Here is a 57,671-nt window from a genome sequence, read left to right as displayed (position 1 = left end):
CCCATGGTTAGGGCGCATCAGGGCCAGTAACACATAATACATTGCTTCCGTCATCGGCCCGCCATTATATGCCATTACTTTATACCTTCTTTCGTTCGGTTAACTATTATGTTATGCGTTATTATGTGACGCGATATATCGTATAGCATAATAATACGATAAAAAAGGGCGATTGTAAAGAATGGAACAGAGGGTCAGGTTTACTGTTCCAGTTTATGAAAGCTTACGGTCCTGTTGGAACGATAAATCTGACCCCGCGTTCCACTTAATTTGTATAGGATCCATATACCAGCCTTTAATTTGCATATTTTGCTTGCCAGGGATATAGGGGTTTCGTACTTCTTTTGTGTATCCATTTTCCAGTAACAATTGTCGTAAACGTTTACTTAGATAGAGCAATCGAACAGCCCCAAAGGGACCAAATCCGTGGTATTCTGTACTAAAGTTAATATCTTTCATATAACTAGTTACAGTTGATTCATAAATAGGTAGAGAATAGTACCCTTCTACCTTACAATTGATACAACCATTCCCTTCTTTTTCAATGGTAATAGTACTTTGACTTGGTTTTGGAAGTAAATTTATATCGGTCATTAAGTATCCTGGAATTTCTGTTTCTTTATGGCCAGTGTGCTTTACAGGTGTCAACTTATATCCTGTTATTCCCCATTTGGCAAATAACTCTGCGCCTTCTTCTGATAAAACCCAATGCTTATAATCTACATTGACTAAAATTTTGTTTTTCAATTGCCTCGTATTCATCCCTAATTTACCATCTAAATGGTAAGTGAAAAAACCACAATGATCACAAATTGTTTCTTTTTTAAACTTAGTTCTTTTGCTTTCATAAGAATCCCGCCCAATAGAAATCAGACGAAATAAAGGAGCGTGTTCATATTCTTCATTTCTAAAGACAGAACAGTAATGCTCTCCCATGATGATCCCTTGCTCATGGAAAGTTTTTCTTAGCTGGTTTAATAAATCTTCGTTGTAATCAATAGTAAATTCACAACGTACATTTCCATCGATCCATTCCTCAAGTCTAAGCAATTCTTTTATGTTAGATTGGGCTAACTGACTTTCTAGTTCATTTTTTGAGAGATTTGTCGTTAAGATAGAAAATTTAATAATAAGTTGCATAGATTCGCACTCCTTAAATGGAACAGAGGGTCAGGTTTACTGTTCCAGTCTATGAAAACTTAAGCTCCTGCTGGAACGATAGATCTGACCCCGCGTTCCCTTATTGCAGTTCTACTTTTGTGCCGGCTATCAGATCGCCCAAATGTCGTTTGTCTTTTCTGTATAATCCCATAAGCAGCAATAGTAAGCCAAGCAGGGTGCCGCTGTTCATGATGACAATAGCAGTTATTGAAAAATCACTGTACATCCCGTGAATAACCCCTATATGTCCTAACTGCCAAGGTAAAAACTTGATGATGTTTCTTGTTAAACTTGAACTGAACCTACGCTTTTTGTATGTCAATTTTAGACCGGAGACCTTTTTCCCAACAGATCCATTTTTGATGTAATCTAAATATGAAAAGATAAAGATGATTGGCATTACGGACGTAAATATGGCTATCAATTGTGTTTGGATTTCTGTATATTCCGGAATTCCGTCTAAAATGAAAAAGTTGATTCCCAGGTTTACAATCAATAGTAAGAGCAAGTAAGAAAGTATGACCAGATAATCAACGACCAATTCTTTTAATCTTTTTCGAAAGGGTATGTTATTCATGGGACACCTCGCATAGTTTTTAGCTGACATTAAAGCCCATTTGGATACCTTGTTAATGGTTGTATCCTTTAGGAAAATAGGAACTGCTGCATCAATAACTACAATACTACTAACTTGCGGACCGTGAAAATAATGTATGAAGTACTAATGAAAATAAATCGATCCTGGTAGTGCACCAATCATAAACAAAGCAAGTAAAGTAATTTCGGAATTGAGACAAGAGCAATAATCCACACTATATTTAATTTTCATAGTAAAGGTGAATTACGGGGGATTGTATAATAGTTAGAATTGCAGTAACTTTTCAAACCCTTTTTCGAAAAAATTGAATTTGTCTTCTTCCACTTGTGCAGGCAATACAAAAGACAAAAAGTGAGCACCATCATAATCAAAAGTTACTTTAAAAAGCCACGCTTCTCTAACCTTTTCATTATCTTTATAAACACTCATTTGATGTTTTGATAGCACTTGAAGATTCTCATGATGAGACTGAAGGATCTGTTCCGAATATTTGGATTTCACTTGATTGACGGCTTGTTCATCAGAGGCCATCAGTTCTATCCCTTCTCCTATGAGAACATACTGGTTTCCGTATTCTTCTCCTTTATCCAGATACTGTTCCACAATGTAAATATTTTCATCGTTGTAGTAACCGTAGTTTCTTGGAGTAAAAAGGTATGACCCTTCGACTTCTCCAAATTCCACAAGGTTACCTGCACCTACCATTTCTTCTACTTCACTTTTGTTCGGTACAGGTTCATACTTCCATATAAGCCAGACAGCTAAAACCCCCACTATACACAAAGCAGGCCCACCAATTAACAGCCACAGACCTATCTTTTTCATCTTACTCCCCCTTTTTCTTACCAAAACTATTTAATTTCAGCACTGAACGAAAAAATAATGGTTGAGTCAAACTATTGAATATTTATTAATCCGTCGATTACTCGTTCGGTCTCTCAGTTCAAATTTCGTTCCTAACTTCTATTTGTCCGCTGTATAAGCAGGACGATATTACTTTGAAAATATTCCGCACCGTTAATGGAACAATGGTGCATCCCCTTATTAAAGTAAATATTGCATCCCGATTGTTCAATAAGCGAATTCAGAAGTTTCCTTAATTATCTTTCCATTTTCGTCGTAAAAAGAAAACAACCAGTTTTCATTTTTTTCATGAGCTATATTAACCAAAAATATTCCATTATCAACCGGAGAACTTACATTCACTTTTTTCGAAGTTGAATTAGCTTGGGGTACTTCATAAGTAACGCTTATTTCCTTTACATTTTGAGGTTTATTGATTAGTCCGTATAGATATGTTAGTCCAGTTTTTGAGTGGGTAAAGAAATAGTCTGTAATAAAGCCTGTAAGATTAGTATTTGATAGTTCAATAGCCATACTGTTTCCTTCATTAATCGAATAGTTACCAAAATGTTTTTGATATTCATTTATTACAAGTTTTTCTTCACCATCTTTACTACGATATCTAAAAGCAACTATTTCGTCATGATATTCAAAGATATTAATAACTTCCCCTGAACTATAATATCGGTTTATTGCCTTCTCTAATGTTGGGTTAAAACCAAACCAAATAAAAGATATTAACAACAATGATGACAAAATAAATAAGGTGATTATTAGTTTTTTTGACACCTATAATCCGCCTTTCCGTTGTAGGGTGTTTTTAGATCTAGTTATTACCATAGCCGTCTGTTTACTTTAATATTAGCATAAAATTCCAGTAATTATTGAAATTATTCAAATATAAAAGGATCGCCAATATGATATGACCACCCACTTGTTAAATGGAACAGAGGGTCAGGTTTACTGTTCCAGTCTATGAAAACTTAAGGTCTTGCTGGGACGATAGACCTGACCCCACGGTTCACCTTCCTGCTAGTTTTATACTAACATAAAATTCCAAAAAAACTTAAAAATGGTGGAATTTAAAAGGAGCGCCAATAAATATGGCAATCCAAATTGTGTGACTGCTTGAAAGAGAGGATAGAGTTTTTGCTTGATAAAGTGAAACGATCTTATAAATATTTCCTTTTTTAAAAAAACATGTATGATGGTATTAACGATAGTGGAATCACTGTTTGTTTCACGATTATTGAGGAGGTGGAGAATACTTTGTTAATCAAATTTAAAGTTGCTCTGCTATCAACTTTTTTATCGAGCCTAATATTAACATTAGTTTTTCATGATTCTTTAGGAAATGGATTTCTCCTTTTTTTACCCATAACAGGTGGAGCATATATACTGGGCGGAATCACGTGTTCTATACTAATTGACAAGTGGACAACGAAAAACTGGATAAAGTTTTTCTACTTTATAATTGCTGGTTTTGTTGTTGGGATATTAACTATTTTGGTATTCATCTTAACTCTAAGTCCCCCTTCAAATGGCTATTCAATAGATTTATCTACCATTAAAAATGGAATGATATTTGGGGTATACGGTTCAATTGGGGCATTGGTTTTTTATGTTATTGATTTATTGTTAAAGGGATTAAAAAAGAAAGGGTTCAACTAACGGGCGTTCGTTCAATAACTTTAATATCTTTAAAAAAGCCAAAATAAAACTGTATATTTTGGCTTTTTGTTATTAGAGGCCGCAACACACTATAAAATGGGGATGATCACTCCAGTAACGTGCATTTATTTTAGTAGAAACTTTTTCATTTTAGATGAGGGTGACAGAAATAGCCTGCTGAATTTAAAGTGAAAAAGGGATGCAACCACATCGTGTGTAGCATCCCTGAACCTTAACAATGTAGACCGGACCAATTCTCACAAATTGTCCGTATTAATGCGTGGGTTTTCTTGTTCCATAGCCGCTGCGGCACGGGCGTTATCATTATGTCTTTCGTCGGTAACACGATTATCTAATGTGCCTTCACTTACGCTGTTTACAGTAGTTGCGTCAGCGGCTATGTTTCCGTTCGTTGCTCGTTTAGGGTTCAATAGACCATCTATTTCTTCTAAGGTTTTCATTGTTTCTTTATCGACCATTTCTTCACCTCCTACCTTTAACATGTCCAAGTTGGAATGAAAGATAAGAGTGAATCACGCTTGCCGATTAGGGAACTGTTTATTCGGTTGTATTACCTGAATCTTTTTCCTTCGTTTCTTTATAGAGATCACCGTGTACAATCGTTAGTTCCTTCACGTTCCCGATATTATTAAGTTTGAAATTTTTGTAGGATAGCAAGCTAACTAAGAATCCGATTAGAACACCTAAACCGATATACAACCCTTTTTCTTTTTTTGTCATCCCGATTCTCTCCTCTATTTGCAAGAATTGCAGATTTTATATATGTTAGGAAACTCTTGGGGGCATGTGAAATCTGGTTTGTCTTTTTTTATTATAACAAATCTTACGGTGGGGAATGTAGTGATGGGCGAGGTATGATATACGGATCAGCGATGCAGGAGTTACTTTGCTCTGGATAATCCTCTTGCTGTCCTTTTACTTTGAAAAAACTACCCTTTATATGAAAACCTTTACAATTTTGTGACAGTTTGATTAAAGCTATTGAAAGCGGTTTCTAAAATTGTTATTATATGCTTACAAACTCAAATAAAGAGGGGGAAAAACAACATGAAACTATACATTTTTACATTAGAAATCCCTTTTGGACCAATTGACATTAACATTGAAGCTGAAGGCATGCTAGACGCATTCACCCAAGCAAAAGAATATCTCAAAAAAGCAATGATCGAAACTTCAGCTAAAATCAACATTCAATTCAAAGGGACGGTATATTTTAATTCAATATAGCTGTAAAGTAAGAGGTCGAACATGTGCCTCTTGCTTTTTTTGTTTGAGGGGAACAGGGGGTCAGTTTTACCGTTCCAGTCTATGAGAAAAAACTTAAGGTCTTGCTGGAACGATACATCTGACCCCGCGTTCCATAGTATAAAGGGGCACTAAATGGTGGGAAAGCGTAAAAAGAAAAAGGGTAATACACCTCGACATAAACGGATGGATCGCCCTCGACGACTACAGGCAGCACTACATTGGATTCCAAAATATGACGGGAAAAACCTGGTCAGAGGCTATAGTAGGCATTTCAATGTTAATCAATGGTGTGCAGTTAATGAACTGGAGACACTAGGTTATCATTACAGCGAATCATATATGCAACAAATAAAGAATATGGTGACTCAAACACAACAGGCTGCGGCGAAGCGAAAGGCAGAAAGGAAGCGGAAGCAAGAATCTGAGATGGACTTGTTTGAAGATAGTGATGAGACATTTGCGTTTATAGCAGGTTACACAGATGGCGGAGCACCATTCGGCATATCGTGGGAAGAATGGGCTGAGCAAGAGAAAGATACGGAAGATGAGCCGGAGCGGGACAGGAGAACGAGGCCGGATGTTATTGATGACGATCTTCTTTTCTAGTAAGAAGTGTGTATGGTGAAGTTGAATTAAAAATTTGGAACGCACACGTTATAAACGTATCAGAAACTTGTGAGAGACTATTGTCAGATCTTTCACAACCAATATTAATAAGAATCAGGGATGCAAGCACTTCATATTTGCATCCCTTTTTGTCGTCCTAAGCCCTTCCAAATACCTATCAAATGGAACAGAAGAACTGACCCCATGGCTCAGAACAAAAAACTGGAACGATAAACCTGACCCCGCGTTCCATTTATGTTATGATAATTCTATCAAAACTGGAAAGGAGGCAATGAAATGAACATGTTGGGTATGGACGAAGTGAAAGCACACATTGCATTCATGGCGTCTGTTTTTGGAACTTTTTTACGAAATTGGATACGTATGTCTAATTTTAGTTTATTGTTTCAAAAAACAACATATCTGACGTGAAAATTTCTTGCCTTGCATACATCGGTATACGCTATTTGACCACAGGTGAGTCGTTTTTCCTGTGGTTTTTTTGTGCACTAAGATGATAAGGGTGAGTTTTTCGATCGTCCGATTCTGGAGGATACGGAAAATGAAGCAAGTAAGTTTAACGAGAAACATTCGATTTATATATATCTATATTTTTGTTGCCCAGCTATTCTTTGACCGGGCACTGTGGGTCATCTACTTGAACGATAAAGGGATGAGTATGACAGAGGTTGGCATGATCGAGGCGCTCATGCATTTGAGTGTTGTGCTGCTGGAGATTCCAACAGGGATGGTTGCGGATCTGTACGGCCGGAAAGTTAGTCTGTTCATTGGTAACCTGCTAAGTATTGGTTACGGCACATTCATGCTGATCAGTGATTCACTATCCTTATTCGGATTGGCCTTTGTGACTTTGGGTGTCGCTATGACATTTCAGTCCGGTGCGGAGGAAGCGCTCATTTATGATACGTTAAAGGAAAAGGGAAAAGAGAAGCAATACACAAGGGTGTTCGGAAACATGACTGCTCTAGCACTTCTCTCCCTTAGTTTTGCTAAACTTACCGGCGGTTGGATGGCAGAGATTAACTGGGAGCTCGTATACGGGGGAATCATCGTGACCCACGTACTAGCACTGATTCCGATCTCCTTTCTGCATGAGCCAAAAAGAGAAAGAGATGCGGGTCCTAATCTAGGTATAAAACAGCAGTGGGAGAACCAGTTGAAAGATGGACTATCGATTTGGAGAAATAACCCGTCTGCTCATGTGCCAATCATCTTTTTCATTATGATCGTTACGTCTATTGTGATTCTCACGTTCTATGGACAGGAGTATTTCACACGGTTAGGGTTTAGTTCGATTACGATCGGAATCATTTTTACCGTCGAGGGCTTGCTTGGGGTAGTGATGGCGAAAGTAGCTTATCGCCTAGAGGCCAAATGGCAGTTCAAAAGCATTACGCAGTATGGATATTTGCTCTATTTGGTGTTTTTCCTATTGTTTATCTGGTCTCCCGATTGGGCAATTGTGTCATCATTCTTGATACTCTCGCAGCTAGTGACGCTGTATGAGCCAGTCTTTTCTAACTATATCCAGCAGAAAGTGGAATCAAGAACGCGAGCTACGTTCTTTTCAATGATCAGCGTCGTTGAAAGCTTCTCCATCATGCTTTTGTTTCCGCTATTCGGTTGGATGATTGACACAATCGGTTTCCAAAATGGGTTATTTATCCTATTTGTACTGCTTGCTAGCTTGTACATTTTAGGGACGAGACGGATTTAGAGGAATGGAACGGGGAACAGGGGGTCAGGTTTACTGTTGCGGCCTAAGAGAAAAAAAACTCATGGGCCTGCTGGAACGATAAACCTGACCCCGCGTTCCAACCTCCTATTCCCACCGAAATGTTCTGCTTGCAATCAAAAATGACACGACTAGCCAAGCGACTAATAGGAGCCAGTCTTGCCAAAGTGCGAAGAATGAGGTGCCTATGTTCATCGTTTCGCGAAGCGCTGTGCTCAAGTGCGAGATCGGCAAGATGTTGACAAATGGCTGCAAAAATTCGGGCATACTGTCAATAGGGAAGAATACGCCACCTAAAAACAACATAGGAAAGGAAACGAATGCAGCAATTGGTCCAGCACTTTCTGGATTTTTCGCAAGGCCAGCGATAATAAAGCCAATTGCCATAAACGCCAGTGTGCCTAAAACAACAAAGGTGATTAATGCTAGCCAAGAACCATTGACCGTTACATTAAACATAAGGCTGGCTATGATTAAAACGAGCAAGGCTTGAAAGCCATTAAGTAACAGACGGGCGGTAATTTGTGCTGCAATAAATGTGGATGCTTTCAGCCTGGTTCCTTGCATTCTTCTTAAAATACCGCGCTCTCTCCAGGCAGAAATTTGTCCTGCTACCCCATTCATGTTATTGTTCATGATCATCATGGCCACAATACCAGGGACGAGAAAATCAATATATCCTAAGTCTAATCCCCGCACACCTTCTGATTGAACTTCCACAACCGGTATGTAATTTTCCATGCGTTTACTTAATTGATCTACCGTGGCATTCACCACAGTCAGCGCTAGTTGTGATGTCGTAACACTGGTTTCGTTGTAATAGACTGGAAGCATGGAGGGAACTGATTGATCGGTATGTGATTCTACCTGCTCTCCATAGCCCTTAGGAATCTCTACTACCACCTGATAATCCGTCTTTTTCAACTGATCTAATGCTGCATCGATGTCAGCTATTTGATCTAATTTAATTGCTTCATTTTTTTCAAAGCTTGAGAGAAGCTGCTGAGAGGTTTCTGAGTCATCATGATCAACAATCGCCATCGAAATCGCATTATTACCAGTGCCTCCTGCAAATGAGCCAAGTGCAAACATAAGGATGATAGGAAAAAGCAGCGTGAAGAATAATACCTGACGATTTCTAGCGAAAATTCGTAATTGTCCTAATGTTAATTGCCAATATGCCTTCATTCTCGTAAACTCCTTCCGGTCATATGAATAAACACATCTTCTAATGTCGCTGTTCTTGTTTGTAAATCTTCGAGATTAATATGCAAGCGCTGTGCTTGTTGTACTAAATCGATAAGAGACGTTTGGATGTTATCCGTGTAGAGGACATATTTCTCTCCTCTTTGAGTTACCTGCTTTACCCCCTGTAGCTGTTCTAAAAAGGTAGTATTTGCACTTTGTGCTAAGGAGAATTCAATGGCACTTTCGGATTGAAGCTTCTTTACGAGGTTGGATGGTGTGTCCAACGCAATAAGGTCTCCTTGATCCATAATTCCAATCCGGTCACATAAAATATGTGCTTCATCCATGTAATGGGTGGAAAGTACAATCGTTTTCCCTCTCGCTTTCAAATTTTCGATAATATCCCAAAGTGTTCTGCGTGCTTGCGGGTCAAGGCCAGTTGTGGGTTCGTCAAGAAAGATGATGTTAGGGTCATGAATAATAGCTAAGGCAATGGCCAGACGTTGCTTTTGTCCGCCAGACAATGCTTTAATTCTAGTATTCTTCTTATCTGTTAGGAGCATATCCTCAATGGTGTCTGGAATCGAGATGGATCTTGGGTAGAAGCTCGCATACATTTCCATAATTTCTTGTACCGTTAATAATTCGAACAGAGAGGTGGATTGCAATTGGATGCCAATCACCTCTTTTACTTGATTCAGTTGCATTCGGACGTCATATCCAGACAGGATGGCAGTCCCCTGATCCGGCTTTCGTAATCCAACGAGCATTTCAATTGTTGTTGTTTTTCCAGCTCCATTTGGACCAAGCAGACCAAAGACCTCACCAGTATTTACGTGGAAGGTGACCTCATTTACCGCAGTAAGCTCTCCATAACTTTTTGACAGGCCATTTACTTCAATCATTACGTTCGTCATTTTCTCAACTCCAATCTTAGTCAACCGCACCCGTTTGTTTCTCTGCTAAGCGGTCGTTCTTTAGGTGCCAAAGAGATTCATTTCTATATAAGTGTATACTATAATTTTTGGGAAATATATCTTTTTTAGTTTTGGTGGAACAAGGGGTGGAACAAGGGGTCAGGTTAACTGTTGCGGTTTATGAGGCAAAAACTTAAGATCCTGTTGGAACGATAAACCTGACCCCGCGTTTCACTAAACAGCAAGAAGGCACAGATAGCTTATATAGCTAACTGTGCCTTCTTTTCTCGCAAACTTCCGATTGTTTCCAGAAAGGACCGACCCTATGGTTCTCCGGTAGACTGCTTCTATTTATGTTGTTTTTTGTATTTTTTAATAAATTCTTTAACCAGTTTATCTGCTTCGATACGGTCTTTTTCGGGTTGAGAATAAGCATAGAGCCCATTTTCTTCTCTGTCAATTTCTTTAAGTAATTTGTCATGGACAGTGGATGCATTATTGAAATTATTCATCCAAATCACCCTCCTTAATTAAGTATATATCAATTATTGAATTGGATGAAATGTGTCCAAGACCATACGGTTTCGTCCAATGTAAATTGCTCCAAGACTTTCATAGTATTTGATTAATTTGGTGTTTAATTTAACATCCATTGCTACGAATCCATCAAAACCTAATTTGAAACTTTCAATACATGCGATAGTTATTAGTGCGGGAGAAATTTTTAAACCGTGGTCAGTTTTGTTAATGGGAGCAGATTCAAGAAAGTTAATGAGAAGAAAGTTATCCTGATATGAATAAGAGATAAGGCCCTGAATGACGTAGTCTGAGTTTCTCAGTAGTAATTTATGTACGACCCTGTTTGGAGTGAAATATTCTTGAATCCATGGGAAAAACCAAGATTCTTGTTCTAATATAAGCAAATCTTCGCTACTTAGTAAACTAGTGATCCCTTTATAGTATTCTGTATTTTCTTTGTTATAAACCTTTAAATAATTCACTTTTACCTCCTTTTTAGAATGCTTATTCAAAAAAGTAAGAAGAGAAAGGGTATAAGATCATGGCGGATCCAACCAAGATCTTATATACCTTATTACGCATAAGAAGTCATGCGCCAATAAGCCCCTTTATCACACGAATTGATTGGTGGAAATACTTCACTTTTCTCGAGTTTTATTTTACTCTCTTCATCTGTGGGACTAGGAGAACGTGTCCCGTCTGTATATCCATCCCACTTGTAATAAGCATTTGCTGGAGAAAGTTGACCAGTTTTATATCGATCACCAATTGTCAATTTCAAGACCTCCTTTCAACCGAGATGAGAACACGTGTTCTAATAACTATAGTTATTAGAAATGAATTGGTCAATAACTAATTGTCAGAATTTGAACCAAATTTTTCTCTTGCTTCAACTCCCTGTCAGTCACTGCTATTCTTTAATTTAAGGTAAAAAAATTTAAAAGGCCTCCAACATATGCACCAAAAAAACAACTCTCAACGATTATAGAACGTTGTATAATTGCGGCTCAATCCGTAGTAGACTACCTACTTGAGTGACTGGGCTCGCTTGTGTACAAATCTGTCAAGTTGTCCGAAAGCGAGTATTTTACTACTACCCAAGGTAACTAAATTGTTCAGGTAGTATATGCCCGTCGTAGAAAAGTAATAAAAATGCTACAATCTATACAAAAACATATGAAAAAAAGGTAGGGAAATCGATGGTAAATCTAGATGCATTACTTGAACAGTTTTTACACGACCAACAAAACAGCCTGAAGACAAGGACTTTTCGAGAGTATGATGAAGTGATTTATTTCTTTAAAATATATTTAAATAGCTATGCTTACCTGTACTTAGACGAGGAAGAGATGAAAGAGTGGGAACTAGAATTCAATGAGGATGAGGACTGCTTTACGAGATTGTTTGGGGCAGAGCAGTTGAATACAGGTACTTTTGGTCAGTTCTTAAATTCCTTTGTCACCCGCAAAATTGGCGGAGAAGCGTTCATGAAAAAATCGATCCGTGTCATGAAGAAATTAGCAAAATGGCTCTATGAAAATAACTATATTGACACCACTAGCTATCATGATTTTCAGTATTATTTTGGTGAGGTTAAAGAACTTCCCAAGGCTGAAAAATTGGCAAACCTGCTTATTAAGCAGGTACAGCAAGCTCCGGAGAGGAATTATACGGAAGTTATTGATGGTGTTTTTTTAGTGGAAGAGGTAAGAGATGGGAAGCTGTTGTTACAGGATGAATTTGGAGAAGTGACGGACATTATTCCAGTTAAAGTAACAAAGCAGATCGCTGACCTATGTGAAAAAGGGTGGAGTATTAATTTAGCTCTCGGCAAGGTGAAGGATCATTGGTATATCATAGAAAGTGGCAATGTATATCCGTATTAGGGGAACAGCGGGTCAGGTCTACTGTTCCAGTCTATGAAAAAAACTTAAGGTCAGGCTGGAACGATAAAACTGACCCCGCGTTCCCCTGTTGACAATGGATTTATCGCGCAAGTTATGAAGGAGACTTAATCATATGAAACAATCATTAATATTAGAGCCGTATACATTAAAAAATAAGAATGTTACTTTCAAGAATAGAATCGTTAAATCGGCGATGAGTGAAGGTATGGCTACAAGCAAGTATTTACCAACGGACAACCTTGTCCGACTTTATCAAACGTGGGCAAATGGTGGAGCGGGATTAGTCATTTCAGGAAATGTGATGGTTGATACTAAAGCACTAGGAGAACCGAGAAATGTAGTACTTGAGGACGATGATCATCTAGATTTATTTAAACAATGGGCGGAAGCAGGAACAAAGAATAATACTCATTTTTGGATGCAAATTAATCATCCTGGAAAACAAGTGCTAAAAGGTGTTGTTGAGGAAGCGGTAGCTCCATCAGCAATTCCTTTTGAACCGGGTTTACAACGCTTTTTTCCTAAATGTCGTGCGCTCTCTTCTGAAGAAATTAAAGAAATTATTCAACGGTTTGCCAATACGGCGATGCTTGCAAAAACCGCTGGCTTTACCGGAGTACAGATTCACGCTGCACATGGATATTTGATAAGCCAGTTTCTTTCGCCTAGGCATAATCAGAGAGAAGACGAATGGGGAGGACCAATTGAAAATCGTTTTCGATTTTTGTCAGAAATTTATCATGCTATCCGTGCAAAAGTTGGCGATGACTTCCCAATCGGGGTGAAAATAAATAGTTCCGACTTTATGAAAGCGGGATTTTCTGAAGAAGACTCCCACTTTGTAATTTCTGAACTAGAGCGGTTGGGGATTGACCTAATTGAAATTTCTGGTGGTACTTATGAAAAGGCAGCGTTGTTTGGGAAAAACGCTAAACCTTCAACAGTTAAGCGAGAAGCGTATTTTTTAGACTACGCTGAAAAGTTAAAAGAGAAAACGAACGTTCCTCTCGTATTAACAGGAGGCTTTCGAACTCCATCTGCAATGGACGAAGCATTAAAATCTGGCGCAACAGACTTTATCGGAATCGCACGACCAATGGCTCTTTATCCTAATTATCCAAACCAATTACTGCAGGATAAGGTTGGAAATCTTTCTATCAAGCCAATAAAAACAGGATTACCCTTTATTGATAACAAAGGATTAATGGAAATCACATGGTATAGTCAGCAATTAGAACGGCTAGGTAAAGGTAAATCTACTAAACCTAGTTTCTCACCTTTACTCTCGCTGATGATTACCCTGTTTAAGAATGGGAGAGAAGTATTTCAAAAGCGGAGAGTGTAGAGGGGAACAGGGGGTCAGGTTTACTGTTCCAGTCTATGAAAAAAACTTATGGGCCTGCTGGAACGATAAAACTGACCCCGCGTTCCAAAAAATAAATAATAAAAGGGTTAGATCCACCCTGCATTTCTGGAAAAATCGCAAAGTATCTCCAACCCTATATCTAGTGAAGTTATATAACTTATATAGATTTAAGCGGTTAAATCAAGAATATGATAATAAATAAAGACCAGTATAAGCAGCTCATGTTAAGAACCACATTACCAGTCTTTGAAAGTATTAAACCATAGTTAGTTCTAAAAGTCAACTATAGTTTTAGCTGATCTTGCAACTCATATAAAGAATAACAAATCAGCCTAACTATTAGTATTACTTATCGCTTCGAAATTATTCATCATTCTTATCATAAAGATATTTGTCAGGCATTTTATATATCCCATATAAATATTGGTCAGTATGCAAGGAAACAACAGTTTCTGTTTGTTTTGAGATATGAAAATATAAGTCCGCAATCCAAAGTGAAAATTCATCATCATAAACTTTTTCAAAACAAAGTTCGTAATATTTTCTAATTATACCAGCGCAAAGATCAGCGAGCTGTATACCATCTTCAACCTTTGAATTAACAAAGAAAGCTGATTCAACAATTAAACCACATTTTTTCCCTTCTGAGGATTTATATAGATAATTTTTAATTCTCTGTGAGATTATACGATCATTATCTTCATCTTGTGAATCAAATGCTAATATACTCGACTTTTTTTGAGAAAATGCATATCCATTAATTCTTTGTATTAACAAGCGATAATGATTAGGTAATTCTTCTTTGGGAAATTTTACTGTTTGTTTTGGCCTATTCATTGCAATAGCAAATACTTTGATATCTGAGTTGCAGATTACTTCTTTTACAACTCTATCAATGAATTGCTTACTTTTATAATCCTTTTGTACAGATCTTGGACGCAAAGTCTTGGATGCCTTTAATTCTTTCATAATTTTCTCTGGATAAAGATCATTTTTAATGTTAAACATTTTGGACATGACACTTCTAACTTGATTTTGGGGTATACAGACTGCTGTTAAAGTAGAGATTGATTCAGGGGCGTTAGGGTGTATTGAACCACTTTCATCTATGTAGGATAACATAGGAGTTCCCTCCTTTCTAAGAATGGGAATATTTAAGTTGGAAATCATTATGAATGAAAGGCTGTTTTGAAATCTATCTTAAGCGGGTTATTTAGGACTAACATCATACTCCATAATTAATGATGGGTAGTTGGGCGAATATAAACTAGTGAGGAAAGTAGTACATGTTTAATATTCTACATAATAAATCAAAATCCTTCTTGAATCGATGAATTTAGTCAGAAATTCTAAATGTGATTTAGTGATAGACAATTAGGAAGAAAAGTAGTATGAATAGTAACTTTTCATTAAATTACGAGGGAACACGGGGCAGGTTTAACCTGCCCCGTGTTTCATGCATTTTTGCAAATTTGACTATAAACAGCTAAAGATTATAATGATTAAAAAAGGTGAAGGGTGAATGAAATTGGTAAACTACCGACTAAAGGCACAGGTACTCGAAGTGGTTGAGAATCAATTAGAAGATAATAACCCCAAGTGCACACAAAAGACACTCGATCGGTTAATGGATTTAGGGTACTCTGTTACGGAGTCAAAGGAAATGATTGCATCTATTTTGCTAACAGAGATGTACGATATATTGAAAAATCAGGTTGAATTTAATGAGAAAAAATATTGTAAAAAGCTATCAAAGCTACCTAGGATTTTAGAGGACTATGAAAATGAAGAAGAATCTACAGAGTCAAATACTGTTAGAAATGAACAAAAGATTAGTAGAAATGATCCATGTCATTGTGGTAGTGGCAGGAAGTATAAGAAATGTTGTGGCAAGGGTTAATAGGGTGATTGTTAAACATCTAGATAGTATGAAAAAGCCTTACATACAAAAGGTGTCAGGGTACTCTAAAAAGACAATTGTTCTTTTTGGGAACTGACACCTAATGCAACAAGAAAATTAATTGTCCGTTTGAATAACAAATTCAAAGCCTGATGGTTTGCTGAATGGTATTTTATATTCTTTGAATATTAGTTTGATATTCGAAAGATCGTTAGGTAAGGCGGGTGAAACTGTGTAAGTATAGGATTGGTGCCCGCCTGATCCCCCGCCAAAATTATTTCGACAATCATACTCAACACCTTCGCCTTCCACAGAAAGGTTAAACAAACTAGGTCTTTTTATCTTTTCCTGCATTTCTTCATCAAAATCATCTTGATCAATAGTAAGATGAACTACACTTGCATTTTCAAATTGGCGTAAAAAAGTTACCGAATAAAATACACCCTCTCTTTCGAATGATTTTAATACTGGCACATTCTGTAGAAATCCTTGTGGCTCTACAACAGGTTTATACATATCTTCATCTAAAAATTGTGAGAAAACACTATTTATAAAGTCTTCGTAAAGGTTATATTTTGCTGCCCAACGGGTGATCATTTGCTTAGGTGGAAAACCAGGGTTATTATCTGAAATTTCCTTCCGTTGCATAATTAAATTGCATATTTGTTCATCAATGGATGCTATTTTTTCATCATAATGTTCAGTAGGTGGTTCGAACCGCATTTGCTTCATATTTTCTCCTCCAAAATAATAAAATAATTATGACATTAGTCTACTTCGTTAATACAATACATTCCACAAAAAAAGCGCTAATCCTTCATATGGAACGAGGGGTCAGGTTTACTGTTCCGTTCTATGAGAAAAACTTAAGGTCAGCTGGAACGATAAAACTGACCCCGCGTTCCACTTACTTCACCTTAGTCTTCTCCAACAATTCTTGGAACGCCTTTCTAAACTTTTCCTTCGTCTCTGGGGTAACCTTCTTCGCTTCTTCCTGCCATTTAGCCATCTGGTCAATGTGTGGGTTTGCTTGACTAGGATATGCTGCGACTTCTTTCAAGGTAGGTGCATGCGGGGATTCCATGTAATGATTACTGATATTCCGCATGACGCCATCATAGTCCATTGTTTTTAATGCCGGCAGAAGCACGGCAGTCTTTCGCTCTGTCACGACATACTTCGGAAATAAATCTTCGAGCATTTGCAAGACTTCTATAGCTTCTTCATAGGTCATTGGCTGTCAGCCTCCTTGAATTTGTCAAAGATCTCCTTATTCTTCGCCTTTTTATCCACCGCTACAGGTGCCCTTCTTCGTTTCTGCTTATGTTGCTCGTAAACCTTCACTTGCTCAAGGGTCTTCAGATTCTCATTGGTCCATTCTTTCAAAATGGACTCCAAATAGCTGTAAGTTCTACCGCCTTTTTCTGCAGCGAGCTTGATCGCCAAGGTCACAATCTCATCACCTAAGTCCTCACACCATGATAAAAAAGAATCCTGGACAATCGGCTTCATGATGCCGAAGTTTTGTTCATAAATGGTATAAGCATTTGGTGCCGCATCAATTATACCTGGTTTATCCAAATGGTGATTATTGTTTTCTTGCGCTGTTATCTGCTTTTTATTGCCGTCCTTAACTTCACCGCATGAAGCGTAATTTGCTTGGTCGAAGCAAGTTCCTGATTCATACACCTTCTTCATTTTTGCGTACTGAGAATGCATCTGATAAATTGCTGCATGCCCTGTCTTCCCTTTATCGAATGAAATTAGTCCATGTTCTGCAAGGAGCTTACGTGCATTCAAAATGCTTTGTTTAGACAATTTGCTCTTTTGTATGAGTGTTGAATTGGGAACGTTAAAACGCTTTTTCCAGCCGCAAAAATTGTTCAACGTTATTAAGGTATACCAAAGGTTTACTGCGCTCTGCGGGACATCATGGAAGTCTAGCCAATTATGAAAACCCTGTACCTCTCTAAATAAATTCATGCTCGCTCACCTCCATGTTCTGCTTCCCTTTCCTCTTGTACGTTTTCATACCATTCAACCTCCTGTAATTTGTTTTCAACTCTATAATCGAAGGGAGTACGCTAAAAGGTGCCGTTGTTAGTTAAAATTTTTTTGAGGCAGGGATTAACTGTTGATCATGTGCTGAAGGTTGATTGAAAAGGGAGTATTGTTTATCACACAAATTACGGTGGATAATTGGATTTATGCTTAAAGTGGGGATTGGGAAAAATGTAATCAAAATTAATGTGGGGGCAGATGGCAATGTTAGGGGACATATATCTTGGAAGATACTCCAAAACCTAAAATGGGAGCGTTGATAACCACTTGCTTTTTTAGCATCAATCTTATTATTCAATCAATTATTGTTTAATTATTTCTTCACAATCGGATGATTTAGCACAAAACCAATCTTTGCTATATGAAATGATAGTAGTATAAAACGATGATATAATAATGCTAAAAAGTAATAGGGTGGTGTAATTATGAAGTGGTGAAGGTTAGAAGATTGTACCCAAATCAAGATGTTAAACGTAACATCTTTGACTTTTACTTTGAAGACGATAAAAAAATAGTAACTGACGTTGCATTAATTAATATTATTGAGGATCCTAAATTAGCTACTAAAGAGCTACTTAATTCTAAGAGCGATACCATTGTTTATCATACAGGGTCTGAAGAGATCGTTATTGAGATGAGAAAAGCAATAGGTTTAAGAGGTATGAGGTTATGAAGTTAGATTTTGTGAATTATTTATTAGAAGTTGAAATGACGATTTCATACAAAGAACAAACGAAAACAATAGATAAGCATAGTAATGAGTTTTTCAATGATATTGGTTTTTTTTATTAAATAAAATTCCTAAAGAGTTTCAATTTTTAACACCAGCCTTTTTAATCATTTCTGGTGTACTATTTGTTGTGTGGTTAGTGGTTTATGCTTATCAACGAAGACAATTGTGAAAGTAATTTGCGAATAAAATTCAGGGTGTGTTTCTTTACGCAAACAGATGCAATAGCGAAAAAACAGTCGGATCTTCAACAAAAAGTAATTCTTGTTTACTAAACATCTATTATAATTATTGTTAGAGGTGATAACGTGGATAAGCAAATTCTTGATTTACTTACAGAAATGAATAGAGAAATAAAAAAGTATGAAAACAGATGTAAATGATTTGAAAACTGAAATGCATAATCGATTTGGTACTATTGAAGGAAAACTTGAAGGTATTGGCGGACACTTCGAACTAACCAATGAATCAAGACTTGTTGACTTAGCGAACTTTTCGAGTATTTTAAATGTTAAAATTAAATAAGTGCAACACTAGTGAATAAATATAAAATATAGTTTTCAAGGTGGGGCAACAACGATTAAATAAGCACGGGGGGTTAAAGAATATGAAACAATTGGGGACGCTATACTTTTTCTGTGGAAAAATGGGAGCTGGAAAATCAACTAAATCAAAACAATTGGCGATAGATAATCATGCGGTACTGTTGTCTGAGGATGAATGGCTTTCATCTCTTTATCCCAATCAGATTGCAACATTTGAGGACTATCTAAAATACTCAGCGCAGCTCAAGCCGTTGGTGAAAAAGCATGTCCAAAACATGTTAAGTGTCGGTACAGATGTAGTGATGGATTTTCCAGCTAACACTCAAAAACTGCGAAAGTGGTTTTTGAATATGGCGTCAGATGTCAATGCAAAACATCAACTAATTTTTCTTAATCTAAATAACGAGCAATGCTTACGTCAAATTGCACAAAGACGTGACGAACAACCCGAAAGAGCAGCTTTTGACACGGAAGCGGTGTTTATTCATGTTACTAAATTTTTTGAAGCGCCAGAGGCATCCGAGGGTTTAAATATTTTAGAGTTTAGTGGAAAAGAATAACAAGGAGTTCAACACAGCGTTATAGAACCAGAAGAAAAATTCATTTGCAACGGGTAATGTAACCTTCTTAAAATAAGGCGTGGACACTTATACCGATTTGTCCACGAGCGGGATCTAACACCATAGCCCGAATTTTCTTGTTTCGCAGGTATTGTAGAAGCTTCGGGATTGTTTCTTTCACTGTTATGGTCTACTAGTTATGAAAGCAAAAGGACTAGCCTTGTGTCTCGGAGTGTCGAATTGGGAACGTTAAAACGCTTTTTCCAGCCGCAGAGATTGTTCAACGTTATTAAGGTATACCAAAGGCATACTGCGCTTTGCGGGACATCATGGAAGTCTAGCCAATTATGAAAACCCTGTATCTCTTTAAATAAATTCATGCGCGCTCACCTACATGTTCTTTCCCTTTCTTCTTGTACATTTTCATACCCTTCAACCTCCTGTAATTTGTTTTTACCTCTATAATCGAAGGCAGTACGCTAAAAGGTGCCGTTGTTTGTTGAAATTTTTTTGAGGCAGGGATTATCTGTAGATGATGTGCTGAAAGCAGATTGGAAAAGGGCGTATTGTTTTTCACAAGAATTACAGTGGATAAGTGGATTATGCTTAAAGTGGGGATTGGGAAGTTGAAATGCCGATTTCGTACAATTGTTAAAAGAAAACAATAGTTAAGCGGTTATTGATACAGGTGCAGCTCATACGCTTATCTCATCTGATATTGTTGATGAGTTAGGCTTATACTTTGAGAATGGAGACCCTCTTGTAAGCTCTTATGTAATTGACGGTGAGGAGTATTCTTTCCTTAAACCAGTTGATTTTATCAAGCTAGGCAATCACGAAATTCCAGATATGAAGTTAGATTTCGGGCGTTTAGATGATTGGGGAATCAATGGCTTAATAGGGCTTGATATACTAATGTGTGGACAGTTTAATTGATCATACTATTCATTGGGCTGAGTATACAGAAGATCATAAAAAGCAAGATGATGAAACGATTGAGTTTATTCTAAAGGAAGATGGTAAGCAAGATGAACGCGAAGTAATACATGTCCTATTATTGGGCTAGCATTTATGATTCGTTACATGAACGATATGATAAAAACAAGAAAATCAATGGTGGTGATTTATTTCTATGGGAAAAATTCAATCTTCAGAAGAGCTTATGAAATACATTTCGAATATGAATAGTGATAACTCTGTATTTCAGTTTTCTATTCCTGGTAAAGGTAAATTCACACTTGTTTTACAAGAAGAAGATGAAAAATCCTTACAGTTTGAAGCTGAAGCAAACCTGGAACTTAAACGTATGTTAAAAGAAAGTCAAGAGCAGTATGAAAATAAACGTGGCATGACTACTTCAGAATTATTAAATTCTTTATCCAAGAAGGACTTTATGTAATGTATGACCGAAATGTTATTTGGTCACCTGTTGTTAGAGAAAAACTAACTCAGTTTAGGAGTGAAAGGTTTACACCTGAAGAGACCCTCGACTTTATCTCTAATTTTATCATCGAGACAGAAGATCTATTAAAGAATCGTATTATTGGAAAAACGTACACGGAAGAGTTCGGCAAATACAAAGGGATTACGAGGGAGTTATTAAAAGGTTTAGAGTAGTTTAGAGTTTATTATAAAATGATTGAGAATGATGTTGTTATCTTAGCTATCCTTTTTCCAGGTGAAAACTAAATGAAACTTATACATGGAATCATAAGACCATATATTAAAATTGATATGGTCTTTTTTATTAATATTATTATTCAACCTTAAAAGAGGAAGGTTTGTGAAAGTGTGCACCTAGACTATTGGTGCCTTTAGTTAAACAAAACAATAAAAATTAAACCGAACAAAAACGCTTGGGATTAACTTACCCAAGCGTTTTCGCGTGCTTAAACTTAGATTTGAAGTTTTCTCCACGGCAAGTGAACTACTTATTCATGATATGCAAAAGTTTTTCCACTTAAAAGTAATAACATTTGGCACTCCCTTGCGTCTTCCTCCTCTTTTTGTCTTTGTCTCTGTCTATGTATAGGTATGGCCAAGTTTTGTGCATGTTTTTTGTGCGCTTTTATTCGGTTTTCGTTTTTTAACTGCAGTTCTTCGCCGGAGCATGGTCCTAAATTTTTATTCTTAACAGAAGCACTTTCCAATCAGGAATGTGCTTTTTTTTTCGTGAAGTTACCGTTAGAAAGCCTCTCCTTCCAGCTTACTAAGCTGCTGCCAAAAATGTTTTCAAAAAAACCCCCCAAGGACAACACCCAATTGCCCCTTCGCACCGATTATAAAGGTGAAAGACAAATTAAAGGAGGAATGAACGATGGAACGATGTACGATCACAGCAAAGGAAGTAGCAAAATATTTAGGGGTTCACACGGATTTGGTGTATGACCTGGTCAAGGAAGGTGCGCTACCACACATTCGGTTAGGTAGGAAGATATTGTTTTCCAAGGGAGCGATTGATCGGTGGATTCAGGATCAGGAAACAATAACATTGTCGGGACAGGGGGAGTAAGGATGGAAAAACAATTAGAGCAGGAATTGGTTGCATTTTTCTCTTGGTTTACGCATCAGTATTTATCACCGCATGCTGTTATGCTCCTGTTTACTTTGCTGATCATGAAGACGAAAGGAGGGTGGCAGGAAAAGTTTGAAGTACCTCACCTGGTACTTCAAGTACTTACTCGTTTATCCAGTAAGGACATCGCTGCGGCCATCATAGAGTTGACAAAGCATCGGATGCTTCTCGTTGAAGTAGGAACAGGAAAGCTAGCACCTGGATTAATCTATCAATTGGTACCAATGACAACCGTCGTAGCTAGGCAAACAGAACTTGATGCTGCATGCGAAAATAAATCTAATGAAGCCATAAAGGTGAACCTTCCATGAAGACTATTAATTACGAAGCAGAAGCAGCCGTATTAGGTTCCGTATTTTTGGAGGGGTTGCTGTTTGACCGGCTTACCGTCACGGAAGCGCAGTTTGACAAGCATGCCCACAGGCTCATTTTTCGAGCGATGAAACGGGCGTCTGAGCTTGGACAAGACATCGATCTCGTCTCCGTGACCACAAATCTCGAGGATACCATTTCACAGGTGGGTGGAACCACCTACCTGCTTCAGTTAGCAGAATCAGTACCTACTACAGAAAATGTCGCGATGTATGAGCAACTCCTTTTTGAAGCTTATCGTAACCGTAAATCTCGTGAAGTCGCAGCACGGTACGCCGCGAATCCAAGTGAGGAAAAGATGGAGCAACTGATTAGCGATCTAAAGCACTACCAGGATTTCGGTGTCGAAAAGCAGGAGAAAACGACACGGGATTATTTGGAGCAGATTATGCGGGATTGTCTATCCGGTAACCACGGCTATAAAGGGTTCCCAACAGCCTACCGAGATTTGGATCAAGTAACTGGTGGTCTGCACCCAGGGGAGTTAATTATCGTAGCGGCAAGACCGTCTGTTGGAAAAACCGCATTTGCCTTAAATCTGGCTGCCAATCATTGCAGGCAACATGGCATCAGCTCCATCTTCAGCTTAGAAATGGGGCATGAGCAGCTGCTGGAGCGGATGATTTCCGCAGAGGGAGGCATCAACAATCAAAAGTGGCGCGGCATGGCCTTCGCAGAGGAAGACTATACAAATGTAATTTTTGCAGCTGGGGAAATCTCCAACTGGAAGCTACAGGTCCATGAACAATCCCGTACGATTCAGGACATCCGATCTTCATTGCGCAAAACAATCCGTGATTGCCCCAATGAACAACACCTCGCGATCATTGACTACCTGCAGCTAATGGCACCAATGGAAAGGCGGGAACGTCGTGATTTAGAAGTAGGCGACATGACCCGCGAACTAAAATTGTTAGCACTCGAGCTAAAAATCCCAATTGTGCTATTGTCGCAGCTGTCTAGGGGTGTCGAGCAGCGTCAAGACAAGCGACCGTTCATGTCTGACTTACGGGAATCGGGCAACATCGAGCAGGATGCCGATATGATCGCCTTTCTATACCGTGATGACTATTACCACAAGAATACCGATAAACCCAACATTATTGAAATTATATTGGCCAAACAACGGAACGGCCCTACTGGAACGGTGGAACTTATGTTTCGGAAGGAGTTTGGTAGATTTCTAAGTTTGAAGAGTAGGGAAGAGGCGACAGCATGAAAAACGAGAACAAAAGTGAGGTGACCTTTATGGTAGTCGTAAGTGAACGAAACGGAGAAGTGTATGTCGATGGCATGCGCGCGGCAGCATGGTTAGCGGAGTTGGAAAAGCAAGCAAGAAAAATTGAAGCAGAAGCGAATGTGAGAGAGGGCAAATTACCACCGGTACTAGACAAGGCAAAGGTGAGACGTGTGGTGGACGGGGATACGATCGAAGTAGAGATGCGCGGTAACGTAGTAGATGTACGATTGTTGTTAGTCGATACACCAGAAACAGTTGATTTCGACCTTCCCGTGGAAAAGTTTGGACCAGAAGCAACCCGGTTTGCAGATCAGGTCTTAACAGCTGGTAAAATTGTCGAGCTAGAATATGATGGCCCGCGCGAAGATCAATACGGGAGAGTACTCGCTTATGTGTGGGTAGATGGAAGGATATTCAACCAGATGTTGCTAGAGGAGGGGTTGGCGAATCTGGCTTATGTGTTTGACCCACCGTATAAGTATTATGATACGTTTTTGTTGGCGCAGACGCGGGCGCGTAATGATAGGAAAGGGCTTTGGGGCAGAGCATAGGGCGGTCCTCTGGCACGTTGTTTGTGGGAGATTGGGGTTGGGCTCTTTGTTCCAGTTGGGGGTATCTATTGTGAGCGTTGGGATTAAGTAAATGATTGAAATGATTAGCCAGTTTTTTCTAACTATATCCAGTAGAAAGTGGAATCAAGAAAGCGGGTTACGTTATTTTCGATAAGTCGTTGAAAGCTTTTCCAATATGGGTTATTTATCCTATTTGCACTGCTTGCCACCTTGTACATCATAGGTACGAGACGGTTTTAGGGGTGGAACAGCGGGTTAGGTTTACTGTTTCGGTTTGAGAAAAATTTAGGGTACTGTTGGGACGGTAAAACTGACCCCGCGTTCCGCCGTATCTGTGTGTTTTCAAGCACACCAATTTATAATTTATATTTGCTTAGCCAGTAGAGCATCTTTCTTCGGAAAGGTGCTTTTTAAGTTGGACTAAAATAAAGGAGGAGATTTACGTGGGAAAAAAGCCATGCGTTGTATCAGCAAAATTATCAGATTTGAAAGGGGAGGACTATAAAATAATGTCGTATGTGATTTATGAGGGTGAGTTTGGTGATCAAATATCTCCATTTGGCAGATATCTCAATCTCGATGTGAATGATGTGATCAACATTAGTGAACACACGATGAAGGAAATTGCCGACAAGCAAGCTGTAAATGGAATGGTTACAGCATTTGATCATGAATATGGTATGGAAAATTACTTGTTCTTTTTTGAAGGGCAAAAGGTTGATATAGATGCCGCGATTGATTGTGGATTTGGTGTGATGGAGATTACAACAGGTGAATCGAAAGGGACACAGTTCATGTTCGATCATGTATCCTGTGAATACAGCGAGGAAGAATGGTATGAAGAGGACTTTTTAAATCGATTGTGTATGTATTTATTAGTTACTTATCCAACGTATGATAACCCTGAATTTGAACAGTACATTAATACAGCAGATGGGTATATGATGTTTCGATTAGCTATTGCGACGAGTGATGGTTGGCTAGAGAGTCGGGTTTGGGAAGTGCTTGGGGAGAAGAAACGGGGAGAGTTGGTGGAGTTTCACCTGGATTAACTAAATGTGTGCTGATGCGTTATTTTTGTTACTAAGCTAGTTGATCATTTGAATTATAAAATACCAGAAATAACCTATCTATGTTGGAATATTATGCTAAAATATAATTATCTAATTATTTTGTCAACTTAAGTCGAGATTTGTTTAATGAAGGAGGCCGTTCTGTTGAGTAATAAAAGGTTATACCATAAGGGTTTAGTGAGAAATCCAAAGTGGATACTTTGTCGGGTCACGTACAGATAAGTTGATTGATAACTGACTATGCATACTTGAAATTTCACGCGCTTTCGAACTTAAGTTACCTGTCGAAGAGCAAGTGTATTGCTATTTATCTGTGGAAAAGTGTACATGGAGAATTGAGGTTTAAAAAACGATCCAAGTTATGCAGAGAGAAGGTAAAACTAGCAATTTATGAGAAATATAGATTTAACTAGATCGAATTGCAAGATCGATATTAAGAACTAAGAAATATGGACGAAAAATGCTGTTGCGAATTTAGATACAAGTTATTGAAATGAAAAATAAAGGAGACCTAGAATGAATACAAATGCAGCAGGTCAGTTATTAGGGTATTCCCTGCAATTTCCTCGAGCTTTATTTCATTTACTTACTTGTGATACGGATGATTCGGTTTGTATTGAAGTATTAGGTGATGTGGCAACAATCCATTCTAATGGAACGGTTACCGCAGAAGAAGACAAATCTTCAATAGTCAGTAATCCAGTTACAGATAGATCAACGGACTTGTGGAAAACGTTTAATAATTGGATTTTAGCATGTAATGAGGGAACTTTAGATATAGGTAGAACAAAATTTTTATTGTACTCAAACCATGATGGAAGATCAGGAATAGCTGGGAAATTAAGTGGAATAAGTAGCGAAATAGAAGCATATCAGGCGATTGATGAATTAAAATCAGCATTGATGGATATAAAATCTGATCACTCAATATGGAAATATTACGATTATGTAATTAATCAAAATCCTAACCTATTTGTAAAATTAATAGTTAGATATGAAATCCAGGTAGGAAGTGGTTCAGGTTTTCATGAGGTTCGTAACGAAATAAGAAAGAAACATGTCCCAAGTGGTCAAATAGAATATACATTAGAAAAACTTAGCGGGTGGTTACAAAAAACTGTAATAGAAAAATTGAGTAGGCAAGAACAAGCTATAATTTCATGGTCAGAGTTTGACGATGAGTTTCTTGTACATTATGACCGAGCAAGAAGTCGCGAACTAATTGATTTTACGATTCATATAAATTATGAAAAAAAAGAAATTTATGATGAAATTAAGGGAGCGCCAAAATATTTAAAGCAACTCGAAAAAATTGAAATTGATGGAGATGAAGTCATTGAGGCAGTAACAGATTATTTGAGAGCAGATATGAATCGAGAAAAATGGATTGAGGCAGAGATAATAAACGAAGATGTTGCAGCTGAATTTGAAGAAAGCTTAAAAACCTTTTGGGCAAGTCATAGAGTTAGAATAAATATCACAAATGGTAATCTAGATGAAATCAAAAAGGGACACTTATTATTCTTGGACTGTAAATTACAAAAAATTCAGATTAGAAACATGGTTCCGCCAAGTTCGACTATCCCAGGAACGTATCATGCTTTAGCGGATGATCTAGAATTAGGTTGGCATCCTAATTGGGAGGAAATATTTTTGGGGAAAAGGTGATATCATTTTGGGACGACTAGTACAGGAAGTGAAAATATGGAATACGCCATTAATTGGAGCTTATTTGTTATGGCGTTTTACACAGGGTTATTCTAACAATCACCCAAAAGGTGAAGCTCCGATAGCTATTTTACACTTTATAGCAATTGCAATACTTACAAACAACCGATTGTTGGACGCTATTAGTAATAGGCGGGAAGGTCTACAATCATATATTCGAAGTTTTGAAGATAATAAAGATATCGATTTATTATTATCAATTCATAGCAAAGTTGGAGAGAGAAAATCGTATACATTAAAAGCTATCGATATTGCAGTCGGACAGGGGTTATTGATATGGGATCCAACGAGTGGAAGAATATATCCTTGTGATTTAGTTAAAAGAGCAAGCAATGGAAAAGCATTAAAAAATAAAATTAAGAGAGAAGGAGATAAGGCAGAAATATTGGGGAAGTGGTTCTCGAAACATGATATACCTACTATAACTACTTATTTAAAGGTGGTTTTATAATGTATTTTCAATTTCTAAAATTAATTATTTGGCCAAAATCTAAAAGGTTTCATCCTAGAACAGTTGAATTTAAACCTGGTGTGGTAAATGTTATTACTGGGGCTTCGCGTACAGGAAAATCGGCTATTATTCCAATAATTGACTACTGTCTAGCATCTAGTGATTGCTCTATCCCTATTGACACAATTAGAGATAATGCTTCTTGGTATGGTGTTGTTTTCAAAACTGAAGTAGAACAGATCTTACTATGTAGAAAGGTACCTGATGGAAACAAAGTATCAAATGAGTTTTACTTATACAGAGGTATCAATGTAGATATCCCTCCTTTTATTGAGAATGGAAATGAAAAATTTGAAAATGTTAAACATATTTTAAATACTATTTCTGCAGTCCCCTATTTAGAATTGGGGAATGAGAATGAAAATAATGCTTATCAAAGAAGACTCAGTTTTAGAGATTTAATGGCATTTACTTTTCAGAATCAGGATATAGTTGCAAATCAGAATATACTCTTCTACAAAACTCATGCCTATGAACATAGAGAACGATTGAAGAATTGGTTTCCTTTTATATTAGGAGCTGAAACCCTTGAAACACTTGTTGCTAGACACCGTTTCAAGGTAGTTGAAAAGCAACTTAATCATACTATCAAGGAATATGAAAAACTTGAGGATATATCCTCAGGTTGGAAGTTAAATTTATTAAGTCAGATTAAGGTAGCTATTGAGTATGGAATTACAGAGGAAACAGTAAATGAACAGATTAGTTTAGATGAGTTAATAGAGATTTCCAGAGATATTGTGGGGAATATTCCCTATTATTCACATACAGATATTAATGATATAGAAACTTCTAATAAGGAGATTATTGAACTTGAAGAAGAAGAAGATCTTATAAGTGAAAATATTGCAAAACTAAAAAAAAGATTAAGTGATGTGGATAAGCTTAAAACTGGTCTATCTGATTATGGAAGTTCTGTGAGAAAGAGAGTAGAAAGGTTACATATTTCGCAGTGGTTAGAGGATATTTCTCTTGAAGCAGAAAAGTGTCCAACATGTGGGTCATACGAACATCCAAATAAAAATAATGAAATATCAAGAATTGCTGCAGAATTTAAAAAGTATGAGGCGCAATCAAGAAAGTTGGCAGAAGTACCAACTTCCTTTAATAGAGAAGAGGAGCGCTTAAAACTAGAATTAAAGGTATTACTACAAAAAAAGGATAGGAACCAGAAACGATTTGATTTATTGTTAGCAAAAGACAAAGAAGCACAACGAAATTTTCATCGTAAAAAGAATATGTACTTATTCTTGGGGCAATTAAAGACTTCTCTAGAGACATTTGAGAGTTTAACAGATGGAGGAGAACTTCAAATTCGAATTGATACATTAAGAGAAGAGCTTGATGAGCTATTTAAATCTACTGATCCAGGTGGAATTGAAAGGAAAATTGAAAATGCAACATTAAAAATCGCTCAGGGTATACTTAATCATTTACAATTATTAGATGTAGAAGATAAATATAGACAGGTTGCTCCAAGGTTCAGTATTAAAGATTTAAATGTATCGGTTTTAAGTAACGATAATCACTGGCATTTTCTTTCAGAAGTAGGAAGTGCATCTAACTGGGTTTCTTTTCACATAGCTATGATGTGTTCATTGCACGAGTATTTCTTAAATTTGAAGGAATCATATGTTCCTAGTTTTGTGATATTTGACCAACCAAGTCAAGTTTATTTTCCCAAACTTAAAAAATATATTCAAGAGAATGAGGGAGATCCTGAATTTGATAATGAAGATATTGAGGCTGTAAAGAAAATGTTTAAAACTATGGCGAAATCAATAAAAAATAGTAATGGGAGATGGCAAGCGATTGTGTTAGACCATGCTGATGGAGATGTTTATGGCGACATAGAAGAAGTTCATGAAGTAGAAGTATGGCGTGATGGAGAAAAATTAATACCTACTTATTGGTATAACTGATTTAATTTACACAGTGATGAGTTAATTGCATCGTAGAAACCTTAGAGACAATCGAATGTGACATTTTAAAAGAAATAAAATCATATCCAAACCCTTGATATGAATGGTTTAAATTAATTTCGTAAGAACCTCTTTTTCTTTAAATATATTAATATAAGGGCAGTGGGACAAGTATGAATAAATATGAATTGTATATAAAAGAACTTTTCTCTAACCCCACCTCTGTTATGCTGGGACAGGAATTAACCAATAATTTAATGAGAAAATTTATTGGTTTAAAAGCTGACTATGCAAGAAAGATAATTCAAAGAGCAGTAAGTAATAGAATTATTAATTCTAGTTCACCAATTACTTTTGGAAAAAAGCAGTATGCATACTATAATCGATCTTATAAGTTAGATTATAATAGTGTATTAAAATTGTGTAAAAATTCTCGTCCACCCATATATAGGTTGCTTTCGATTATTAAATCTAACAAAGGGATTATCTCTTACTACGAAGCATTAAAGATCACAGGAAGTCCTTTGAAAAAATCATCTTCTAAAATTAGTCAACTAGGTGACATAATTAATACGTTATCAGCCTTAGATATTATTGAAATAACTAAAGATTCAAGAAATATTATATATATTATTGACTCAAAAAAAGTTGCAAATCCTCAAGTTCTAATTGATTCTCATTTTGATAACATGACAATTGATGCCGCTTTTTTACCAGATCTATTAAGGTGGTTACAGAATCATAACCTTATTGATAATAAAAATATAGTATTTAGAAATAAAAATAAACCAACATTGGGTGCAACTCACAATAATTTTGTGTGGGATGCTTTTGCTTATACAAATACGACAGGCCTTAGTCCCATATTGCATAAAAACTCCACATCAGAAGAGAAAAAAACTTTGGTTGTTATAGATGTAGTGATTAGTAGAAAATACACAATTCATGATCTGGAGGGTTTTATTGGTAGAATCCAAGTAGTAAGAAACAGTGTGAAAACCGGTGTTAGAAAAATTTTGCCAATAGTAATTTATAAAAATACATCTTTTAATGTAACGAATAAGATAAAAGCATATGGGTTACTTAACTTTAACCTTGGAACAGTTTATGGTGAAAAGATATATGAAATTATAGAGAACTTTCAGTTGGTTAAATCTCACGAGTTTTTAGGTACTAAAGACTATGTCAAGAAAATGAATTTTCTTTTATCTTCTATTAGGGATAGTGGACAAGAGAATAATTTACAAAATATAAAAGGCGATCTATTTGAATCTTTAATGTATCCTGTTGTTTCAGGAATATATCCTGCTTCTTCAATTGTTCAATCAATGGATTTACGGAAAATTAAAGATGTAGACGAAAAAGAATATTATGAGTACGACTATGTGGTTTATTCTCATAACCAAAATGAAATAGTTATTTTCGAGATGAAAGGGTTAAAATCATCAACTGTAATTCCGTACGGAGATTATAATACAAAATACACTGTGAAATGGTTTACTGGAAGAACTCTTCCATTCGCGAAAAAAGTGTTAAAGTGTACTTCTGATATGCCAGTAAAGGGATGTTATATAACCACTGCTAAATTCGATGAAGAAAGCTTAAAGAATCTTAAAGAATTAAATAAAGGTAAATTAAAACCGAACCAATTAGATTTTTACTATGATGGTGAAATGTTATTATCGTTATTAGAGAAGAAAGGGTTAGCAAATGTTAAAAAGATAGTCCAAAAATATTATATAGAATAATATATACCTTGTACTAAAGGAGTAGTGTATGACTTGTCCATTTTGCAGCCACACTGAACTGAAAATAGAACTACAAAACAACCTAGCAATAGCATTCTACGACAAATACCCAGTCCAAAAAGGACATTTATTAATAATTCCAAAAGAGCACAAACAGAATTATTTCGATGCAACACCAGAACAAATCATGGCCATACATGAACTGATTCGTGAAGGAAAGAAACTACTAGATGAAAAGTACAATCCTGATGGCTACAACATAGGAGTGAACATTGGTCCATATGGTGGACAAACAGTGAATCACCTTCACTTTCATCTGATCCCACGTTATAAAGGTGATATAGAAGATCCACTTGGTGGTATTCGCAAAGCGATTCCGAATCTAGTACCATATCCATAAAAGAGACACCCAGAAAGGATGCTACCCATGCCAACATACAACAAACTAGTACGCGACCTAATCCCACAAATTATCGAAAAAACTGGCAAACAATACAAAACAAGAATCCTAGATAATCCAGAATACATAGAAGCAATGCGCACCAAGCTAGGCGAAGAACTCCAGGAATACTTGGAAGCGGACAACGATCAAGACAGTCTCGAAGAACTAGCCGATATACTAGAGCTGATCCACGCTCTTGCGAATACACACGGTGCATCTATCGACGAGGTAGAGGAGATCCGTCAGCAAAAGGCTGAAAAACGTGGTGGGTTTAATGACAAAATATTTCTAATCGAGGTTGAAGATGACTAAAATTAAGCTAGTTACGGATAACGTACAACAGCATATCATTGAAGGAATCAGCTCAGCCTCTACTATTTATATTTTGGCTTCGTTTGTTATGAAATCTGGTGTGCAGCTGTTAAAGCCATACTTAATCGATGCGGCCAAGCGTGGGGCGGATATTAAGATATGTACGGGCGATTATTTGTTTATAACGCAGCCGGAGGCGCTGCAGCAGTTATCGCTCGGTTATGACAATGTGGAGGTTCGCCTATGGAGGAGTAATGGAACTTCCTTTCATCCGAAGGCTTATCTATTCAATGATGAAGATAATGGTACGATGATTATTGGATCTTCTAATCTATCAAGATCAGCACTCACCACAGGGGTGGAGTGGAATTTGGCGATGGATAAAGAGGCGGAGCCGGAGACGTTTGAGGATGCTGTTGATCGTTTTCTTAAGGTTTTCTATGACGAGCAGACGGTCCCTGTTAATGCTGAAACGATTAAAATATATACCACCCAATACGAGGCCTTTCATCGGAAGCATCCTAACCTAGCAACTACTTGGGCCAAACAGGAAGAGATTGAGTTAATGCTTCCTGAATCAAAACCAGACTATGCTTCATCAGTTGCAGATCCGCAAGCGGAATACCAAGCAGAGATCGATCCACGACCTGCGCAACAATTAGCGCTTGATGCTTTGCATGCTACTATGGAAGAAGACTATGACAAAGCAATGGTCGTCATGGCAACTGGGCTCGGCAAAACATATCTAGCAGCATTCTTTGCTCAGAACTTTGGCCGTGTGTTATTCATCGCGCATCGGGAAGAAATTCTGTATCAAGCGAAAAAGTCCTTCCAGCATGTGATGCCTGACCGCAATTATGGCATGTACAACGGCAAGGTAAAAGATGCTGAGACAGATAATGTCTTTGCTTCGATCTATACATTAAGCATGAAAGAACACCTTCAGAAATTTTCTCCAGATCACTTCGATTTAATCGTTGTGGACGAATTCCATCATGCTGCAGCAAATTCTTACAAGCGTGTGTTGCAACACTTTCAACCGAATTTTTTACTAGGCATTACCGCTACGCCAGATCGACTAGATGGCAAGGATGTTTTTGCGATTTGTGATGGAAACGTTGCTTATCAAATGCACTTCATTGAAGCTATCCAACATGGGTGGCTAGCACCGTTTCATTATTATGGTGTATACGACGATACAGACTATTCCCAAATCACGTGGCTGGGTACTAGATATGACCAAACGGAATTGCTAGCTGCACAACTTCGTGATGGTTTAGCTGCAAACATTCTTCATGCATGGAAACAACATAAACAGACACGAACAATTGGATTTTGTTCCTCTATTAAGCAAGCACAATTTCTATCCAGTTACTTTAATCAGAATGGACACAATACAATCAGCCTGCATTCACAAAGCGTGGACATAAGTATAAGTAAAGCTATTCAAAAGTTAGACAGAGGCGAAATTGAGATCATCTTCACAGTAGATTTGTTTAACGAAGGTGTTGATATCCCAGCTGTAGACACACTATTATTCGCGCGACCTACAGAATCATTGACGGTGTTTACACAGCAAGTAGGTCGAGGGCTGCGGATCTTTAATGGCAAAACGCATTGTACGATTATAGATCTAATCGGAAATTATCGTAATGCGGATATTAAACTAAGTTTATTTGATGCGGAAAGACCGGATGGAAAAGGTAAAAAGAAACGCGAAGTTGTTCCGATTGTGCCCGGTGCATGTGAGGTTAATCTTGATGTACAAGTTGTTAATTTGCTCCAAGAGCTAGCAAAGAAGAAACAACCAAGAAAAGAAAAGCTACTTCATGCCTATTACAATCTAAAGGAAGAGTTAGGCTATCGTCCAACTTACTTAGAAATGCATCTGCACGGTAATGTGAATTCAAAGGAATTTAAGCAGGAATTCAAATCATTTGCAGGGTTCTTATCATGGGCAGATGAACTAGAAGAGCAAGAACAAAGCGTCTTTCTCGACTATAAGGACTGGCTAGAAGAAGTAGAAAAGACAGTCATGTCTAAGAGCTATAAGATGGTGCTGCTGTCCTATATGTTAAGTAGGGGAGAAGCGAAATGGCATAAGCCTGTGACACCTGAAGAAGTAGCGCCGTATTTCCACCAATACTTAACGGAAAAAGAGTATCGAAAGCAAGCTGATTTTTCGGATAAGAAGACTAGTAAGCTTTGGGAGTATGATCAGGAGAAGGTTGCTAATGTTGTGGCAGATATGCCGATGACGAAGTGGAGTGGGAGTTCTAAGGGTGTTACGGTTTTTGAGGATGGTGAGTTTGGGTTAGGGGTTGATGTTGATGGTGAGGATCTTGGGATGTTGTATGAAATGACGAGAGAGATTTGTGAGTATCGGTTGCATTGGTATTTTGAGAGGAAGGGTGTTTAGTAGTAATTGCGGGGGAACCATATCATAAGTAAATGATATTTTATAATTGCTAAGAAGACGTAACTAAATAACAGTAGCGTCTTTTTACTCTGGCTAAAAATACATTATATGGTGAAATTTCATTGATAGGGATTTATACAATATTCAAATAAATTGTAGTAGGGCGTACAATTGGATAACAATAGATTGTTACAAAATAGAAATCTGATGTTATACTTGAATAAGTATATATTCTGTGTTATTGGAGAGAATTTCTATGGATTATTATTCTATTGTCGACATCTCTAGTTGGAAATATGAAAATATTAACGTTTCAGGATCAAAAGAAAAAAGATGGTATCGTTCATTTGATAAAAAACAATTAGCACTCTTTAAGTTACCTGTTTCTTTGACAAGTGATAGTTCCTATGGTGAAGGAGAGTCTACTGGGGAGGCGTGGTCTGAAAAAATTTGTAGTGAAATCGGTAATTACATCGGTTTTCCTACACACAATGTAGACATAGGTGCTCTTCAAGTTAATGATGAGGCTATCGAATACTATGGGTTAAATGGTGAAGACGTTAAAATAGGTGAAAAGGTATTTGGAGCATTATGTTGGTCCTTTTTAGACGAAACGAATGATAGTTTAGTTGAAGGTGCGGACATGATTATGGATTTTGATGAGACCTATGATCGGGATAAATTACAAGGTGAACATGAGATATATAATTTTGACTTATTATACAGGCTCTTTTATGAAAATGGAATTCTAGATTATTTGTTTCAAATGATTCTATTCGATACATTAATTGGTAATACTGATCGTCATCAGGATAACTTCGGAGTGATTAGAAACGAACAAACAGGGCAACAAAAATTTGCCCCATTTTATGATAATTCTTCATCACTAGGGAGAGAAATGAACCAAGGTCGGATTGAACTTATGTTGCGTGATAAAAGAATGTTCGAATCTTATATATTTGGAAAAAAATCTTCCACACTTATACGTTGGGAAGATTCGTGGACGAAAAAGAAGTTAAACATTATAGAGCTATATGATAAAGTGAAAAGTTCATATCCACAAGAAATTAATAAATATTTGGCTAACGTCGAAAACCTTTCTGATGAAGTTTTACAAAATATTATTAATAAAGTTCCACCGGTAGTAATGTCTGAACCTAAAAAAGCATTAGTAGCAAAAATCTTAAAAACAAGAAGAGACTATTTGTTAAAGTAGGAGGGATTTGATATGCCCAATAATAATGAGAAATTATTAGTGTCTTGGAAAGGACCAAAGTCCAAAGAAAATTATTTTGTAGGACTACTATCTAAAAATCATAGTCCTAGTGGATTGAATTATAAATTTATTTACATTCAGGAGAATGTCTTACAAGCAAGAGAAGAAGGTTTTATGCCCTTTGTTGGGTTGAAGGATTTACACAAAGAATATTGTAGTAATAAGTTATTTTCTGTTTTCGAAAGAAGATTACCAAACCAAAGCCGTAATATTTTTAAAAAATTCATTCATGATTACCAGCTTCAAAAAAGTAGTGCTATCACATGGGAATATTTAAAGGTTACTAAAGGAAGAACTGCTACAGATAATTTATCATTTTTAGAGCCAGTATATGTTGAGAACGGTAAACTAAGCTACAATGGAGAAATTGCAGGCTGGTCATTTACGAGAAGCAATAATATTAATTTGAAGGTTAATGATCAAGTGATTTTACGTAACGATAAAAATAATACTAAAAATATTTTGGCAGTTGAAGTTATTGATCAAGAAAATGGAAACGTACGTGTGGGATATATTCAAAAGCCCTTTAATAAAATTTTTTTTAGATTATTAAACAAAGGATATTTTCTATCGGGATACATTGAATCAATTGATTCTTATGATGGAAGACCAACAATTGCTGTAGAAGAAAGAATTTCTATGGTAGACATTGATTCTAAGGAATTAAATCACTTACTTCATGTTAATTCATAGTCAATAAATAAATTAAAATATTCTTGTGAACTTTACTGTCAACCACATCTATTTTATCAGAAGGTATCCTTTATTACTTACTTAAATTGTTTCAATTTTATAAAAAAAGCTGCACCTTCCAACTATGTGTTGGAAAGGTGCAGCTTTTTATTTTTTATCTGAGTTTTGTCCCAGCCTCTTAGAATCTTATTTAATTTTTTCAATCATACAATAATATACCTTTCGTCTATCATTCTCGAGTATATTCAAATTCCAGCTACTTTTAGGTTCACCACTACGTGGATAAAAATAGTGCCTTGTTCATTGTAGTAGAACAGTAGTAAAGTGCAGATACCTTGTCACTTCCTAGATTTTTGGTGCAAAATATCTAGAAGATATACTTCAATTGACGATGATAAGAACCATTACTGTATTGGTGCAGTATTACTACTGTTCTTGAGGTTAATTAGAAAAAATTTCAAGTCTGTACATCGAGATTCAGGGCTGGGTCTTTGCTTTCATAACTAATAGATCATGGTGAAAAGTTATCTCAGCGCAGGTGAGGGTGGTTGAGCAAGTTCGCCTCCTGTATAGTTGTCGCCATTGCGAACGTAAAGACATAAAAACTCCAATCGCAACAGCGCAAATGCCGCAGTCAGTATTTCGAGGGGTTTTGGTCGCATGATCGACGCAATTTTGTGGAGGCACTCCAGGAACTGCCTGAATCTACAGGAAACGCTTCTGCGAAAGCAAAAGAAGAATTAGACTTCTGAAATAAGCTTTTTGACATTGAACACAGTTTAAAGAACGCATCCCTAAAAGAACGCTATGAAAAGCGAAGGAGCTTAAGTCTGTGTTGGTTGCTTATCCTCTAAAAATATCACTAATTTAAACCACCTATCCTCCATCCATTTATAATATTAGATTATTGAATTTTATGTTATTAAAGTAATAATTTGTTAAAAAATAAATTCATATAAATTAATATTTGAAAATTGACAAAAATGTAATATGAATATAAAATAGAACAAACGTTCTGTAATTTAAACTAACAAAAAGAATTAGGAGGTATTTTGATGAATAAAGAACCGAAAGATAGTGTATTTCCAATGACTACTTATTTAAATCAAAATGTAGTATTCGATCTATTGGCAGTTATTGAAGATGGATTTTCACAAGTCACAAATTTAAATGTATCAAATACTGATGGAAAAACTACTAATGGTAGCATGGACGGGGAAGCGGGATTTGGTTTATATGGAATAAAAACCAAAATTAAAGCAGCAATGGGGATAGAAAAGAATTCATCGGAGGAAAAGAGCTCAAGTGAGGAGAAAATACACACACCAACGTCTTTATTCGCAAAATTACATTCATACCTAGAAGAGAATCAATTAATCAACGATATCGAAGTGAAAGAGAATCTGGACAATTTAATACCTGGAAGTTTTGTAAGATTTAATAGTAAATTGGAAAAAAACCCGTTAATTTCGCTTTTAGAATCAATTGAACAAATAATGGTTTTAGCAATGACTTTTCAACCAACTCAAAAAGGTAGCAAAAGAGATGGGAACCAAGAAATGTTAAAGCAAGTAAAAAGTATGAGAAATAGTTTAATCGAAAACGAAAGTATGGATTTGATTTGTTCTATAAATGAAACGCAATCATTAAAAGCAGTTCTACCAGTTTATATCAATTATTTTATTCATAAAAATACGAATGAAATAATTGATGGTAATTATACTGTTTTCGGTAAGGTTGTAAAGATTGTTAATACTGATCAGGATGAAATTAACTTATTTAGAAATACGGCATTTAAATTATTTCAGCAAAAAACTCTAGATGGTCTTTTTCAGTCTATGAATACAGGATTAGACGAACAATTAGAGGTGCCAAACATTGTTTCCAAAATATCAACTCCTGCTATATTAGTAATTCCAATAGCAATATATTCATAATTTAAATATGATATACCTCACATATATTCTTCATGCAGACCGTATCATGAGTTATTAAGTGTATTAAGTTTCTCAATTCACAAATTATTTGACCTTCAAAAAAGACATTAGTGCAAGAGCTAAATGTCTTTTTTCATTTTTCCTGACGTGTCCCCCAGATCAATAACCTACTCAAACCCACAAAATCCACACAAATCTGTATTTCCTGTCGAAAAATGGTAAAATTCTAGTATAATAGATATAAATCAGAATTTTACAATACAAATTATTAATCATACAAGAGAACATGCCATTTCAGTGCCGGTGTGCGTTGAGAGGAGAGGGAAGCGGAATGAAACTAAATGTGGAGCAACGAAAGATAATTGAGTTGGAGCCTAGTGGTCATAGTTTAATAAAAGGTGTTGCTGGATCAGGGAAGACAACGGTTGCAATTCGACGGATTGCTTTTTTACAAAATCACTATGCGCATGAGGATGACGATAAAATATTGCTCGTTACCTTTAATAAAACTTTACTGAAGTATATTGACTATCAATACAAAGAATTAAGGGATGAAGAAGAGAGTTTGCAAAGTTTGTTTGGATCGAACAGTGAAGTGGTTATTCAAAACATTGATAAGCTAATGTTTTCGTTTTTCATGAGATATCAAACAAGAAACAAGGTTAAATATAATATATCGAAGCCGTTTGAAGAGAGACAGGCGATTCAAAAAGCTGTTCATGCTGTTAAAGAGCGCTTTCCTGATATTAAGGTATTATCACCAAAAAATAGTAGTTTTTTACTAGAAGAGATTGCTTGGATTAAAGCAAGTAATATTCCAGATCAAGAGACCTATCAAAATATAGATCGGATTGGTAGAGGTAGTGGAGGGCAAGGAAATCCTCAAAAACTTCTTAAGAATTCTGATACTAGAGCGGTGATTTATGAGCTCATGGAAGTATATGATAAGTTCTTGCTAGACCAAGGTAAAATTGATTTTAAAACCATGAACCAGCTTGCACTGTTAGAGGTTGCTGAAGTTACTAGTCGTAAATATACCCATATTATTATTGACGAGAGCCAAGATCTTTCTAAAGTACAATTGGAATTTTTGAAACATATCTATTTAGATAAAAGTTATTCTTCAATCATGTTTGTGGCAGACAATACTCAAAGTATATACCCACAATCATGGCTTGGTAAAGGGCGCCCGTATACCACTATTGGATATGACATGGTTGGGAAGTCTAGGACACTGTCAAAAAATTATCGGACAACAACAGAAATTTCAAAAGCAGCTTATGGGTTAATTGAACAAGATGAGCAAATAAGAGGGAATGTTGATTTTGTTAAGCCGTCTTTAATTGATCGTCATGGCCATGCCCCAATTTACCGTTATTTTGTAAATACGCAACAACAGTTAGACTTTTTAATAGAGGAAATCACATCACTGCATAATGATTATAGTTATCGTGATATATGCTTAGTAGCTAGAGAAAAGAGAATAATAGAGAGTACAGCAACCAGTCTTGAAGGTGCTGGTATACCTTGCGAGTTGCTAAATACCAATGAGCCAAAATTCGCAGCTGATACAGTCAAATTAATTACGATGCACTCGATAAAAGGACTTGAATTTAAAGTTATCTTTTTAATCAATTTAGATGAAGGTGTCATTCCGAATAATGCACAAGGTATGGATGATGAAGAAACACTTACCGAAGAGCGGAAATTAATGTATGTAGGTATGACTCGTGCAAACGAATTGCTATACATGTCCTCCGTAAATCGACCTTCTTGTTTTATTAGAGAAATAGATAATAGTTACGTCAGAATGACAAGGGATTCTTCTTTAAGACCATTTCTGCCGATTCCAATTCAAGACTACCGATTAACAGGTCAGATTGTTGATTTAAATGCAAAAGAGGAAGTTGTTAGACAGTGGTTATTACGAGAAATTGTACATACATTCGGTTATCCACTTGAATTGATCACACTAGAATATCCTGTCCAGCAGTTTTCTAAGCGTGGATATGTTGATATAGCAATAACAATCGAAATGAACGGAAAAAGAATACCCTATATTTTTGCGGAAGTAAAAGCATTTGCTAGCGGAATTAGTACGGGATTAGAGCAATTAAAAACATATATGGCTGCAGATACGAATGTTCGTTATGGAATTGTAACAGATGGAGCAGCTGTAAAGATTATTGATCGAAATGGAGAGCTGGTTAGCGATGTGCCACCATGCCAACCACAGTTTAAACCTAACACAAAGCGGTCACGTACTTATATGGATTTAAGGCATCAACGTTCCTATCAATATGCACAGGATTTAGAAGATGAAACGAATGTGGAAATCATAGATGCTACAACGAATTTAGTATTAGATGTAGACGTAGATAAAAGCATTCCGGTTATTGGTGACGTTGCAGCTGGTATCCCAACTACGGCAATCGAGCACTTTGAAGAAAGTATCCTTCTTTCAGATGAATGGATAATTCAATCCAATAGCACTTTTGCATTAAAAGTAAAAGGGGATAGTATGATTGGCGCTGGCATTGATATAGGAGACCTGGTAATAGTTCATAAACAGGAAGCGGTAACAAACGGAGATATTGTTATTGCACTAATTGGCCAAGAAGCAACCATGAAAAAATATATGTTGATGGGCGATTCAGTGCTACTAATCTCAGAAAATCCTAATTATGAGCCAATTCAAATGAATCCAAGTGATGTAGTGATTAACGGGAAGGTTATTGGGGTGTTGAAGGGGTAGTGGGAGCTACAATTCTATTTATTAAAGAAAGTAACAGGTTTAGTATTGTCAACAAAGGCAGCATGTTAATATTTTATGACAGTCAAGAAGTATTGAAACTAAAAATTCAAGGAGAAATACTAGATGAATACCATGGAGGGGAAAATATGCCAGTAGCGGGCGATTCATTTATTACAACTTTAAAACAACCTCATTTAGAGTGGGGAGTCTATAGATATACTAGTTCTAGGGGAATTATTTATGGAGAAGGCTATTTGCAAATACCAATATATGAGGCAAAAAGGCTGAGTATCTATAATAGTAATCATCCTGGGGCGATTTATAATTATAATTGTAATTCAAAAGACGGTTATTTAAAAAATGTTATTTTAAAAGCATCAGGTAGTACTACGGCGGGTGATGTTTATGCAAAGCAATTTCAAGGTAGTGGTAATTTGCAATTGATTGGTGATTGGTTTGATCATGTACATGCAAAAATTGGAGATATTGTAAGAATTACTTGGACTAGTCGAAGTGACATTGAAATAGAGAAGATTTAATACACTTTATTATGATGAGGTCATTTCTTTATACCTATTAGTTCAAAAGCGATTTTTTTATTGACAACAACCTATTCTTAAAGATAACTGGAAAACAGTCACTTTAAATCTTAATGATTATTAATAATAACACTACTAAGGGCTGATATCATGAAAAATTATTGGTTTGTATCAAGACCAAAAAGAAAGCTAATCCCTGTTCCAGAAGTTTTTTCAGCTTTTATGGCACATGCACTGAACTTAGAATGGAAGGGACAAGTAGGAAAACATATTAATTTTGAAGATGAGTTAGAAAAGCAAGGTCTAAAGAGAAAAGGGGATAGAAGGGATCAAGGTGGTAGTGGCGGTAGAACGTATGCATCCTGGTTATATAGTCTCGGTTTATTTTTCAATAAGGATGGCAAGGTACATACAACTCTAGCTGGTGAAGCAATAATAAATGGCGAGTCTCCAGTAAAGATACTAAAGAACCAAGTCTTAAAATTTCAATATCCTTCTTCTTATTCAATTCGTTCAGGTGTAAATATAGATAGACGTTTTAGAATAAGGCCTTTTAGATTTATTTTAAAACTACTTCTTGATGAAAGAATTCGATACTTAACAGAAGAAGAACTCGCTAAAATTGTAATAACAGAAGCGGAGGATGAAACTGATAAATGTTTTAATTACATCGTTGAAAGGATTATTTCTTTTCGTGAAAGCGGAGATTCAATTTTGCCTAAAGATTTTAATTTACTTTATCCATCAAAATCAGGTGTACAGTCATTTGATAGGACGGTAGCTATGTTAAGGGATATAGCGAATACATATATAAATTGGATTGAATATACGCAACTTGCTACGAGGGTTGAAAGGGAATTAGTAATTATTCCTGGTAAAGAATCTGAAATTGAAAATTTACTTAACGACTCTTCAAAACTTTTACCGCGTTATGAAGACGAGGAATATTTTCAGAGAAGATATGGTTTGGATCCATGGCATCGGAAAGACACGAGGGATTTAAATAATGCTTATGCTGTTACGGCTGATAGTATTGCAAGAAAGATTGTTCGTGCAAAGTTCTTGAGCATGGCAACGCAGTCACCAATAACTACCATTGATACTCCTGTAATAGAGAAGATATATTATTCAACAGGTATAACTCATAGTTTAATTGAAGAGGAATTGGCTTCATTTGTGAATGGAGCACTTGATTCTTTTGAAGCATCCTATTATGATATGGCATTAAAAGGTAGAGAAAAAGCAAGAGAGTTTGAAATAGCAACGGTGGAACTTTTTAATAAGGCGTTTGGTTTTAAAAGTGAGCATGTAGGAGACAAAGGAAAGCATCCAGATGTCCTGGTTTTGTCCAGTCAATATGGAGGGATAATTGATACTAAGGCATATGCAAGTTATTCTATTTCAAATGACCATAAAAATCGTATGATATATAATTATATACCAACTTATCAAGAAGAATGCGATAATTTACAATTTTTTATGTATATTGCAGCTGGATTCAGTAGTACATTTGATAAGCAAGTTAAAGACCTTGCAAAGGAATCCGGTATCAATGGGTCTGGCATAACTGTAAATAATATAATTAAGCTTGCTAGAGAATATAGTCAAAATAATTGGGATCATAGGCAATTAAAAGATTTGTTTCAAATGAATAGAGAGATTGGAAGATCTGATTATATCAATTAATAAATCGATGTAAATAGTAGTGTAGGACAACACGAGTACTTTCATGTATAATAAAAAATATGTCGTTTTTTCGCATAGTAATCTCTTAGGAGTGTTTATACATGATTTTTAGAAAAGGGGAACTCTTTTGTGGGCCAGGTGGCCTTTCATTAGGAGCTAAGTTAGCAGAAGTAACTAGTCCTTCAGGTGAAGTATACAAAATTGAACATCAATGGGCAAACGACATTGATAAATGGGCATGTGAGACATATCGTCATAACCTCTGTCCAGATAAACCAGAGTCAGTGATAGAGGAAGATGTAAGAGAATTGGACATTGAGTCATTAGATCCAATAGATGGTTTTTCATTTGGCTTTCCCTGCAATGATTTTAGTGTGGTAGGGGAACATAAGGGCTTTAATGGAGAATATGGTCCACTATATACATTTGGCGTTAAAGTGTTACGGGTCCACCAACCAAAATGGTTTGTAGCAGAAAATGTTGGAGGTCTCGAGAGTGCAAATGGTGGAGAAGCATTTTTAAAGATATTAGATGATCTAGAAAATGAGGGCTATGTGTTAACACCACATTTGTACAAGTTCCATGAATATGGAGTCCCTCAAAAAAGACACCGTATAATAATTGTAGGAATTAGAAATGACATGGGATTGGAATTTAAAGTTCCAAAACCAACTCATGATGGTATAGAAAAACCTTTTATGAGTGTTAGAGAAGCATTTATGGAGATCCCAGAAGATTCAAGTAATAATGAAAAAACTAGACATACCTCTAAGGTGAAAGAAATGCTAAAATACATCCGCCCAGGCGAAAATGCTTGGTCAGAGGAAATTCCTGAACACTTAAGGCTAAATGTAAAAGGTGCTAGACTTAGCCAGATATATAAGAGACTTCATCCTGATTTGCCATCTTACACAGTAACAGGGAGTGGTGGTGGTGGTACTCATATGTATCATTATGAAGAGACAAGGGCTCTGACAAATAGAGAAAGAGCAAGACTACAAACGTTTCCTGATGATTACGAATTCATTGGTCCAAAGGAACAAGTGAGGAAGCAAATAGGAATGGCTGTTCCGACACAAGGGGCTAAGGTGATCTTTGAAGCAATTCTTAAGACTTTTGCCGGAATAGAATATGAATCTGTAGATTCTAAATGGAAGATTGCGCTACGGGAATTGAAGACCAGTAGAGATAATAAGATAGAGTTACCACAAAAATAAACAGATCGCCTTTATTTTCTGCACAGAATAAAGGCGATCTATTTTCTTGTTTAAAGATATAATGGATTTATATATCATCTTCAGATAGTAATTTTACTCTTACATCATAGTTAGCTTGTAGTATAATGATACAAAGTTATATAAGCGAAACTTTTGAAAACATCATTAATTAATCTGGAGTTGTTCGTTTAGACTATATTTTTTCTGAAAGGAGTAATAAACCTATGGAAGAAGTAAGCGTTTCAAATATACCTGATTTCATAGCTGAAGTCGGTAAATTTTCTAAAGAAGGTTTTACGTTCTTCAGAGGCCATAATGAAAATCGATATACACTCTTACCATCACTATTAAGAAAAAATGCTGATGGAAATGATATTTATGGTCCAAATTGTGATAAAAATTTTCAATCAAGTTTTAGAGCCCGTTCAATTCCATTTCTCAGCAGAATTCCTTCAAAAGAAATTGAGTGGTTGTTTGTGGCTCAACATTATGGTGTTCCTACTAGATTATTAGATTGGACATCAAGTGCTTTGGTAGCTTTATATTTTTCTGTTGAAAATTCTCAAGAAGATTATAGAGAAGAAAAACACCCAGTAGTTTGGTGTTTAAACCCTATTGAACTCAATTTGCAAGGAAGATTTCTTGGTGCAAGAGTTGATGTTCCTAATTTAATGGAAAATGATCCAACATTAAACAATTGTATAGATACAAATTATAAAGTTGGTACAAGATTAGATGAAATAATTCACCACTTAGCATTAAGTGGACCATTAAATAATGCAAGGATAGAAGCACAAAAAGGATTATTTACTTTATTTCCATCTAATGCAGTAGCTTTAGAGGAATTTACCGAATCAGAAAAGTTTCTTGTTAAAATAGATATACAATATGATTACGTGCAAGAGATTAAAAAGGAATTATTTAATCTAGGTATAAATAAGACTAGTATTTATCCAGAATTATCGAGCATTGCAAATGATCTTATATTCGATTATCAACAGTAAAGGAGGGATTATATGGATACAAGGTGGAAAGTAGATTCTACTGCAAGTTCTAAATCTATATATGACTTAGTAAATGAAATAAACAAAGGGTTAAAGGGAGAAGGAGGAATTAGATTAGATCCAGAATATCAAAGAGAATATAAATTCTCGGTTAATGATGAAAGTTTATTGATAGAATCACTGCTAATTGGGATTCCTATTCCAATTATTTACTTGTCTTCTGATACAACTAAAATCCCATATATGTCAAATGTAATTGATGGACAACATAGATTAAGAGCAGTCTACAGATTTGTTAATAATGAGTTTGCATTAAAAGGACTGGATAAGTTAGAGGAGTATAATGACAAACGTTTTAGTGGTCTACCAATTGAAATACAAGCTGAATTATTACACCAATGTAGTCTAACTTTTGAGAATATACATGTTCAAAATAATCCGGATTTAGAGTTAGAGATCTTTAAAAGATATAACACTGGTTCTCATCCTTTAAGCAGACAAGAAATTAGACATGCTGTTTATCGTAGCGAAATAAATGAGTGGCTTAATGCTGAAATAGATTCCTATTATAAAGATGAAGATAAGACTTTTAGAGATATATATAATATAACCAAAAAAAGATTTTCTGATAAAACTGCCCACGAGAATATTCAAACTATGCTTTATATTCTAGATAAAGGATTGAATAAAGAATTTGAAACATCTCCAGAATATGCTGAGGAATTCATGAAATTGGCAACACTGGAGAAACAACAAACTGCATACGTAGAAAAATTAGAAGATATTTTAAATAAGGCAAATAAGTTTTTTTTGAAACTGTATAAACAATATAATATTACATATCCATTATCTAAAGAACTTTATGGTGTCGAAAGTAGGAATTATAAAGTGCAAATCCCCATTCTAATGATTCTGGCAGCCTTTTTAAATGAATTGTTTGATAAAAGTATAGATACAAACAATGATGAAACAGTTAATCAAATATACAAAATAATTGAAACTGTATTAAAGGATTCTTATTTAGAAACAAGTTTTAAAGGATCAAGTACACGTCCGGAGCTATTAAGTGATACAGCAAATAAATTAATCAAAATTTATTTCGAAAGTATCTAGTATGTGTATTTCATTCATGGAACAGGGGGTCAGTTTACTGTGCCAGTTCCATCTGGGAAGTGAGAAATAATTTCCGGTAGTGGCACAAGAAACCTGACCCCGCGTTTCTGAGAGGGCTACTTTTCTTTAATGAGTTCCTCAACTGCAGGAACGTCAGCAGGCGCCCATTTTAGTGATGCTAATTTTTCTCTCTTTAACCATAAAAGCTCAGAATGCTCTCTTGGCACAGGATTACCTTCGACAATTCGACACTTTATTGCGATCAGATGCACGAACGCCGATTCGTATTCATGCGTGTGTTCATTGAATACAGCTGTAGCTTCTATTTTACAATCCAACTCTTCCGAAATCTCTCTTTCTATCGCAGTGTAAAAGTCCTCACCCTGCTCTACTTTTCCACCAGGAAACTCCCATAAGTTCGGCATCGACATTTGTGGCGATCGCAGTGCGCATAGGATTTCGTTGTTTTTGTTTTCGATGATTGCTGCGACAACGTCAATTGATTTTTTCAACAACTACACCTCCAGCTATGACATTAGCAAATTTTTTTAATTACTAGTATGTTAAAATATAACAAATGGAATCATGGAAAGAAAGCTATACTATGTTAATCTAAGACAGAATTCAAGAGGTGACTTACCTTGAACATAACCCAAAACCTTATCCTAGTTAGAGGTGAGGACAAAACAGCAGAAATTGACTGGTTTAAATATAATCCGAATACAAGTAAGTGGGACATTAAGTACAGCAATGCTGGCAAATTTTACAGTTACAATTACCCTAATGTAACTCACTTGAAAAATCCTAAAATATTGAATCCTGTAAATACGATTGTTTATCAAGGAGATCAGCCTGTCTCCGGGATTGTTAAGAGGAACAGGGGGTCAGGTTTACTGTGCCAGTTCCATCTGTGAAGTGAGAAATGATTTCCAGGTAGTTGGACAAGAAACCTGACTTCGCGTTTCAAACTTTTTAAAAAATGTATCAATTAATACAATTTTATAGTATCATTTTTGTAATTATTGTATAATATAGTTAATAAGAGGTGAGAGGGTGCGGTAGTCATTGAAGTACACTGATTTTACAGAAAAAGAAATTGAGGTATATCTAAATGACTTTAAAGACTTGACTCGACAGGGTAGACATACTATATCTAGAAATGGGAATAGACAGGAAAACATTGATTTTATGGAAGACTATAACATAAGTGACCAAAAGGCCAAAGAAATCCTATTGAGTCTTGAGGTTTTGGACTTTTGTTATGTAGTTGATAACGAAAAAGAAATGTTTGCTCATGAGAAACTATATGTTTTTTGTAGGGCTTTTGATTTAGATAATCGTGGAGAACTGGAAAATATAGATATTTACATTAAGTCTAATTTGATGGAAACAAGGGGAGGAAATAAACGATTAGTTGTTATTTCCTTCCATAAAAGAAACAAGGAGATCACCTATTGCTTTAAGTGATTTCCTTAAATAAATAAGGAGGTTTGTTTTTATGTTACCTTTTTGTGAAGTCTGTCGTGATGAAGTTGAATTTGTAAAAAAAGATATTGAAAAAACTAAAGTAATAAAGGGAAGAGAAATAAAATATATGGGGGTTGAAGCATTCTGTAAAGAGTGTGGCTCTCCTATTTATGAGCCCCATATACATGATTTAAATTTGAAGCAGATTGATGCAGTCTATAGGGAGATAAATAATCTCTCAACTATTTCAGAGGTTGAAATGGCTGTTGATATGTATCGTATGGGAAAGAGGCCCTTTTCTTTAGCGCTTGGATGGGGAGAGGGTACTATCACGAGATACTTAAATGGTGATACTCCAACAAAACAATATTCCCAAATTCTTAAAAGAGTTTTAAAGGATCCTCTATTTATGAATGAATTATTAGAAAACAATAAAGAAAAGGTCAGTGATATTGCATACAAAAATTGCAAAGAAGCTGTAAGGAGATTAGAAGAAGATAGCCACGCAATAGGTAAAGATAAGATAGATAGTATAGTTCAATATCTCTTGTTTAGAAGTGAAGAAATCACACCTTTAGCATTACAAAAACTTCTATATTTTTCTCAGGGTTTTAATAAAATAATTAACGGTCAATTTTTGTTTAATGATAATTGTGAAGCATGGGTACATGGACCAGTATATAGGGAGGTCTATAATCGATATAAATCTTTTGGTTTTAATCCTATCGAAGAAGAATTTAGGCAATATAATTTTAATGATTTACATGATTTTGAAAAAGAGTTATTAGATAATATAGTAAAAAATTTTGGGTGTTATAGTGGAAAGGTATTAGAAAAAATGACTCATATTGAAACACCATGGAGAGACACTAGAAGGGAGTTAAATGATGATGAACACTCTAATCGAGTGATTTCCAAAGAGATAATTGAGATATACTTTTCCGAGATAAAAAATAAATATAAAATATTGAATGTTTCTGATATAAAAGATTATAGTAAAGATTTATTTGATAAGATTCATTCATAATCACCAAATGAAAACACCCTTTGTCTTAATAATCCATTTCAGCTGATAATCATACAAAAATGTATCGATGTACTCTGTGGTAAATAGATTTAAAAGACAGGACAGAAGGTCAGGTTTACTGTGCCAGTTCCATCTGGGAAGTGAGAAATAATTTCCGGTAGTGGCACAAGAAACCTGACCCCGCGTTTCTGAGAGGGCTACTTTTCTTTAATGAGTTCCTCAACTGCAGGAACGTCAGCAGGCGCCCATTTTAGTGAGGCTAAGTTTTCTCTCTTTAACCATACAAGCTCAGAATGCTCTCTTGGAACAGGATTACCTTCCACAATTCGACACTTTATTGCGATCAGATGCACGAACGCCGATTCATATTCATGCGTATGTTCATTGAATACGGCTATAGCTTCTATTTTACAATCCAACTCTTCCGAAATCTCTCTTTCTATCGCAGTGTAAAGATCCTCACCCTGCTCTACTTTTCCACCAGGAAACTCCCATAAGTTCGGCATCGACATTTGTGGCGAACGTAGTGCACATAGGATTTCGTTGTTTTTGTTTTCGATAATTGCTGCGACGACGTCAATTGATTTTTTCAACACCTACACCTCCAGCTATGACATTAGTAAATTTTTTTAAGTACTAATATGTTAAAATATAACAAATGGAGTTGCGGAAAGAAAGTAAATATTCTAGCTATCAAATAAAAGGGACAAGAAAAGGGGAGCCGTCTTATATGGTAAAATGAGTAGAAGTAAGTGGAACAAACTTCGAAGCGTTTATGTTCCATGCTTTGGGGAAAGCTGGTTATACTAATCGGGAGTGGCATGGTGAGGGTGGAAGCGACAAAGGAAGGGATATTGTTGCATTTACATATGAAACACTCCCTTATAATTTAGGGTATGAAAGAAAATGGGTTTTCCAATGTAAGAAACGTAAAAAAATGCCTAGTTTAACGGAAATCACTAACGATATGCTTAAAGCCGCAAGCCATAAACCGGACTTTTGGATATTAGTTCTTTCCTTTAATCCTACATCTAACCAAATGGATACTATATATCAAAGTGCAGAAATATATTTAGATAAAACAAAGACTAAATGTCGAATAATAATATTAGCAGAAATAGAAGAAATATTATATTCAAGTCCTGAGTTAATAGACGTTTTATATTCTGGAAAGCTAAAAGAAAGGGATGATATTGGTGGGAATGTTTGATATTCGTTATAATTCGAAATCTGAAGAGGTAGAGTTGATTTTCCCAAATGGAAAAGTTGATATATTAGCTAGTGAATCGCCTTCAGAACCAATTAAATCACCTAATAAAACAAAAGCAGTATATATTTCCCCATTAGAATGGGAAGCGTGGGGGAACTTGTATCTTGTAGACCTAAATTCTGGAGTCCAAGAAGAATTGGTTGTTCCTGAAAATCACTATATACCAAAAAACGTTATTTGGTATGATGATGAATATATTTTGGTGATCATTGGTTATGGTGTCGGAACAGTGGCTGTCGGTGGTAATATTTTTATTGTAAATATAAATAGCAAAGAGAAAGTAGCAATCACAAATTATGACGAGAATATTCAAATTTCAGATATGCATATAGATGATGAAATACTTTATTACCAAGGTATTAAATACACTGATGAACGGTATACAGAAACCGAAATTTATAAAAATCAAATAGAACTCGAATCGTTAAAAGCATATTGATCCTATTGATCGATAATTAGTGAAAGAGCTCTAAGATAATCTACCGTGGTTTTCTACTAAAGGAACTACAACGATCTAGAGCTATCGTTGAATGTGAGCAGTGACACTACTGCAAAGACAAACAGTGATTGCAAAGGGGAACAGGGGGTCAGGTTTACTGTGCCAATTCCATCTGTGTAGTGAGAAATAATTTCCCGGTAGTGGGACAAGAAAGCTGACCCCGCGTTCCATTTTGCTCTTCTAGATATTGAAGTTGTTGAAAAAAAGCAACCAATTAATTAATGTGTAATTATTCACAAACTTTTCTGGATGTACAAAAACAAATCAACCTAGCTAATAACTAAATCCCTTTCCTTACTTAACATTTCTATAAACTCTCTTAGTGAGGAAGACATATATTTATCATTACGATAAACGAAGAGTGTTTTGACTTTTCCAAATTGATTTGGAATAGAGTGTTGGATCAGAAGTCCCTCTTTCACATGTTTCTCTACAACACTTCGAGGAAGTAAACTTATACCTAAACCTGCTGATACACATCCTATAATTCCATCCAGTGTTCCAAATTCCATTATTTTTTCTGGCATTACTCCTTCATGATGTATCCATTCTTCAAATCTTGCCCTATATGAACACCCCTTACGAAAGACTAATATCGTTCGATTTTGTAATTCTTTTATAGTAGACGAAGGTTGATGTATAGCATCCGTTATCAGCACTAATTCTTCTTCTACAAACTTTTTATATGTTAGATCTGGATGTTCAATAGGTCCAGCAACAAAAGCTCCATCCAATTCATATTGTAGAACACCTTGGACATTTTGCTCAGTTGGACCTGTTTTAAGAGAAAGGTCAACAGCAGGATATTCACGGTGGAACTTGGAAAGCAATGCTGGCAAACGAATGGCAGCAGTCGTTTCCATCGAACCTATAACTAAAGGACCTTTTGGTGTTTGCTCGTCATTCATAACGTTTCTCACCTCATCAAAAAGGTTAAATATTTCATCCGTATATGATAGTAAAACTTTCCCTTTGTCCGTTAAAGAGGTTCCTCGATTATGGCGATAGAAAAGTGTTGTTTGAAGATCTGTCTCCAATTGCTGAATTTTAGCCGTAAGATTTGATTGTGCATAATTTAGTTCTTTGGCTGCTTTTGAGATGCTTCCTAACTCTGCGACGGCTCGAAAAAACTTTAATGCTTGTATATCCATACTCACGGACATCCACCTTTCACTTTCTTTTGCTATCTAAATAATTGATAGCTACATATCGTTTTTTAGTATTATACCATATAGCAAAAAACAGTTAAGATGAAATGGAATTGATACTAGGAGGTGGAAAATTGAATAAACGTCCTTTTCTTTTTTTAATTGGTGGAATTTTTTCATTAATGATTGCGATGGGAATTGGAAGATTTGCTTATACACCGATTCTACCACTAATGCAAGATGCTCTTTCCTTTACTAATGCAGAGGCGGGCTATCTTGCATCAAGTAATTACGCAGGGTATTTTGTTGGGGCTATTTTGGCAGGTGTACTTCCTTTGAAAAAGCATAAAATCCTTTATTTAAGGTTAAGTCTCATAGTAAGTATTTTGACTACCTGGATGATGGGACTTACTCACTTCTACCTACTCATGCTTATCGTTCGCTTTGTTTCAGGAGTAGTAAGTGCGTTCATTTTTGTATTGGCTTCCAGTATTGTACTAGATCGGCTAGCTGTTGCAGGTAAAACTAGTTGGTCAGGCTTATTTTATTCTGGGGTAGGGTTTGGTATCTTTTTTTCAACGCTTCTTATTCCTGGTTTAAATAATTTATTTGAGTGGGAAGGTGTATGGGGAGGACTTGCAATAGTAAGCATTATCCTTACTATCTTCGTATGGTTTTGCCTTAAAGATTCCCCAAACTCGAATGTAAAAAAGGATGAACAACAAATTAATACACAAGTCCCCCCACTCAAATGGCTTCCTTGGTTAATTACCGCTTATGGACTAGAAGGGTTAGGTTACATTGTTACAGGCACATTTATTGTTTCGATTGCTGAAAAAAGCCCAACCTTTAGCATTGACCCTTCTTTTGTTTGGATGGTTGTGGGACTAGGTGCGATTCCATCCTGTATCATATGGTCAACCCTGGCAAAAAAATCGGGGTTTGTAAGAACTTTATTATTTTCGATGATTCTTCAATCCATTGGTATTGCACTTCCAGTCTTCTGGTTAACCCAAGCTAGTTTTATTATAAGTGCTTTATTATTTGGAGCTACGTTTATGGGGATTACTACACTCGCTACAACATTAGCGCGCCAAATGAGTCCATCAAATAGCAGTCGAATTATTGGGTATCTAACTGCCACTTATGCTGCTGGTCAAATGATTGGTCCAACAATCGCTGGAATCCTATCATCTTATACGCAAAGTTTTAATTCAGCTTTGATTAGTGCAGCAAGCGTAGTATTTATTGGAGGATTGTTACTTGTAAGTGGTATTCGATTTGACCGAATGCCAAAAACTATATCTATTAAATCAAATTGAAGGGGGAACAGGGGGTCAGGTTTACCGTGCCAGTTCTCTCTGTAGAGTGAGAAATTAATTTCCGGGTAGTGGCACAAGAAACCTGCCCCCGCGTTTAACAATTATGACTTTGGAATTTTTTAAACAGAACACTTGTTCTTATTTGAATTCTATATTATAATAGATACTAGATAAACTCCTTCGAAAGTCCTCATAATAATGTTCGGGATGTGTGATTATGTCAATTTCATTGCTAGTTCGAGAAGAATCCAGCAAGTACATTCACCACGATCAATTATTTAAACAACTTATCCATACTTTTTTCGCAGAATTTTTAGAAGCGTTCTTCCCTGAAATCCATAGCCACATCGATTTTTCATCAGTAAAGCCTTTGCCAGAAGAGATATTTACAGACCTTATTGAAGGGGAAAGCAGAAGAGCTGATATCGTATTGCAAGTGAAGTTAAAAGGCACTGATACGATACTCATCATACATGTCGAACCACAGAGCTATCCCCAAGCAAATTTTCATGAACGGATGTATCTCTATTTCAGTCTGCTTTATAATAAGTACAGGAAACCAATATTGCCAATTGCCATCTTTAGTTATGATGACTACCGGAATGAACAGGACACATACACGATGGAGTTTCCTTTTTTTCATGTTTTGACCTTTAAATATCTCATGGTAGAATTAAGGAAAATAAATTGGCGAAACTATATCGAGTATAATAATCCTGTCGCTGCAGCCCTTTTAAGCAAGATGGGGTATACGGAGAAGGAAAGAGTCCAGGTTAAGAAAGAATTTTTGCGCATGATCGTTAAGTTAGAAATAAATCCAGCAAAGTCGGAATTGATTAATGGCTTTTTTGAGTCTTACTTATCTCTAAACGAAAAGGAGGAGGAGCAGTTAATGAAGGAGATTAAAGAACTCAGTCCGCAAGAAGGAGAACCGATTTTACAATTACCAAATTCTTGGAGGGATAAAGGGTTACGAGAAGGGAGACAGCAAGGAATACAGGAAGGGAGACAAGAAGGAATACAGGAAGGTGAAAAGCAAGGCAAACGAGAAGCAACAAGGAATATTGCGTTGGAAATGTTAAAAGAAGGGTTATCTGAACAAGTAATATGCAAGGTAACAAAGCTTAATCCTGGTGAAATTCGTCAAATAAAAAAGGACATCTAATTAGAATTTCTAAGAGGTCAAAGAAACAATAGCTTAGACTTAAATGTATAATTAAAGGTTGTCATATACTGTAAGGAAGATATAGAAGAACAGGGGGTCATGTTTACTGTGCAAGCTCCATCTGTGGAGTGAGAAAAAATTCCCAGTAGTGGGACAAGAAACCTGCCCCCGTGTTTCAAAGTTTATAAAAGTAAAACCCCTTTAGCGGCATAGTCTTAATCGATGTTTTAATATTGGCAGATCCGTTTAGGTTAAGACCATCTTCAACAGTTATTAAAAAAGTTCTTTCTTTCTACTCAAATATTTGGTATTATTATCCACAATTAATTTAAATGCTATGAAGAGAAGAGTATAATCGGCAATTCTTAAAAGAGAGCTCCAGTTGGTGGAAAGGAGTAAGAATTAATGGTTGGAAGCAAACCTCCGAGCAGCACATTGGATCCATCTAGGTGATAGTGTGACAGGAGCTCCTGTTATAGAGCTAGGGTATACGTATGGAATTCATACCGTACCTAATGAGGGTAATATGGTGACATATTACCAAACTGGGGTGGCAACACGGCGCGCAATAACTCGTCCTCAAGACAAAGGTCTTGGGGGTGAGTTTTTTTATTTTCCGATATTAGATTCCGAAGGGGTGGAAATAAAAATGCGTGTTAAAAAGTTTTTAGGGTCGTGGAAGTATCCTTCCATTTTATTGTCCAGTATTGGTGTTTCAAGTATAGGCGGATGGGTATATTTTATAGCTTTAAATTTGATCGTACTTGATATGATGGGGGTAATTGCTGTCTCGGGTTTATATATACTTCGAGCTTCATCTACATTGTTAACTAACTTTTGGTCAGGTAGTATCATTGACCGATTTAATAAAAAGCATCTGATGGTTTGGCTTGCTCTATTCCAAGCGGTGTTTATTGCCGTACTGCCTTCCCTATCTTCACTTTGGGTAATATACGGTATTGTTTTCATAATTAATATAGCTAGTTCCATGTATGAGCCAACGTCAATGGCTTATATCACAAAGTTAATTCCCTATCATAAACGAAAACGATTCAATTCTCTCCGAAGCTTAATTGATTCTGGAGCATTTGTTATAGGGCCTGCTATTGCAGGAATGTTGTTTATGATTGGCACCCCTAATTTCGCGATCTACGTGAATGCGGTAGCGCTATTTGTATCAGCACTACTCACAATATTGATGCCCAATATTGAAAAAGATGATTTTATAGAAACGAAAGATGAAAAAATAAGCTTGAAGGTATTGAAACATGATTGGCTATTAGTTGCTGATTTTAGTCGTAAACACGTGTACGTTATGGTCATTTACTTACTATTCAGTGGGGTAATGGTCTTGGCAACTGCTATAGATTCACTAGAAGCAGCATTTTCTACAGAAGTGCTGTCTTTAACAGAGAGAGATTATGGACTCCTAGTAAGTATTGCAGGTGTTGGAATCATTGTCGGCTCATTAGTAAACATAATAATTGTAAAAAAAGTAGCCACCTCCTGGCTGATTGGTCTTGGGTCCTTAATGATTTCAATCGGTTATATCATTTATGCCTTATCGGGATATTTTTTAACCGCTGCAATTGGATTTTTTGTTTTATCGTTTTCGATGGCTTTTATGAACACAGGATTTGATACATTCTACCAAAATAATGTTCCGGCCAGTGTAATGGGGCGGGTTGGCAGTATTTACGGTTTCATCGAAGCCTTTTTCATCATTGTTGGGACTATAATTTTCGGAATGATGGCCGAATTGTTGTCTATTCGCTTCGTCGTTGTATTAGGAAGCCTAATGATGTTTTCAGTTACGATTATATTATTTATGTTTAACACACAGCCCTCGAAAGCAGCGTATTATGCTGAAATTTCTGACACGGATTAAAATTAGTAGCATTAGGGAACGCGGTTTAATGTATGGATGATCGCATACAAACCCAATTTCTATATTAGAAGTGTCACTACCCGTACTTTGTCGTATTATGTCATGTATTCCGAATGCAGTACCAGTTAACTAGTGCATAATACATCGACAAATATTGTCATAGTTCGGGAAGTGACAGGCACTGAAAAAACAACGGGGGGACATGTTTACTGTTCTAAATTTTCTTAACTCGCTGGTATCGCATACTCTAAAGTTGAACAAGGTTCCTGTCCCTTTGTTCAACAAAAAAATAACTTTTACATGTGCGAATTATATTTTTCTATTAATCTTTTGTTTGGCATATCGTTGAGGATTGCTTTCTGAATTAAGGGAATAAGTAAATCAGAAGATCGAACAAGCGACTCAATAGAGGCATGGATCATTGCTTCTGCCGACACTCTACTCCAATCAAGCATAAATCCATTTTTATAGGCTAGTGTACGTATGAATTCTCGTTGACTTCTTCCGTTACCTTCTCGAAAGGGGTGAACTGCGTTAATTTCACCCAAAAAATGACCAGCACGTTTTGAAAATTGTTCGCGGTTTAAATCACTTAGGTAGTTTCCGTCTTTTAATTTTATGGAGATTTCGTCATAAAAGTATGGAATAATATTTGAAGCTTCACAGAATTGGAGTCCTTTTCCAATATTGACAGTGCGTATCTCACCTGCGAAATTATAGATGTCTTGAAAGATGAAGTGATGAATTTTTTGTAGATGAGCAAGGTCAAATAAACCTACAATCGGTTTGTTACTTAGCTGTAATAATCTTTTGGCAGAATAGATTCTTTCTAATTTATCTAACATAGATTGCTCACGAATATTCTTTTTATTAATCAGTATATTTGTGCCTTGATAACAATATGGATCATCAGGAGAAAAATAGTTATTCATGATCAATTAATTCCATCACTTTCTTATCGAATTCTTCGTCAGAAATTTGTCCAAGTGCATTAGCAATGATGAGCTTTTCTTCTTCATCTGTTAAGGCTAGATTTTCAATAGCAAGTGTTCCCTTTACCGATCTTAAATTATTTATTGCTTTTTCCTTTTGTCGGTCTTGCACTGATTTAAACCCTCCCCTCACGTTTCTTTTGTTGGTGTGGTTAGTTGCAT

63 protein-coding genes, 2 pseudogenes and 1 other annotated feature (1 of these 66 running past the window's edge) are annotated in these 57,671 nt (G+C 36.1%); of the genes and pseudogenes, 44 read left to right on the top strand and 21 right to left on the bottom strand.

The genetic code is table 11. The features are described from left to right. The 5 genes from ACI6MV_RS11375 to ACI6MV_RS11355 all read right to left on the bottom strand — a co-directional run. Positions 1 to 18, bottom strand: the start of a protein-coding gene (locus tag ACI6MV_RS11375; protein ID WP_407270416.1) for a PadR family transcriptional regulator. It extends 246 nt beyond the left edge of the window; only the first 18 of its 264 coding nucleotides appear in the window; the start codon lies at positions 16 to 18; its stop codon lies off the left edge, out of view. Positions 19 to 213: 195 nt separating this feature from the next. Then, complete coding sequence (locus tag ACI6MV_RS11370) at positions 214 to 1,140, bottom strand: hypothetical protein (protein WP_407270415.1); 927 nt, start codon at positions 1,138 to 1,140, stop codon at positions 214 to 216. A 100-nt stretch (positions 1,141 to 1,240) separates the two neighbouring features. Continuing rightward, complete coding sequence (locus ACI6MV_RS11365; RefSeq protein WP_407270414.1) at positions 1,241 to 1,768, bottom strand: RDD family protein; 528 nt, start codon at positions 1,766 to 1,768, stop codon at positions 1,241 to 1,243. A gap of 255 nt (positions 1,769 to 2,023) precedes the next feature. Next, the gene (locus tag ACI6MV_RS11360; protein ID WP_407270413.1) at positions 2,024 to 2,584 is read right to left on the bottom strand and encodes a hypothetical protein; all 561 of its coding nucleotides are present in this window, start codon (positions 2,582 to 2,584) and stop codon (positions 2,024 to 2,026) included. 246 nt (positions 2,585 to 2,830) lie between these two features. Then, on the bottom strand, positions 2,831 to 3,391 hold the full coding sequence (locus ACI6MV_RS11355; protein WP_407270412.1) for a hypothetical protein: 561 nt from the start codon (positions 3,389 to 3,391) through the stop codon (positions 2,831 to 2,833). Positions 3,392 to 3,802: 411 nt separating this feature from the next. Between ACI6MV_RS11355 and ACI6MV_RS11350 the strand changes: the two genes are divergently transcribed. Further along, entirely contained in the window at positions 3,803 to 4,273 is a 471-nt protein-coding gene (locus ACI6MV_RS11350) for a hypothetical protein (RefSeq protein WP_407270411.1), read from the top strand. A gap of 257 nt (positions 4,274 to 4,530) precedes the next feature. Here ACI6MV_RS11350 and ACI6MV_RS11345 read toward each other — a convergent pair whose 3' ends face one another. Then, the gene (locus ACI6MV_RS11345) at positions 4,531 to 4,776 is read right to left on the bottom strand and encodes a hypothetical protein (protein WP_407270410.1); all 246 of its coding nucleotides are present in this window, start codon (positions 4,774 to 4,776) and stop codon (positions 4,531 to 4,533) included. Between the two features lie 55 nt (positions 4,777 to 4,831). Next, positions 4,832 to 5,014, bottom strand: coding sequence for a hypothetical protein (locus ACI6MV_RS11340; RefSeq protein WP_407270409.1), 183 nt, complete (start codon positions 5,012 to 5,014; stop codon positions 4,832 to 4,834). Positions 5,015 to 5,341: 327 nt separating this feature from the next. On the opposite strand from ACI6MV_RS11340, the gene ACI6MV_RS11335 reads away from it, so the two are divergent. The 4 genes from ACI6MV_RS11335 (at position 5,342) to ACI6MV_RS11320 (ending at position 7,886) form a co-directional block, all read left to right on the top strand. Next, a complete protein-coding gene (locus ACI6MV_RS11335; protein ID WP_407270408.1) occupies positions 5,342 to 5,521 on the top strand; it encodes a hypothetical protein in 180 nt (59 codons plus the stop codon). Positions 5,522 to 5,677: 156 nt separating this feature from the next. Then, positions 5,678 to 6,148 carry a hypothetical protein gene (locus ACI6MV_RS11330; RefSeq protein ID WP_407270407.1) on the top strand — a complete coding sequence of 157 codons (471 nt, stop codon included), beginning with the start codon at positions 5,678 to 5,680 and terminating at the stop codon, positions 6,146 to 6,148. A gap of 297 nt (positions 6,149 to 6,445) precedes the next feature. Next, positions 6,446 to 6,580 (top strand): hypothetical protein, encoded by a 135-nt coding sequence (locus tag ACI6MV_RS11325; RefSeq protein WP_407270406.1) that lies wholly within the window; start codon positions 6,446 to 6,448, stop codon positions 6,578 to 6,580. 130 nt (positions 6,581 to 6,710) lie between these two features. Further along, positions 6,711 to 7,886 carry an MFS transporter gene (locus ACI6MV_RS11320; protein WP_407270405.1) on the top strand — a complete coding sequence of 392 codons (1,176 nt, stop codon included), beginning with the start codon at positions 6,711 to 6,713 and terminating at the stop codon, positions 7,884 to 7,886. A 105-nt stretch (positions 7,887 to 7,991) separates the two neighbouring features. Here ACI6MV_RS11320 and ACI6MV_RS11315 read toward each other — a convergent pair whose 3' ends face one another. The 5 genes from ACI6MV_RS11315 to ACI6MV_RS11295 all read right to left on the bottom strand — a co-directional run bounded on the left by ACI6MV_RS11315 (position 7,992) and on the right by ACI6MV_RS11295 (position 11,303). Beyond that, on the bottom strand, positions 7,992 to 9,092 hold the full coding sequence (locus ACI6MV_RS11315; RefSeq protein WP_407270404.1) for an ABC transporter permease: 1,101 nt from the start codon (positions 9,090 to 9,092) through the stop codon (positions 7,992 to 7,994). Then, on the bottom strand, positions 9,089 to 10,009 hold the full coding sequence (locus tag ACI6MV_RS11310; protein WP_407270403.1) for an ABC transporter ATP-binding protein: 921 nt from the start codon (positions 10,007 to 10,009) through the stop codon (positions 9,089 to 9,091). The genes ACI6MV_RS11315 and ACI6MV_RS11310 overlap by 4 nt, the downstream gene beginning before the upstream one ends. 347 nt (positions 10,010 to 10,356) lie before the next feature. Then, complete coding sequence (locus tag ACI6MV_RS11305; protein ID WP_407270402.1) at positions 10,357 to 10,521, bottom strand: hypothetical protein; 165 nt, start codon at positions 10,519 to 10,521, stop codon at positions 10,357 to 10,359. 33 nt (positions 10,522 to 10,554) lie between these two features. Next, positions 10,555 to 11,010 carry a hypothetical protein gene (locus ACI6MV_RS11300; RefSeq protein WP_407270401.1) on the bottom strand — a complete coding sequence of 152 codons (456 nt, stop codon included), beginning with the start codon at positions 11,008 to 11,010 and terminating at the stop codon, positions 10,555 to 10,557. 92 nt (positions 11,011 to 11,102) lie between these two features. After that, on the bottom strand, positions 11,103 to 11,303 hold the full coding sequence (locus ACI6MV_RS11295; RefSeq protein ID WP_407270400.1) for a YjzC family protein: 201 nt from the start codon (positions 11,301 to 11,303) through the stop codon (positions 11,103 to 11,105). Between the two features lie 424 nt (positions 11,304 to 11,727). On the opposite strand from ACI6MV_RS11295, the gene ACI6MV_RS11290 reads away from it, so the two are divergent. Both ACI6MV_RS11290 and ACI6MV_RS11285 read left to right on the top strand, forming a co-directional pair. Beyond that, positions 11,728 to 12,414: a hypothetical protein gene (locus ACI6MV_RS11290; RefSeq protein WP_407270399.1), complete on the top strand. Its 687-nt coding sequence runs from the start codon at positions 11,728 to 11,730 to the stop codon at positions 12,412 to 12,414. Positions 12,415 to 12,547: 133 nt separating this feature from the next. Next, a complete protein-coding gene (locus ACI6MV_RS11285) occupies positions 12,548 to 13,780 on the top strand; it encodes an NADH:flavin oxidoreductase/NADH oxidase family protein (RefSeq protein ID WP_407270398.1) in 1,233 nt (410 codons plus the stop codon). A gap of 384 nt (positions 13,781 to 14,164) precedes the next feature. On the opposite strand, the gene ACI6MV_RS11280 is transcribed toward ACI6MV_RS11285, so the two are convergent. Next, positions 14,165 to 14,923 (bottom strand): DUF3800 domain-containing protein, encoded by a 759-nt coding sequence (locus ACI6MV_RS11280; protein ID WP_407270397.1) that lies wholly within the window; start codon positions 14,921 to 14,923, stop codon positions 14,165 to 14,167. A 694-nt stretch (positions 14,924 to 15,617) separates the two neighbouring features. Between ACI6MV_RS11280 and ACI6MV_RS11275 the strand changes: the two are divergent. Continuing rightward, positions 15,618 to 15,701 (top strand): annotated as a pseudogene (locus ACI6MV_RS11275) (SEC-C metal-binding domain-containing protein); the annotation flags it as partial. A 117-nt stretch (positions 15,702 to 15,818) separates the two neighbouring features. Here the strand turns inward: ACI6MV_RS11275 and ACI6MV_RS11270 are convergent. The 3 genes from ACI6MV_RS11270 to ACI6MV_RS11260 all read right to left on the bottom strand — a co-directional run bounded on the left by ACI6MV_RS11270 (position 15,819) and on the right by ACI6MV_RS11260 (position 17,684). Continuing rightward, on the bottom strand, positions 15,819 to 16,433 hold the full coding sequence (locus tag ACI6MV_RS11270; protein WP_407270396.1) for a hypothetical protein: 615 nt from the start codon (positions 16,431 to 16,433) through the stop codon (positions 15,819 to 15,821). 175 nt (positions 16,434 to 16,608) lie between these two features. Further along, positions 16,609 to 16,935, bottom strand: coding sequence for a hypothetical protein (locus ACI6MV_RS11265; protein ID WP_407270395.1), 327 nt, complete (start codon positions 16,933 to 16,935; stop codon positions 16,609 to 16,611). Further along, complete coding sequence (locus ACI6MV_RS11260; RefSeq protein ID WP_407270394.1) at positions 16,932 to 17,684, bottom strand: DnaD domain-containing protein; 753 nt, start codon at positions 17,682 to 17,684, stop codon at positions 16,932 to 16,934. Before ACI6MV_RS11260 ends, ACI6MV_RS11265 begins: the two co-directional genes overlap by 4 nt. A 508-nt stretch (positions 17,685 to 18,192) precedes the next feature. On the opposite strand from ACI6MV_RS11260, the gene ACI6MV_RS11255 reads away from it, so the two are divergent. The 29 genes from ACI6MV_RS11255 to ACI6MV_RS11115 all read left to right on the top strand — a co-directional run bounded on the left by ACI6MV_RS11255 (position 18,193) and on the right by ACI6MV_RS11115 (position 46,731). Then, a complete protein-coding gene (locus ACI6MV_RS11255; protein ID WP_407270393.1) occupies positions 18,193 to 18,435 on the top strand; it encodes a hypothetical protein in 243 nt (80 codons plus the stop codon). Then, positions 18,432 to 18,554 (top strand): hypothetical protein, encoded by a 123-nt coding sequence (locus ACI6MV_RS11250; RefSeq protein WP_407270392.1) that lies wholly within the window; start codon positions 18,432 to 18,434, stop codon positions 18,552 to 18,554. Before ACI6MV_RS11255 ends, ACI6MV_RS11250 begins: the two co-directional genes overlap by 4 nt. Before the next feature lie 301 nt (positions 18,555 to 18,855). After that, positions 18,856 to 19,017 carry a hypothetical protein gene (locus ACI6MV_RS11245; RefSeq protein WP_407270391.1) on the top strand — a complete coding sequence of 54 codons (162 nt, stop codon included), beginning with the start codon at positions 18,856 to 18,858 and terminating at the stop codon, positions 19,015 to 19,017. Between the two features lie 82 nt (positions 19,018 to 19,099). Continuing rightward, positions 19,100 to 19,597, top strand: coding sequence for a P-loop nucleotide/nucleoside kinase family protein (locus ACI6MV_RS11240; RefSeq protein ID WP_407270390.1), 498 nt, complete (start codon positions 19,100 to 19,102; stop codon positions 19,595 to 19,597). A 678-nt stretch (positions 19,598 to 20,275) separates the two neighbouring features. Then, complete coding sequence (locus ACI6MV_RS11235; protein WP_407270442.1) at positions 20,276 to 20,533, top strand: aspartyl protease family protein; 258 nt, start codon at positions 20,276 to 20,278, stop codon at positions 20,531 to 20,533. Further along, positions 20,517 to 20,663: a hypothetical protein gene (locus ACI6MV_RS11230; protein WP_407270389.1), complete on the top strand. Its 147-nt coding sequence runs from the start codon at positions 20,517 to 20,519 to the stop codon at positions 20,661 to 20,663. The genes ACI6MV_RS11235 and ACI6MV_RS11230 overlap by 17 nt, the downstream gene beginning before the upstream one ends. 66 nt (positions 20,664 to 20,729) lie before the next feature. After that, positions 20,730 to 20,996: a hypothetical protein gene (locus ACI6MV_RS11225; protein ID WP_407270388.1), complete on the top strand. Its 267-nt coding sequence runs from the start codon at positions 20,730 to 20,732 to the stop codon at positions 20,994 to 20,996. Further along, entirely contained in the window at positions 20,996 to 21,214 is a 219-nt protein-coding gene (locus tag ACI6MV_RS11220; protein WP_407270387.1) for a hypothetical protein, read from the top strand. Before ACI6MV_RS11225 ends, ACI6MV_RS11220 begins: the two co-directional genes overlap by 1 nt. Before the next feature lie 700 nt (positions 21,215 to 21,914). Continuing rightward, positions 21,915 to 22,109: a helix-turn-helix domain-containing protein gene (locus tag ACI6MV_RS11215; protein ID WP_407270386.1), complete on the top strand. Its 195-nt coding sequence runs from the start codon at positions 21,915 to 21,917 to the stop codon at positions 22,107 to 22,109. Positions 22,110 to 22,111: 2 nt separating this feature from the next. Next, on the top strand, positions 22,112 to 22,483 hold the full coding sequence (locus ACI6MV_RS11210; RefSeq protein WP_407270385.1) for a hypothetical protein: 372 nt from the start codon (positions 22,112 to 22,114) through the stop codon (positions 22,481 to 22,483). Further along, entirely contained in the window at positions 22,480 to 23,763 is a 1,284-nt protein-coding gene (gene dnaB / locus ACI6MV_RS11205; RefSeq protein WP_407270384.1) for a replicative DNA helicase, read from the top strand. Before ACI6MV_RS11210 ends, dnaB begins: the two co-directional genes overlap by 4 nt. After that, on the top strand, positions 23,760 to 24,335 hold the full coding sequence (locus tag ACI6MV_RS11200; RefSeq protein WP_407270383.1) for a thermonuclease family protein: 576 nt from the start codon (positions 23,760 to 23,762) through the stop codon (positions 24,333 to 24,335). Before dnaB ends, ACI6MV_RS11200 begins: the two co-directional genes overlap by 4 nt. 464 nt (positions 24,336 to 24,799) lie before the next feature. Continuing rightward, complete coding sequence (locus tag ACI6MV_RS11195; RefSeq protein WP_407270382.1) at positions 24,800 to 25,408, top strand: hypothetical protein; 609 nt, start codon at positions 24,800 to 24,802, stop codon at positions 25,406 to 25,408. A 537-nt stretch (positions 25,409 to 25,945) separates the two neighbouring features. Further along, the gene (locus ACI6MV_RS11190; RefSeq protein ID WP_407270381.1) at positions 25,946 to 27,097 is read left to right on the top strand and encodes an ABC-three component system protein; all 1,152 of its coding nucleotides are present in this window, start codon (positions 25,946 to 25,948) and stop codon (positions 27,095 to 27,097) included. 7 nt (positions 27,098 to 27,104) lie between these two features. Then, positions 27,105 to 27,608 carry a three component ABC system middle component gene (locus ACI6MV_RS11185; RefSeq protein ID WP_407270380.1) on the top strand — a complete coding sequence of 168 codons (504 nt, stop codon included), beginning with the start codon at positions 27,105 to 27,107 and terminating at the stop codon, positions 27,606 to 27,608. Next, a complete protein-coding gene (locus tag ACI6MV_RS11180; RefSeq protein WP_407270379.1) occupies positions 27,608 to 29,590 on the top strand; it encodes a DUF3732 domain-containing protein in 1,983 nt (660 codons plus the stop codon). Before ACI6MV_RS11185 ends, ACI6MV_RS11180 begins: the two co-directional genes overlap by 1 nt. Positions 29,591 to 29,763: 173 nt before the next feature. Next, positions 29,764 to 31,338 (top strand): hypothetical protein, encoded by a 1,575-nt coding sequence (locus ACI6MV_RS11175; protein WP_407270378.1) that lies wholly within the window; start codon positions 29,764 to 29,766, stop codon positions 31,336 to 31,338. Positions 31,339 to 31,366: 28 nt separating this feature from the next. Further along, positions 31,367 to 31,738: an HIT family protein gene (locus tag ACI6MV_RS11170; protein WP_407270377.1), complete on the top strand. Its 372-nt coding sequence runs from the start codon at positions 31,367 to 31,369 to the stop codon at positions 31,736 to 31,738. Between the two features lie 27 nt (positions 31,739 to 31,765). Next, entirely contained in the window at positions 31,766 to 32,092 is a 327-nt protein-coding gene (locus ACI6MV_RS11165) for a pyrophosphohydrolase domain-containing protein (RefSeq protein ID WP_407270376.1), read from the top strand. Then, complete coding sequence (locus ACI6MV_RS11160; protein ID WP_407270375.1) at positions 32,085 to 34,511, top strand: DEAD/DEAH box helicase family protein; 2,427 nt, start codon at positions 32,085 to 32,087, stop codon at positions 34,509 to 34,511. The genes ACI6MV_RS11165 and ACI6MV_RS11160 overlap by 8 nt, the downstream gene beginning before the upstream one ends. A 256-nt stretch (positions 34,512 to 34,767) precedes the next feature. Beyond that, positions 34,768 to 35,727, top strand: coding sequence for a HipA domain-containing protein (locus ACI6MV_RS11155; RefSeq protein ID WP_407270374.1), 960 nt, complete (start codon positions 34,768 to 34,770; stop codon positions 35,725 to 35,727). A 12-nt stretch (positions 35,728 to 35,739) separates the two neighbouring features. After that, the gene (locus tag ACI6MV_RS11150; RefSeq protein ID WP_407270373.1) at positions 35,740 to 36,480 is read left to right on the top strand and encodes an HIRAN domain-containing protein; all 741 of its coding nucleotides are present in this window, start codon (positions 35,740 to 35,742) and stop codon (positions 36,478 to 36,480) included. A gap of 1,055 nt (positions 36,481 to 37,535) precedes the next feature. Then, a complete protein-coding gene (locus ACI6MV_RS11145; protein ID WP_407270372.1) occupies positions 37,536 to 38,417 on the top strand; it encodes a DUF6414 family protein in 882 nt (293 codons plus the stop codon). 331 nt (positions 38,418 to 38,748) lie between these two features. Beyond that, positions 38,749 to 41,172, top strand: a complete 2,424-nt coding sequence (gene lexA, locus ACI6MV_RS11140; RefSeq protein WP_407270371.1) for a transcriptional repressor LexA — start codon at positions 38,749 to 38,751, stop codon at positions 41,170 to 41,172. After that, positions 41,172 to 41,711, top strand: a complete 540-nt coding sequence (locus tag ACI6MV_RS11135) for a hypothetical protein (RefSeq protein WP_407270370.1) — start codon at positions 41,172 to 41,174, stop codon at positions 41,709 to 41,711. Before lexA ends, ACI6MV_RS11135 begins: the two co-directional genes overlap by 1 nt. A gap of 150 nt (positions 41,712 to 41,861) precedes the next feature. Then, on the top strand, positions 41,862 to 43,397 hold the full coding sequence (locus tag ACI6MV_RS11130) for a PDDEXK family nuclease (RefSeq protein WP_407270369.1): 1,536 nt from the start codon (positions 41,862 to 41,864) through the stop codon (positions 43,395 to 43,397). A gap of 101 nt (positions 43,398 to 43,498) precedes the next feature. Continuing rightward, complete coding sequence (locus tag ACI6MV_RS11125) at positions 43,499 to 44,614, top strand: DNA cytosine methyltransferase (protein ID WP_407270368.1); 1,116 nt, start codon at positions 43,499 to 43,501, stop codon at positions 44,612 to 44,614. 224 nt (positions 44,615 to 44,838) lie between these two features. After that, positions 44,839 to 45,618: an FRG domain-containing protein gene (locus ACI6MV_RS11120; RefSeq protein WP_407270367.1), complete on the top strand. Its 780-nt coding sequence runs from the start codon at positions 44,839 to 44,841 to the stop codon at positions 45,616 to 45,618. A 12-nt stretch (positions 45,619 to 45,630) separates the two neighbouring features. Continuing rightward, positions 45,631 to 46,731 carry a GmrSD restriction endonuclease domain-containing protein gene (locus tag ACI6MV_RS11115; RefSeq protein ID WP_407270366.1) on the top strand — a complete coding sequence of 367 codons (1,101 nt, stop codon included), beginning with the start codon at positions 45,631 to 45,633 and terminating at the stop codon, positions 46,729 to 46,731. 116 nt (positions 46,732 to 46,847) lie between these two features. On the opposite strand, the gene ACI6MV_RS11110 is transcribed toward ACI6MV_RS11115, so the two are convergent. Then, positions 46,848 to 47,243, bottom strand: coding sequence for a (deoxy)nucleoside triphosphate pyrophosphohydrolase (locus tag ACI6MV_RS11110; RefSeq protein WP_407270365.1), 396 nt, complete (start codon positions 47,241 to 47,243; stop codon positions 46,848 to 46,850). Positions 47,244 to 47,796: 553 nt separating this feature from the next. On the opposite strand from ACI6MV_RS11110, the gene ACI6MV_RS11105 reads away from it, so the two are divergent. Next, positions 47,797 to 48,198, top strand: a complete 402-nt coding sequence (locus tag ACI6MV_RS11105) for a hypothetical protein (RefSeq protein WP_407270364.1) — start codon at positions 47,797 to 47,799, stop codon at positions 48,196 to 48,198. Between the two features lie 31 nt (positions 48,199 to 48,229). Continuing rightward, on the top strand, positions 48,230 to 49,225 hold the full coding sequence (locus ACI6MV_RS11100) for a type II toxin-antitoxin system antitoxin SocA domain-containing protein (protein WP_407270363.1): 996 nt from the start codon (positions 48,230 to 48,232) through the stop codon (positions 49,223 to 49,225). Positions 49,226 to 49,422: 197 nt separating this feature from the next. Here ACI6MV_RS11100 and ACI6MV_RS11095 read toward each other — a convergent pair whose 3' ends face one another. Next, complete coding sequence (locus tag ACI6MV_RS11095) at positions 49,423 to 49,818, bottom strand: (deoxy)nucleoside triphosphate pyrophosphohydrolase (protein WP_407270362.1); 396 nt, start codon at positions 49,816 to 49,818, stop codon at positions 49,423 to 49,425. Positions 49,819 to 49,982: 164 nt separating this feature from the next. On the opposite strand from ACI6MV_RS11095, the pseudogene ACI6MV_RS11090 reads away from it, so the two are divergent. Then, a pseudogene (locus ACI6MV_RS11090) lies at positions 49,983 to 50,435 on the top strand (restriction endonuclease); the annotation flags it as partial. After that, positions 50,428 to 50,934, top strand: coding sequence for a DUF4652 domain-containing protein (locus ACI6MV_RS11085; protein ID WP_407270361.1), 507 nt, complete (start codon positions 50,428 to 50,430; stop codon positions 50,932 to 50,934). The pseudogene ACI6MV_RS11090 and the gene ACI6MV_RS11085, both read left to right, overlap by 8 nt. A 329-nt stretch (positions 50,935 to 51,263) precedes the next feature. Here ACI6MV_RS11085 and ACI6MV_RS11080 read toward each other — a convergent pair whose 3' ends face one another. Then, complete coding sequence (locus ACI6MV_RS11080; RefSeq protein WP_407270441.1) at positions 51,264 to 52,145, bottom strand: LysR family transcriptional regulator; 882 nt, start codon at positions 52,143 to 52,145, stop codon at positions 51,264 to 51,266. A gap of 131 nt (positions 52,146 to 52,276) precedes the next feature. On the opposite strand from ACI6MV_RS11080, the gene ACI6MV_RS11075 reads away from it, so the two are divergent. The 3 genes from ACI6MV_RS11075 to ACI6MV_RS11065 all read left to right on the top strand — a co-directional run bounded on the left by ACI6MV_RS11075 (position 52,277) and on the right by ACI6MV_RS11065 (position 56,517). Next, positions 52,277 to 53,464 (top strand): YbfB/YjiJ family MFS transporter, encoded by a 1,188-nt coding sequence (locus ACI6MV_RS11075; RefSeq protein ID WP_407270360.1) that lies wholly within the window; start codon positions 52,277 to 52,279, stop codon positions 53,462 to 53,464. Between the two features lie 217 nt (positions 53,465 to 53,681). After that, a complete protein-coding gene (locus ACI6MV_RS11070; protein ID WP_407270359.1) occupies positions 53,682 to 54,629 on the top strand; it encodes an RpnC/YadD family protein in 948 nt (315 codons plus the stop codon). A 328-nt stretch (positions 54,630 to 54,957) separates the two neighbouring features. Further along, positions 54,958 to 55,213: a binding site (T-box leader), on the top strand. A gap of 65 nt (positions 55,214 to 55,278) precedes the next feature. After that, positions 55,279 to 56,517 (top strand): MFS transporter, encoded by a 1,239-nt coding sequence (locus ACI6MV_RS11065; protein WP_407270358.1) that lies wholly within the window; start codon positions 55,279 to 55,281, stop codon positions 56,515 to 56,517. Between the two features lie 296 nt (positions 56,518 to 56,813). Here ACI6MV_RS11065 and ACI6MV_RS11060 read toward each other — a convergent pair whose 3' ends face one another. After that, positions 56,814 to 57,449, bottom strand: a complete 636-nt coding sequence (locus tag ACI6MV_RS11060) for a Fic/DOC family protein (RefSeq protein WP_407270357.1) — start codon at positions 57,447 to 57,449, stop codon at positions 56,814 to 56,816. Further along, positions 57,442 to 57,671: hypothetical protein (locus tag ACI6MV_RS11055; protein WP_407270356.1), on the bottom strand; the 230-nt coding region annotated here is incomplete at its 5' end. The genes ACI6MV_RS11055 and ACI6MV_RS11060, both read right to left, overlap by 8 nt.

Origin of the sequence: Radiobacillus sp. PE A8.2, assembly GCF_045635475.1 — a bacterium.
Taxonomy (GTDB): Bacteria; Bacillota; Bacilli; order Bacillales; family Amphibacillaceae; genus JBJGXI01.
The sequence above is the reverse complement of the archived record's forward strand: the minus strand, read 5'-3'. Positions and strand labels throughout refer to the sequence as shown.

Coding starts and splice junctions, on each gene's coding strand:
- ACI6MV_RS11175 (WP_407270378.1), top strand. CDS start 29,764: ATGAATAAATATGAATTGTATATAAAAGAACTTTTCTCTAACCCCACC.
- ACI6MV_RS11320 (WP_407270405.1), top strand. CDS start 6,711: ATGAAGCAAGTAAGTTTAACGAGAAACATTCGATTTATATATATCTAT.
- ACI6MV_RS11290 (WP_407270399.1), top strand. CDS start 11,728: ATGGTAAATCTAGATGCATTACTTGAACAGTTTTTACACGACCAACAA.
- ACI6MV_RS11270 (WP_407270396.1), bottom strand. CDS start 16,433: ATGAAGCAAATGCGGTTCGAACCACCTACTGAACATTATGATGAAAAA.
- ACI6MV_RS11190 (WP_407270381.1), top strand. CDS start 25,946: ATGAATACAAATGCAGCAGGTCAGTTATTAGGGTATTCCCTGCAATTT.
- ACI6MV_RS11100 (WP_407270363.1), top strand. CDS start 48,230: ATGTTACCTTTTTGTGAAGTCTGTCGTGATGAAGTTGAATTTGTAAAA.
- ACI6MV_RS11125 (WP_407270368.1), top strand. CDS start 43,499: ATGATTTTTAGAAAAGGGGAACTCTTTTGTGGGCCAGGTGGCCTTTCA.
- ACI6MV_RS11085 (WP_407270361.1), top strand. CDS start 50,428: ATGTTTGATATTCGTTATAATTCGAAATCTGAAGAGGTAGAGTTGATT.
- ACI6MV_RS11310 (WP_407270403.1), bottom strand. CDS start 10,009: ATGACGAACGTAATGATTGAAGTAAATGGCCTGTCAAAAAGTTATGGA.
- ACI6MV_RS11285 (WP_407270398.1), top strand. CDS start 12,548: ATGAAACAATCATTAATATTAGAGCCGTATACATTAAAAAATAAGAAT.
- ACI6MV_RS11370 (WP_407270415.1), bottom strand. CDS start 1,140: ATGCAACTTATTATTAAATTTTCTATCTTAACGACAAATCTCTCAAAA.
- lexA (WP_407270371.1), top strand. CDS start 38,749: ATGAAACTAAATGTGGAGCAACGAAAGATAATTGAGTTGGAGCCTAGT.
- ACI6MV_RS11325 (WP_407270406.1), top strand. CDS start 6,446: ATGAACATGTTGGGTATGGACGAAGTGAAAGCACACATTGCATTCATG.
- ACI6MV_RS11120 (WP_407270367.1), top strand. CDS start 44,839: ATGGAAGAAGTAAGCGTTTCAAATATACCTGATTTCATAGCTGAAGTC.
- ACI6MV_RS11305 (WP_407270402.1), bottom strand. CDS start 10,521: ATGAATAATTTCAATAATGCATCCACTGTCCATGACAAATTACTTAAA.
- ACI6MV_RS11340 (WP_407270409.1), bottom strand. CDS start 5,014: ATGACAAAAAAAGAAAAAGGGTTGTATATCGGTTTAGGTGTTCTAATC.
- ACI6MV_RS11160 (WP_407270375.1), top strand. CDS start 32,085: ATGACTAAAATTAAGCTAGTTACGGATAACGTACAACAGCATATCATT.
- dnaB (WP_407270384.1), top strand. CDS start 22,480: ATGAAGACTATTAATTACGAAGCAGAAGCAGCCGTATTAGGTTCCGTA.
- ACI6MV_RS11265 (WP_407270395.1), bottom strand. CDS start 16,935: ATGACCTATGAAGAAGCTATAGAAGTCTTGCAAATGCTCGAAGATTTA.
- ACI6MV_RS11240 (WP_407270390.1), top strand. CDS start 19,100: ATGAAACAATTGGGGACGCTATACTTTTTCTGTGGAAAAATGGGAGCT.
- ACI6MV_RS11155 (WP_407270374.1), top strand. CDS start 34,768: ATGGATTATTATTCTATTGTCGACATCTCTAGTTGGAAATATGAAAAT.
- ACI6MV_RS11150 (WP_407270373.1), top strand. CDS start 35,740: ATGCCCAATAATAATGAGAAATTATTAGTGTCTTGGAAAGGACCAAAG.
- ACI6MV_RS11210 (WP_407270385.1), top strand. CDS start 22,112: ATGGAAAAACAATTAGAGCAGGAATTGGTTGCATTTTTCTCTTGGTTT.
- ACI6MV_RS11200 (WP_407270383.1), top strand. CDS start 23,760: ATGAAAAACGAGAACAAAAGTGAGGTGACCTTTATGGTAGTCGTAAGT.
- ACI6MV_RS11215 (WP_407270386.1), top strand. CDS start 21,915: ATGGAACGATGTACGATCACAGCAAAGGAAGTAGCAAAATATTTAGGG.
- ACI6MV_RS11165 (WP_407270376.1), top strand. CDS start 31,766: ATGCCAACATACAACAAACTAGTACGCGACCTAATCCCACAAATTATC.
- ACI6MV_RS11260 (WP_407270394.1), bottom strand. CDS start 17,684: ATGAATTTATTTAGAGAGGTACAGGGTTTTCATAATTGGCTAGACTTC.
- ACI6MV_RS11365 (WP_407270414.1), bottom strand. CDS start 1,768: ATGTCAGCTAAAAACTATGCGAGGTGTCCCATGAATAACATACCCTTT.
- ACI6MV_RS11350 (WP_407270411.1), top strand. CDS start 3,803: ATGTATGATGGTATTAACGATAGTGGAATCACTGTTTGTTTCACGATT.
- ACI6MV_RS11345 (WP_407270410.1), bottom strand. CDS start 4,776: ATGTTAAAGGTAGGAGGTGAAGAAATGGTCGATAAAGAAACAATGAAA.
- ACI6MV_RS11180 (WP_407270379.1), top strand. CDS start 27,608: ATGTATTTTCAATTTCTAAAATTAATTATTTGGCCAAAATCTAAAAGG.
- ACI6MV_RS11115 (WP_407270366.1), top strand. CDS start 45,631: ATGGATACAAGGTGGAAAGTAGATTCTACTGCAAGTTCTAAATCTATA.
- ACI6MV_RS11225 (WP_407270388.1), top strand. CDS start 20,730: ATGGGAAAAATTCAATCTTCAGAAGAGCTTATGAAATACATTTCGAAT.
- ACI6MV_RS11220 (WP_407270387.1), top strand. CDS start 20,996: ATGTATGACCGAAATGTTATTTGGTCACCTGTTGTTAGAGAAAAACTA.
- ACI6MV_RS11130 (WP_407270369.1), top strand. CDS start 41,862: ATGAAAAATTATTGGTTTGTATCAAGACCAAAAAGAAAGCTAATCCCT.
- ACI6MV_RS11080 (WP_407270441.1), bottom strand. CDS start 52,145: ATGGATATACAAGCATTAAAGTTTTTTCGAGCCGTCGCAGAGTTAGGA.
- ACI6MV_RS11280 (WP_407270397.1), bottom strand. CDS start 14,923: ATGTTATCCTACATAGATGAAAGTGGTTCAATACACCCTAACGCCCCT.
- ACI6MV_RS11060 (WP_407270357.1), bottom strand. CDS start 57,449: ATGAATAACTATTTTTCTCCTGATGATCCATATTGTTATCAAGGCACA.
- ACI6MV_RS11145 (WP_407270372.1), top strand. CDS start 37,536: ATGAATAAAGAACCGAAAGATAGTGTATTTCCAATGACTACTTATTTA.
- ACI6MV_RS11070 (WP_407270359.1), top strand. CDS start 53,682: ATGTCAATTTCATTGCTAGTTCGAGAAGAATCCAGCAAGTACATTCAC.
- ACI6MV_RS11065 (WP_407270358.1), top strand. CDS start 55,279: ATGCGTGTTAAAAAGTTTTTAGGGTCGTGGAAGTATCCTTCCATTTTA.
- ACI6MV_RS11170 (WP_407270377.1), top strand. CDS start 31,367: ATGACTTGTCCATTTTGCAGCCACACTGAACTGAAAATAGAACTACAA.
- ACI6MV_RS11360 (WP_407270413.1), bottom strand. CDS start 2,584: ATGAAAAAGATAGGTCTGTGGCTGTTAATTGGTGGGCCTGCTTTGTGT.
- ACI6MV_RS11315 (WP_407270404.1), bottom strand. CDS start 9,092: ATGAAGGCATATTGGCAATTAACATTAGGACAATTACGAATTTTCGCT.
- ACI6MV_RS11250 (WP_407270392.1), top strand. CDS start 18,432: ATGAAGTTAGATTTTGTGAATTATTTATTAGAAGTTGAAATGACGATT.
- ACI6MV_RS11245 (WP_407270391.1), top strand. CDS start 18,856: ATGAAAACAGATGTAAATGATTTGAAAACTGAAATGCATAATCGATTT.
- ACI6MV_RS11335 (WP_407270408.1), top strand. CDS start 5,342: ATGAAACTATACATTTTTACATTAGAAATCCCTTTTGGACCAATTGAC.